Raw genomic sequence first — 57,671 nt, 5'->3', positions numbered from 1 at the left:
GTGTCGATGACCGTTGACGGCTCAGCCAACGCCGTGATTACCAACCCGATAGCGAAATCGGAGCTTTATGCGGCTGGATTTGCCTTTCCCGGGCACACGGAGTTTCTCGCCGAACTCGCGTTGCGGCACTACAAGACCAGCCACCGGCCGATCATGATGCTGGCCGGCCCAAGGCTGCGTGCGGTACCCGTGACCGTGCACATTCCCCTCCGTTCCGTTCCCGATGCGCTATCGACCGAGCTGGTTGTCGAAACCGCGACCATCACGGCGACCGATCTCAAGAGGCGCTTCGGCATCGCCGAACCGCGATTGGCTGTCGCCGGCCTCAATCCGCATGCCGGCGAAGACGGCGCGCTCGGCAGCGAAGACAACGACATTGTCCGACCGGCCGTGTCGAGGCTGAGGTCGGCCGGCATCGATGCCTTCGGCCCCCTGCCCGCCGATACTATGTTTCACGATGCAGCACGAAGCCGCTACGACGCCGCCATCTGCATGTATCACGACCAGGCATTGATTCCGGCAAAGGCACTTGGTTTCGACGACACGGTCAACACGACGCTCGGACTGCCCTTCATTCGCACATCACCTGACCATGGAACGGCATTCAACATCGCCGGCACGGGCGCGGCCCGTCCCGACAGTCTGATCGCAGCCATCAGGCTTGCCGCGGCAATGACGGCAGCAAACGCCGGGGAGCCGGACTAATGCCTGCAATCGACGGGCTTCCGCCGCTGCGCGAGACGATCAGCCGGTACGGTCTCAACGCCAAAAAGTCGCTCGGGCAGAACTTCCTGCTTGATCTCAACCTGACGCAGAAAATCGCACGGGCGGCCGGCAATCTCGAGGATGCCGTCGTCCTCGAAGTCGGCCCCGGACCCGGAGGGCTGACGCGGGCCCTTCTTGCCTGCGGCGCCCGAAAGGTGATTGCCGTCGAGCGGGACGAGCGCTGCCTGCCGGCGCTTCATGAAATCGGCGAACACTATCCGGACCGCCTCGATATCGTCGAGGGCGATGCGCTGGAGGTGGATTTCTCCGTGCTTGCGGCAGGCGAGCGGATCAGGATCGTGTCGAACCTTCCCTACAATATCGGAACGCCGCTTCTCGTCAGTTGGCTGCTGACGGAGCCATGGCCGCCCTATTTCGACTCCCTCACCCTGATGTTCCAGAAGGAAGTGGCACAGCGCATCGTCGCCGCCCCCGGCTCGGGCGCCTATGGCCGGCTGAGCGTTCTCGCCGGATGGCGCACCGAGGCCGGTCTCGCCTTCGACGTGCCGCGCCAGGCCTTCACCCCGCCACCCAAGGTGACGTCCTCGGTGGTTCACCTGACGCCACGCGCAGCGCCCCTTGCCTGTTCGGCGGCAAACCTCGCCAGGGTTACGCAGGCCGCGTTCGGGCAGCGCCGCAAGATGCTGCGGCAGAGCCTCAAGGCCGTCGGCGGCGAGCCCTTGCTCGTCGGCGCCGGCATCGATCCGCAACGACGCGCCGAAACGCTTACGGTTGCCGAGTTCTGCAGGCTGGCCCAAGCGCTCGGGTGATGGCCGAGATCAAAATGCGTGGTTGCGGAAGACGATCTGCTGCAGCGGCAACATGGCAGCACCAAGCGTCGCAGCATCTCCGTCAAGTTCGCTCAGCAACAGTTCGGGATACGGCTTCGGCGTGCCGAACCGGTCCTTTTCCGGCGGCTCGCAAGCTTCGATGAGCAGCCTGCGAAGCGCCGCCGGCGCTTCCCCGCCGAAGAAGATCGCATTCGGATCCAGTATTGCCGAAAGCGCCCGGATCGACAGATCCAGGCTCGGCTTGACCTCATCGACCCACTCCGTGATTCCGTCCCAGCTCGGGTCGAATTCATCCAGCAGCTGTTGGAAAGTGAGTGCGCGGCCGCGATCCGAGAGACGCTTCAAAAGCTCTCCGAGCGCGGGCCTGTGGTGGGATTCCTCATCCAGGAAGATCGAGCTGATTTCGCCGGCATTGCCGTGGCCCCCGAAGATCGGCTTCTCGTCCCAAATGACGCCGCTGCCGAAGCCCAGATTGAATGAGAGATACCCGAAGCACCGGTGCCGTTTTCCGCCGCCGCAATAAAGTTCCGCAATGGCGGCGCTGGTTGCGTTGTTCTCAACAAATGACGCGTGGTTCAAACGCTCTTCCACGATCTCGTCAATCGGGATGCGCGCCCAGCTGTCAATCGGCACCGGCGTCGTGAAGCGATTGCGATGCGTGGTCCTGTAGCCCTGAACCGCAACGCCGATTCCAATGAAACGGCGCTTGGATAGCGGCCCATCCATTGAAAGACCGGATAACAGCTCGGACAGTTCAATCAGAACGGCCTCTAGATCATTGGGCCGGGACGCCAATATGCCGCTGCACACCGGACTGCCGGAAAGATCGACCGCAATATACTCAACGGCGTTGGTGCTGACCGATACGCCGATCGACGTCGTTGACGACGTATCGAGCGTAATCTGCGGGCTCGGCTTTCCGCGGCCCTTTACAATCGCCTTTTGCGTTTTCAGAAGGCGGGCCTGCAGCAGGTTGTCGACGAGGCGATAGACGGATTGCTGAGATAGATTGGTGAAGTCGGTTATGTCGGCGCGCGAGATGGATCCGTGCCGACGCACGATGTTCAGGATCTCGCGCTCACTGTCCGACAGCACAAGTCTTTCCGTATTTGCGACTGAGTCCATCCGCACAAGTTCCTGAATCAGACCACAAGACTAGCGTCTGACGGACAGTAATTCCAAGTCCCTTCGACGCGTTACTAACAATCTGCCGGGCGAGTACTGCTCCTTCCCGGCACTTTTACGCCCCGGCCGGCTGTTGTGACGCGACCGCCGGATATTCGGCGCCGGAAAGGCCTTCCGGACGCCTACCGACAGGCGTGACACAGAGCCACTTGACGATGTGGCATCGGATGTCATAAATATTACATATAATGAGTAATAATAAAATGCCAGAGGGTGAACTGATTGAGAGCGGTCACCCCGACCGTTTTCAGGCATCGACCGTTTCCGACCAGAGCGAAAGGGAGGGATGAATTGGGCACGGTACAGGTCAACGGGCTGCAGATGCGCTTCGGCGATTTTCTCGCACTGCCGGACATCTCCGTCAGTGTCGACGAAGGAGAATTCGTTACCCTTCTGGGTCCCAGCGGCTGCGGCAAGACGACACTGCTCAAGCTGATTTCCGGTTTCCTGAAGCCAACGGCGGGCACCATTCATATCGCCGGCAAGGAGGTCACGCATGTGCCGCCGGAGACGCGTGATACGGCAATGTGCTTCCAGTCCTATGCGCTGTTTCCGCATTTGAGCGTACGCGAAAACCTCGAGTTCGGTCTCAGACAGAAGCGCATCGCCGCAGCCGAACGCGACCAGCGGCTGGATCGCGTCGCCGAACAGCTCAAGCTCGGGCCGCAACTGGAAAAACTGCCCAACCAGCTTTCCGGCGGCCAGCAGCAGCGCGTGGCCCTTGGACGGGCGCTGATCATGCGCCCCACAGTGATTCTGTTCGATGAGCCGCTCTCGAATCTGGACGCGAAGCTGCGCGACACGGTGCGCATGGAAATACGCAGGATCCAGAAGGACTACAATCTCACCGCCATCTACGTCACGCACGACCAGTCGGAGGCCCTGGCGCTTTCGGACCGGGTGATGATCATGAATGGCGGCCGGATCGAGCAGATCGCCTCGCCGGAGGAACTCTACTGGTCCCCCAGGACAAGTTTCGTCGCGGATTTCATCGGCGGGGCGAATGTCCTGGATGCCGAAGTGATCGGTGGCAAGGGAGAGGATCACTGGGTCCTTTCGACCCCGCTTGGCGAACTCGTTGCGGCAAGCGGCACCGAACCGAAATCAAAGAAGATCAAGATCTGCTGGCGTCCGGAGGTGGTCCAGCCGGACGGCAACGGACCGAACCGCATTGAGACGCAGATTTCCGAACGGTCGTTCCAGGGCAGTTTCACGGACCTTTTCTTTACCGCCGCCGAGCAGACCTTCAGGGTCCAGCTTCCGGAGCCGACGGTCCGGTCCGGCGAGAACCTCGCCTTTTCCATCCGGCCCCAGGACATCGTGATGCTGGAGTCGATGCAATGACCTGGCGGCGCTGGCTACAGGTTATTCTGCTCCTGACGCCCGGTCTCGGCCTGATCGTCGCGCTCATCGGAACGGTGGTCTACATCGCCATCGTCCAGTCCTTCGGGCTTTACAACCTGACCGGCGAAAGCCTCCTCAGCGCCGAACACTGGGCCGGCGTGCTCGAGCGCAGAGCCTATGGGCGCGCAGTGCGCTATTCGCTCTATATCGGCATTTTGAGCGCGCTGTTTTCCGTGGCGCTCGCCTATCCGCTGGCGCTGTGGCTGCGAAAGCCCTTCACCGGTTCCGTCGCCGTCGGGGCCATATTGAAAGCGCCGCTGCTCGTGCACGGGCTGGTCGCGGCTTTCCTGTTCATCAACGTGATCGCCTATCACGGTGTCCTCAACCAGTTCATGCAATGGATCGGGCTTTGGGAAGGCCCGCGCCGCCTGCAGAACGATTCCAACGCCATCGGCGTTCTCATACTGCAGACCTGGAAGAACATGCCGTTTGCGCTGCTGATCCTCACCGGCGCCGTGCAGGGTATCAGCGACGACGTGCTTGACGCCGCGCGTGACCTTGGCGCCGGCAGCATGGCGCGGTTCCGCAAGGTGATTGCGCCGCTGACCATATCGGCGATGCAGGCCGCCCTGGTGATCATCTTCATCGGCGCGGTAGCGGATTTCTCGTTCCAGGTCATTGCCGGACCGACCAACAGACAGTCGATGGCCCAGCTCATGGTCTTCTACAAGGACGGAGGCCGCTGGCACGACGCCGCCGTGGTCGGCGTCTCGCTCATGGTCGTCGCCCTCGTCGGTTCCGCACTGCTGGCCTTCGCGGCGCGCTTCATCCTCAGCGGGAGGCGGTTCCGATGACCCGCGAACTGATCAACCGCTTTCTCATCTACCTGCTGATCGCCGTCTGTACGCTCTGGCTGATAATCCCCTTCACCATGGCGGTGCTGTGGTCTCTGGTCGATCCGGCAGAGCCGTGGACGGCCGACAAGCTGATGCCGCCGGTTGTGTCCTTTTATCGCTGGCACAATATGTGGGTGAATTCCTCGTTGAAAGAGGCACTCCTCAACTCCTACACACTGGCGCCGAGCGCGGCGATCCTGACCTTGCTTCTGGCGATCCCGACGTCATTTGCCCTCGGCAGGATCAGTTTTCCCGGCCGGGAGGTCGCCAAGGTGATCGCGCTGCTGCCGCTCGTGGTGCCACCCTTCGTGACCGCGATCTTCTTTACCTCGCTGCTCTTCAGCCTCGGTCTCCACGCCTGGCGCTTCGGTGCCATCCTGTTTGCGCACAGCGTGCTGTTTCTGCCGTACGCAATCCGCATCATGACCGTCAGCTTCGAGCAGGTTCGGCAGGACCATATCGATGCGGCGCGCGACCTCAGCGCGTCGACAATCGCACGGTGGCGCGTTGCATACCTCCCCGCGCTGAAGCCAGGCATCCTGGCTTCCCTGCTGATCGTTTTCATTCAGTCCATCGAAGAATTCGCCATCGCCTTTATTGTCGGCTCGCCGAATTTCGTCACCATCCCGACACTTCTGTTCGGGTCGCTGGGGCAGGATTTCGTGCGACCCAACGCGGCGGTGTTGTCCCTGATTCTCGTCGTTCCCAACGTCATACTCATGCTGTTTCTGGAAAAGCTGCTGCGTTCGGCAAATCCCAGTATGAGTTCCGGCAAGGGCATGGCGTGAATGCCCCATGAACCGGAGGAAACAAAGCAATGCTGAAGAAACTGGCTCTTGCATCGGCGGCGCTGACCGCGTCAATCTCGCTCGCCTTTGCCGGCGATCTTGAAAACAAGTCCTGGGACGAAATCGTCGCCCAGGCAAAGGAAGAAGGCCAGGTGGCCTGGTATGTCTGGTACTTGCGCGACGACCTGCGCAACGCCGTAAAACCATTCGAGGAAGAATACGGCATCAAGGTCACCATTCCGGAAGGCACCAACCAGGGAAACCAGGACAAGCTGCTTGCCGAAAGGGACCGCGAAGAGGGCGACATCGATGTGATGGCCCTCGGCTACGACGCCATGGCAAGCAAGGATATGGAAGCCCTGTTCATGGACCTTTCTGGCTATCTGCCGAAGGATGACGACAGGGTCGGCAGCCTGGTCGGGATCGACCCAAAGGGCCGTGCCCTGGCATTCTGGGGCAACCAGACCGGTATCGCCTACGATCCGGCAAAGGTGGATGCCTCCGCCCTTCCCCAGACCCCGACGGAATTTGCCGAATTCTGGGCTTCCAATCCCGGAAAGTTCGGCTTCAACTTCGAGAAGGGCGGTTCCGGCCCGTCATTCCACAGCAATGTCATGCGCAACCTCTCGGATGTCGACTTCTCCTCGCCGGACAGTTCGCCCGAAAAACTGGCCAAGCTGAAGCCGGGTATCGAATTCTTCAACGAGCACGGTGAAAACTACGTCATCACGGCATCCAATGCCGACAGCATTATCCGCGTGAGCGACGGGGAGTTGTGGATGGTTCCGGCCTGGGAAGACCATCTTGCCGGTCTTCAAAAGCGCGGCGAAGTGCGTTCCGACATCAAATTCTACATCCCCGCCATGGGCATGAGCGGCGGCGGCAACGGCGTTTCAATTCCCAACAACGCCCGCAACAAGGCCGCTGCTCTCGTGTTCATCAACTGGCTGACGAGCGCCGACACGCAGAGCGCGTTCAACCGCGACTTCGGCACGGCGCCCATGCACGGCAAGGCGGACGACTCCTACGCGCTGGTGTCCAACGATCAGCGTGCCCACCGGGTCGACCCGGCCAAGGATCCATTCTACAAGGAGTTGAAGGACCACTTCATCGAGAATGTCATATTGAACCGCTAGCCTGCCGGTGATTCGATATGCCCGGCCGCCGCGCAGATCGCTGCGACGGCCGGTCCGGGTAACATCAAAGCCTCGCACGCCGCGGGCAAAAGTCCGCGGCGAAAGCTCAAAAGGAAGCTGTATGCCGTTTGAATTTCCGATCGTGGATGCGCCGCTGCTGGCACACCGTGGCGCATCGCTCTATGCGCCTGAAAACACCTTGCCGGCCGTCGAACGCGCGGCCCGGATGGGCGCCAAGTGGATAGAAACCGACGTGCAGCTCACCGCCGACAATGAACTGGTGATCATTCACGATCTGGAACTCGATCGCACGACGGACGGTTCCGGTTTCGTTGCCCAGCACACGCTCGACCAAATCAGACAACTCGATGCGGGCAGTTGGTTCGGCGACGGCTTCCGGCACTGCCGGATTCCGACGCTTGAGGAGTTCATCCGCTGCGTCACGGAACATGGTCTGAACCTGCAACTCGAGCTCAAGGAGCTTTCCGGCAGGGAGTACCAGCTTGCGGACCGCGCCTGCGAGGCACTCGCCGCGCTATGGCCGTTTGATGAACGGAAGCTGTTTGTCTCCGGATTCTCGGCCCGTTGCATGCGCCGGGTGGCCGAAAACCTGCCGCATGTGCCGCGCGCGATCGCACTGATCTGCGTGCCGGACGATCCCGACGCCTACGCCGAGGAGGTCGGCGTTCAGATCATCCACGTGCAGGACAAGTTCGTGGACGACCATGCCCTTCAGCTCATCCGCGCTTCCGACACCGAGTTCGGAGTCGCCACGATCAACGACGCCGAGCGGGCAAGTTACCTGCTGCGCTCAGGTGTGGAATCGGTGCTTACGGACGATCCGCTGCTGTTCGATACGGAGCGGCTTTCCGGTGCCGATCGGGCCAGGGCATAACGGCGCATCACCAGAAGACAGAAACTGGGACGCGGGGCGGAGGACGCAGGGTCTACTCCAGTTTTTCGTCCAGCAGACCGGAGACGAAGTCGAACAATCCCGGCCTGCGGTCCCGGCGCAACCGTTCGGCGAGAACAATCGAGCGGACCGCCGAATAGGCACGGTCCAGATCGTCGTTGATGACGACGTAATCGTAGTCGCGCCAGTGTTCCATTTCTTCCCGGGAGTTTTCCAGGCGCTTATCGATGACCGCCTCGCTGTCCTCCGCCCGCCGATGCAGGCGCGAGCGAAGCTCGGCAAGCGAGGGCGGAAGAATGAAGACCGAAACCACGTCGGCAGGCATTTTTTCCTGCAGCTGAAGCGCCCCCTGCCAGTCGATATCGAACAGCATGTCGTTTCCCGCGGCCATGCTGCGTTCGACCGGCTCGCGCGGCGTACCGTAGTGGTTGCCGTGCACTTCGGCCCATTCGAGCAGCGCATCGGTGTCACGCAGCCGCTGGAATTCGACATCGGAAAGGAAATGGTAGTGCACGCCATCGATCTCGCTGCCGCGCCGCTTGCGGGTCGTCACGCTGACAGACAGGTTCAGATCGTTGTCATTTTCCAGGAGGTTTCTGGCAATCGTCGACTTGCCGGCTCCCGAGGGTGACGAGAGGACCAGCATGAGTCCCCTGCGCTTGACATTCGTTGACGGCATGTCGGCCTACGCTTTTCCTATTCCAGATTCTGTATCTGCTCGCGGAACTGATCGATCAGCACCTTGAGGTCCAATCCCACCGCCGTGACCGACGACGCATTGGACTTTGAACAGATGGTATTCGATTCCCGGTTAAATTCCTGTGCTAAAAAATCCAGCCTGCGGCCAACGGCGCCACCCTCCTCGATCAGCGCACGGCACGCGGCGACATGGGTGTGCAGGCGGTCTATCTCCTCCCTGATATCCGCCTTGGCCGCGAGGATGGCGGCTTCCATGTGCAGACGGTCCTCATCAAGCTCGACACCGGTTTCCAGGAGCATCCTGACCTGGGTGCCCAGCCGCTCGGCAATGCTTTCCGGATCTGTCGAGGGATCGTCGTCGGCCTTGCGCGCCAGGGCCTCGATACCGTCGATCTGAGCGCCGACGAAGCCGCCGATTTTTTCGCCTTCCGCCTGCCGCATCGCGGCCAGCGCGGCGATCGCCGCATCAAGGCTCTTCAGAATTGCAGCCTGTTCGGCCTTGATCGTCTTGTCGTCCGGCGCCGGTTCGCTGAACTCGAGGACCCCGCGGATATTGAGTATGCCGTCGATCCGCGGCGGTTCGGCGTCGATTTCCTTGCTCAGCTTTTTCGCCAGCGCCAGCGCCGCATCGAGGACGTCCTGGTTGACGACGGCCTCGACCTGTTTTTCCTGGCGAACGGCGTTGAGCGTGGCCTGGATGCTGCCACGGCGGAACGCAGCCGACAGTTTCTTCTTTATGTCCTGCTCCAGCCGTTCAAAACCCGCGGGGACCCGCACGCGCGTATCGAGGCCGCGGCCGTTGACGCTGCGCAATTCCCATGTCCAGCGCAAAGCTCCGAGACTTCCGTCCTGATGGGCGTAGCCGGTCATCGATTGCAAGGTCATGCCAGCACCCTCCCAGCGGCCGTGCAACCGCTGCCGCGGCCGGTTCTATTCGGCCGCCTTCTCATCCTGCTTGGCGCGCTCGGCTTCGATCTGGCGCCAGCGGCGGACGTTGCGATTGTGCTGCTCCAGCGTTTCGGCAAACACATGGCCGCCTGTGCCGTCCGCCACGAAATACACATTATTCGTCTGTGAGGGATTGGCAACGGCCTCCAGCGCGGCACGACCGGGATTGGCGATCGGGGTCGGCGGCAGTCCGTCGATGACATAGGTGTTGTAGGGTGTCGGCTTCTTGATATCCGACTGGTAGATCGGTCGGTCGGACGGTTTGCCCTTGCCGCCGAACAGGCCGTAGATGATGGTCGGGTCGCTCTGCAGGCGCATGCCGCGCTCAATACGGTTGAGGAACACGGACGCGACCAGCGTCCGTTCGTCGGCCCTGCCCGTTTCCTTCTCGACGATCGAGGCAAGGGTGACGAATTCCTCCTTGGTCTTGATCGGCAGGTCCGCGCGGCGGTCCTCCCAGATCTCGTCGATCAGCCTGGCCTGGGCGGCGCGCATCTGATCGACGATCTCGGCACGCGTGGTGCCGCGCGTGAACTTATACGTTTCCGGACGCAGCGAACCTTCCGGCGGAAGCTCCTCGGGCAGGTCGCCGGTCAATTCGCTGTTGGAGGAAATGCGGTTGAAAATCTGCTCGACCGTCAGCCCCTCGGCGAGGGTGATCGAGTGCAGGATCGATTTGCCGGAACGCAGCAGTTCCATTACGTCGCGCATCGAGGCGCCGGCCTTGATTTCGTACTCGCCGGCCTTCAGCGTATCGTCCGGCATGTAGGCACTGACGCCGAACTTGAAGATCGTCGCGCTCGAGATGACATTACGGTTCTGAAGCATCTCGGCAATCGTGTTGACGCCGGAACCTTCACGCACGGTCACCAGCGTATTGCGCGCCAGCGGCCCTGCGCCGTCAAACTGGATCTTGCCGAAATAGACCGCCCCGGCCGCCGCCAGCATCAGAAAGACGACGAGGGACAGCATGAAGTTCATGAAAACGACGAACTGGCTGCGTGCGCGCTCCGACCGTTTGGGCGGCTGCGGAGCTTCCTCGGGCTTGAGCGCCTGCCGGGCGGATTGCGGGACTATCGGCCCGTTGGACCTCGAGCGTCCAAAGCCGCTCTGATCGTCAGATATATTGCCGTCGCTCACAATCTACCCCAATTCCCGGATTCATCCTTGCCTGACATGCCACTATGAACACGAATATGGCAACAGATGGCAGCCCGGTTCATATACGAAACATTTTTAACCCTCAAACCGCCGCAGCACCAGCGAGGCATTCGTGCCGCCAAAGCCGAACGAATTCGATAGCGCGACATTGATCTCACGCTCGCGGGCGGCCTTGGGAACGAGATCGATGGCCGTGTCGACAGACGGATTGTCCAGATTGAGTGTCGGCGGCGCGATGTTGTCCCTGATCGCAAGCGTCGAGAAAATCGCTTCGACCGCGCCGGCGGCGCCGAGCAGGTGGCCGATGGCGGATTTGGTCGAAGACATCGAAATATCCGGCGCCGCATCGCCGACGAGACGCTCGACGGCGGCGAGTTCGATCGTGTCCGCCATGGTCGAGGTTCCGTGGGCGTTGATGTAGTCGATGTCGTGCGCCGTGATTCCCGCGCGCTTCATGGCCGACTGCATGCAGCGGTAGGCCCCTTCCCCGTCTTCCGACGGCGCGGTGATGTGATACGCGTCTCCGGACAGGCCGTAGCCGATCACCTCGGCGTAGATCTTCGCGCCACGCGCCTTTGCATGCTCGAGTTCCTCGAGAATCACGACACCGGCGCCCTCGCCCATGACGAACCCGTCCCTTGCCTCGTCATAGGGGCGCGAGGCGCTTTTCGGATCGTCATTATAGCTGGTGGAAAGCGCCTTGCAGGCGGCGAAGCCGGCCATCGCGATACGGCAAATCGGCGATTCCGTACCGCCGGCGACCATGACCTCGGCGTCGCCGAGTGCGATCAGGCGGCTGGCGTCGCCGATGGCGTGGGCACCCGTCGAGCAGGCGGTCACAACGGAATGGTTCGGACCGCGAAGCTTGTGGCGGATCGAGACCTGTCCCGCCGCGAGATTGATGAGCCGCCCCGGAATGAAGAAGGGCGAGACGCGGCGCGGGCCGCGTTCGCGCAGCGTGTCGCCGGCGTCGATAATGCCTTGCAGTCCGCCGATGCCCGAGCCGATCAGCACGCCGGTGGAAATCTGGTCTTCATCGCTTTCGGGCTTCCAATCCGCATCTTCGAGCGCCTGGTCGGCCGCGGCCATGGCATAGGTTATGAACGGATCGACCTTGCGCTGCTCTTTCGGTTCCATGTGGATGTCGGCATTGAAGGTTCCGTCGCTGCCGTCGCCGACGGGTATGCGGCAGGCAATCTTGGCCGCCAGGTCTTCCGTTTCGAATTCGCGAATCCTGTCGGCCGCATTGGCGCCTTCAAGCAGCCTCTTCCACGTCACCTCGGTACTGTTACCAAGGGGAGAAACCATGCCGGTTCCCGTGATAACTACACGCCTCATGGTGTTCCCATCCTAGTGCCTTCACTCGGCGATTTTTCGCATTGCGTATCCCCGACTTGTCCGAACATCGGGGAAACGGTGCCGCCACAATTATTCAGCCCGGAAAATTCCCGGGCTGGCACACGTCGTATTATGATCGAAAGTCCACATGCCAATACGGCAATGCGGGACTCATGCCGCCCCGCAGATTGAACTTAGTTTTGTGACTTTTCAATATATTTGACCGCATCGCCAACGGTCAGGATCGTGTCGGCTGCATCGTCGGGGATTTCAACACCGAATTCTTCCTCGAACGCCATGACAAGTTCCACAGTGTCGAGAGAGTCGGCACCCAGATCGTCAATGAAGCTGGCGCCTTCCGTTACTTTCTCGGCGTCGACGCCAAGATGCTCGACAACAATATTCTTAACGCGTTCTGCGATATCGCTCATGTCGTTATCCTCGACCCTTATCCTTTTGCAATGCCTTGGATAGCGGCATGCAGTCACTCAATCAAGTTCAAGCGCCTTATAATTCGGCGCACCTGCTCCGTCAAAAAACGGACCTGTGGATTACCCGGTTCGACGGGCCTGCCTCGACGACGCAAGGCTGTCATCGGCATTGGTTGCGGGCCTTATCACGGTTTATGTCAACCGCAAAGCCCGAATTTTCCGGTAAAGTGTCTTAGTCGGCCAAAGTTGCCGATAAACACCAAATTCGCCGCCTTTCGACCTAGATCATCGCCATTCCGCCATTCACATGAATGGTCTGGCCGGTGATGTACGCAGCCTCCTCGGACGCCAGGAAGGAAACCGCCGAGGCAACCTCTGCGCCGGTTCCCATGCGGCGCATGGGAATGGCGTTCATGATGGCGTCCTTCTGCTTGTCGTTCAGCTTGTCCGTCATGGCCGATTCAATGAAGCCGGGCGCGACGCAGTTGACGGTCACGTTGCGCGTGGCGATTTCCTGGGCCAGCGATTTGGAAAAGCCGATCATGCCGGCCTTGGCGGCGCAGTAGTTCGCCTGGCCGGGATTGCCGGTCACGCCGACGACGGAGGTGATGTTGACGATGCGGCCGTGACGGCGGCGCATCATCGGATGCGTGAGCTGACGGGTGAGCTGGAACACCGCGGTCAGATTGACATTGATGACCGTGTTCCAGTCCTCGTCGGACATCCGCACGAACAGGCCGTCCTTGGTAATGCCGGCGTTGTTGACCAGAATATCGACACCCTCCAGGTCCGATTCCGCCTTTTCGGCCAGCGCCTTGACCTCCGCGCTATCGGAGAGATTTGCCGGAAACACATGCGCATTGCCGCCGAGCTCGCCGGCCAGGGCCTCCAGTTTTTCCACCCGGGTTCCGTGAAGCCCGACAACGGCGCCATTGGCGTGCAGAATGCGGGCGATCGCCTCGCCGATACCCCCGGATGCCCCGGTTATCAGTGCCTTGCGGCCAGTCAGTTCAAACATGATAATTCCTATTGTCGAATTCGATAACGGATGGGAAATCAGCCCTGCAGGTAACTCTCAACATCCTGTGGCGTATTGATGGCCTTGGCGGTGAGCGACCGGTCGATGCGGCGGGCAAGCCCGGTCAGTACCTTGCCGGCACCGATCTCGCAGATTTCCGTCACACCGTTCGCGGCGAACCAGGACACGGTCTCGCTCCAGCGCACCCGGCCGGTCACTTGCCGCACCAGAAGATCCTTGATCTCGGCGGGAGTGCTCACGGGCCCGGCCAGGACATTGGCTACCAAGGGAACCGCCGGAGGCTGAAGATCCACCGCTCCCAATGCCCGCTCCATGATGTCGGCAGCCGGCTGCATGAGCGCAGAGTGGAACGGCGCGGAAACCGGCAGCAGCAGCGCCCTGCGCGCGCCTTTCTCGCCGGCCAGGGCCGCAGCCCGCTCGACATTGGCGCGCGTGCCCGAGATGACGAGCTGGCCGCCGCCATTGTCGTTGGCGATCTGGCACACGCCGTCTCCGGCGCATTCGCCGCACACCGTTTCGACATCCGCCTCGTCCAGGCCGATGATCGCCGCCATGGCGCCCTCGCCGACCGGAACTGCTTCCTGCATCGCGTTGCCGCGGGTGCGCAGCAGCCGGGCCGTGTCGCCGACCGACAGTGCGCCGGCCGCCGCCAGCGCCGAATATTCGCCGAGCGAGTGTCCGGCAACGTAGGCAACCTTGTCCGGCAGCGAAAAGCCGCCTGCTTCGAGCGCCCGCAACGCGGCGAGCGAGACCGCCATCAATGCCGGCTGGGCGTTCGCGGTCAGGGTCAGTTCCTCCTCCGGGCCGCCCCACATCAGCGCGGAAAGGTCCTGCCCCAGCGCGTCGTCGACTTCGTCAAATACAGCCTTTGCTTCGGGAAAGGCCTCGGCAAGATCCCTGCCCATGCCGACGGCCTGGCTGCCCTGGCCCGGAAACGTGAAAGCGATGCTCATGCGAAATTCCCAAATTGTTTTGCCGCCTCTCACCATCGAATAGGCTGCAAGTCAAGCTTTCGACGCTCATTATTGAGCGCCCGCACCATTTGCTTTCGGGCAAATGCATGCCGCCGGTCCCGCGGCCATGGACTGCTGAATTCGGATGGAAACGCAAAAACGGGCGCCAATATTGCGCCCGCTCTCATGAAGATATCAGATTTGATTGCCGGCCGTGTTGCCGGCCGGCCGGATGGCGTTGCTACATGTCTCCCAGCAGGATGTCGCGTGCGGCCTTGTTGGCCTCCTTCATGCGCATCGCGGCGCTGATCTGACTGTCGTAGCGGGCGACGAGTTCTTCGCCCTGCAGCTTGTGCTCGGCGCCGAGCTGCTTGAGCTCCTCGCGCGCCGCTTCGAGCCCCTGTTCGTGAAACAGGATATCGTTGCGCACCTTGCTCTCGCGCTCCGCAAAGCTTTCTTCAAGCACCTGCTGGGCGGCTTCGCGCTCCGCTTCCATTCTCTCGATATCGGAAACCGCATCGCGAATTGCCGCGTCGTAGAGATTGACGGCGTGATCGGACTTGCTGGTCGGCATCGTGCGGTTCGTGGTCATCATACGCTCGACGACGTCGTTCAAGCTGCTTACGACCGCCTTCTCCGCGGGGTTGCCCGCGTGTCCAGCCTTGTCGGCGCGATCCACCGAGCGCGCTGCCCGAATCACGTTGCTGGTTGTTGTCGTTGCGTTCATTCGTTGCTCTCCTCGGTGAATACTGGTCACCACCACATCACCAGTGTTAAATCTCACAGCACCTTACTATCGGGAGTTTTGAATCCGATCGCAGTGAGGCTATTCGTTTCTGCCCCGCAAATTAGCTAATGAATATTTAACGAGCGATCAATTCGTTCGTTAAGTTAACGTTAATTTTTAGGTATGCCGGTTAGTATTGAAAATTTCATTCAAATTTTAATGTATAGATCTCTTTCTACTTTTTAATACTTATCCAGAATCCCCGCAATCGGCTCGCGCAGCCTTATCAACAGAATCGTGATGGTCGACCCGGGTCGTCGCTCCGCAGCGGCCAGAACGGGCTTAATTTACATTCTGCAAGTACTAATCAATCTTTGCGAAAAATTTACCCAAACTCTCATAATGGGCTTAGTTGATCAGAAACATTACCGCCATCCAGCCTCCGCACCGGAATTACTTCGCCTATGACAGATGTCGCCAAGAAGATCGTCATGATGATGAGCGAGCAAGGCGTCGCAGGCCTGCCGCGAAACTACGAACTCTTTTACGAGGCGGTGACCGGCACCAACCAGGATCTGACAAAGGAACTGTCCCGTCTGGGCAGCGGCGCATCCCAGGAGGATCTGGACAAGCTCGGGCGGCGCTATTTCGCCCACCATCACGGACAGGGCGTGTTCGAGGAAGCGCAGGACCGCATCGCATCGCAGGTAAAGGACATACTGACCCTGCTTCGCGATGAACAGACATCCCTGCAGCAATACGGCAAGGTTCTGGGCGATACCTCGGTGAAGATCGGCAAGCCCAACGGCGGGAGCGACGCGCTCCTCGACCAGATCGTAAAGCTCCTGTCCGAAGCGACGCATTCGACGATCGACCACGGCAAGAAGGTCGTGGTGTCGATGAACGAAAAGTCGGCGGAGATCAAGAAGATCAACAGCGAACTGGAACGCTACAAGAAACTGGCCAATACCGATCCGCTGACGAAACTGGCCAATCGGCGCGCTTTCGATTCCCACATCGCAGAGGTCCACGGCGACAAGAAAGCCGCCATGTATTCAAGCCTCATTTTCGCCGACATCGATCACTTCAAACGCATCAACGACACCTATGGCCACATCGTCGGCGACAAGATCCTGTCCTACGTTGCCGGCATATTGAGCCGGACCAGCGGCGACGACGCCTTCGTGGCGCGGATCGGCGGCGAGGAATTCGCCATCGCGCACGCGGATACGACGGAGAAGGCGGCGTGCGACGTCGCCGAGCAGGTTCGGGTCGCGGTCGAGGAAAAGAAGTTCATCAACAACAAGTCCGGCGTGGACTACGGACCCGTGACCGTATCGCTCGGCGTATGCATGGGTTCCGAGGCGGACGATGCGACCGATCTCTTTCGCAAGACGGACCAGGCGCTCTACGCCTCGAAGAACAGCGGGCGCAACCGGGTCACGCGCTTTTCCGAGATACCGCCGGGCAACGGCAAGGCGTTCAAGGACTGGCTGCTCTACCGCAAGCAGTAGCGCGACCGTCCTGTCCGCCGTGTCGCGGGCTTCATGGCCCGTTCAAACCAGCTATTTTTTCCCCTGGAAACGACGGCGGCCGGATCCGGCAAACGTGATCCATGCGACGGGTGCGCGAAATATCTTGCATCGGCCTGAAAATGGCGTATAAGCGCGCTGTTCGAAACGCCCGGTCATCTGGCTGGGGGCTGAACGGAGGGCCGCCATCCGGCGACAGGAAATGTAGATTTCCGGCCTCCCGTGTCTCCGCTCTCGACCGTCTCGTATCCAACGCCTTTCTTGAACGCCGCATCGCGGCGCAAAGAGGGTTGTTGAGGCTTAGCCGCCGGAAGCCGTGGTGTCAGAACATGTTTTGACCAAGAAAGGCAAGCTACCATGGCTCTTTACGAACATGTATTCCTTGCCCGGCAGGACGTTTCCAGCCAGCAGGTCGAGGCCCTTGTCGAGCAGTTCAAGGGTATTCTCGAATCCAATGGCGGATCGGTCGGGCGGGTTGAGAACTGGGGACTGAAGTCCCTGGCCTACCGGATGAACAAGAACCGCAAGGCGCATTATACACTGATGGATATCGATGCGCCCGCCGATGCGGTGCAGGAAATGGAACGTCAGATGCGCATCAACGAGGATGTGCTGCGCTACATGACGATCCGCGTCGACGAGCACGAGGAAGGCCCGTCGGTGATGATGCAGAAGCGCGACCGCGACGACCGTCCGCGCCGCGGCGATCGCGACGACCGCCCGCGCCGTCCGCGCGAAGACCGTAAATAGGGAGCCCAGTCATGGTTGATATTAATCAGATTCCGACCCGGCGCCCGTTCCACCGTCGCCGCAAGACCTGCCCGTTCTCCGGCGCCAACGCACCGAAGATCGACTACAAGGACGTTCGCCTGCTGCAGCGCTACATCTCCGAGCGCGGCAAGATCGTTCCGTCGCGCATCACGGCGGTCAGCCAGAAGAAGCAGCGCGAGCTGGCGCGCGCCATCAAGCGGGCCCGTTTCCTCGGCCTGCTGCCCTACCTCGTGAAGTAGGCGCTGACAAAACTGGGCGGTCGGGAAGAACCCGGCCGCGTCGCGCCGTGATGGGCACGGTGCGGAACATGAAAATCCCGAGTTGGGGTGTCAGGCGGAAGACACGACGTCCGCATCACCCCTAACTGCTTGAGCAAGCAGGACAGCGAAACCGATGAACAGCAAGACGCAATCATTGTTGGTAGGACTGGCGGGCGGTGTCGCCTCGGCCCTTCTCATATTGGGTTCGGGCGATCTGTCGCCGCTGTCCGTACTGCTGTCGGCCTGCGCCACCCTGCCCGTCCTGATCGCCGGTCTCGGCTGGTCGAATTTCGCCGGCGCCGTTGCGGTGCTGACGGGATCGATCGTCATCGCGGCGGCGATATCGCCGCTCGGCGCGCTGATGGTCGCCGTGACCACGCTCCTGCCCGCCGCCTGGATCGCGCATCTGAGCAATCTGGCGCGGCCCGCCGAGGAAATCGGCGGCCCACAGGGCAAGCTGGCCTGGTACCCGCTCTCGGACATCATGCTGCATATCTGCGGGCTGGTGTCGCTGTCGCTGATCATCCTGGGCTACGCCGTCGGCTACGGCGAAGAGATCATCCGGCCCGTGGTCGAGAACGTCTTTGCCATTCTCGCCGAACAGAACCCCGAAGCCCAGGTGGACGCCGAGGTGACTACGGAGATGGTCGCCTTCATGACCCGGGTCCTGCCGGCGCTGCAGTCAGCCATGTGGGTGATCATCCTGTTCACCGCTTGGTATCTGGCGTGCGGCATCGTGCGCGTTTCCGGGCGGTCCAGGCGCCCGGCGGATTTCATTCCGGCGGCACTGCGCATGTCGCGGCTCGGATTGCTGGTCTTCGGCGCCGGGCTGGCGCTGAGCTTCGTCGGCGGCGCGGCGGGCCTCATCGGTTCAGTTGTCTCCGGCGCCTTCGCGGGCGGCTTCATGCTGGCCGGCATCGCCATGCTTCACCACCGCACACTGGGGCGCGCCTGGCGGTTCGTCGCCCTCTGGTTCGCCTATGTGGCAACGTTCTTTCTCTTCCCGCTGCCGCTGATCGTGTTTTTGTTCGCGGGCCTGTTCGAAACAGCGCGCACGTCGCCGCTGTCCGCCACCGGCCCGCCACCGAACGATCCGAACGATCCCTCGAATTCCAACAACAAACCGGACTGATTTTACGAAAGGAAACCACAATGGATGTCATACTTCTTGAACGCGTCGCCAAGCTCGGACAGATGGGCGACGTCGTCAAAGTCCGCGACGGCTTTGCCCGCAACTACCTTCTGCCCAAGGGCAAGGCACTGCGCGCCAACGACGCCAACAAGGCCCGCTTCGAAAAGGAGCGCTCCCAGCTCGAGGCCCGCAACCTCGAACGCCGCGGCGAAGCGCAGCAGGTGGCGGACAAGCTGGAAGGCAAGTCCTTCATCGTTGTTCGCGCGGCCGGCGAGACCGGGCAGCTCTACGGCTCGGTTGCCGCCCGTGACGTCGTCTCCATTCTGGAGGAAGAAGGCTTCACCGTAGGGCGCAGCCAGGTCGAATTGCGCACGCCGATCAAGGCCATCGGCCTGCATGAGGTCATCATTTCGCTTCACGCCGAAGTCGAAGTGACGATACAGCTCAACGTCGCCCGCTCGGTCGATGAGGCCGAGCGCCAGGCGAAGGGCGAGGATCTGACCTCGGCCGACGCGATCTACGGCACCGAAGAAGAGCAGGAAGAAGAGGTGAAGGCCGAAGACCTGTTCGACGAAGGCGTTGAATTCGAGACCGAGGAACTGGTCGAGGAGGAAGCGGACGCGGAGGAAGCTGTCGAGGCCGCCGAGGAAGAAGTCGAAGCCGCCGAGGAAGCAGCCGAGGCCGCCGAGGAAGAGGTGGCCGCGGAGGAAGAGACCGTCGCCGAAGAAGAGAGCAAGGCAGAGGACGAGACCAAAGCCTGACCGGTCAACGAACACGGAAAGCCCGGCCCCGCGCCGGGCTTTTTTTGCGCGGCGCGCCCGGAAGGCCAAGCGGTAAATGGCCACGCACCCCAACAATTCTGGGGGATTTGGTTCACGTTTTCCTCAGCAAAAACAACGTACTGGACTATTCCGTAAAGGCTGATACACTTTTTATCAGCGATGGAAACTCCCTAAGTCCTTTGGTTGTTGAGGTTTTTGATCGTGAACCGTTTTCTTTCCTATCTTGTCCGCCGGCTGGTCAAGACCGGCGATCTGACAATCACATTCGCCGACGGAACCGATCTGCGGCTTGGCGACGGAACCGGAACGCCGGTCACGCTGCGGTTCAACAGCAGCCGGGCTGAGTGGGCCGTGGCGCTCGATCCGAACCTGAAACTCGGCGAGTGTTACATGGACGGCGAGATCGAACTGCCGGTCGGCGACATCTACCAGTTGCTCGAGATTGTCTTCAAGAACGTGCGCCAGCACAGGACCGTGCCGGCCCGGTGGGTCAAGCTGATCGAGCAGTTGCGGCGCGTTCCGGCGCAGCTGCTTGAATGGAACACGCTGGGCCGCTCGCGCTCCAATGTACAGCACCACTACGATCTGTCAGGCGCGCTCTATGACCTGTTCCTAGATCCCGACCGGCAGTATTCGTGCGCCTATTTCGAGGATCCATCGATGGACCTGGAGCAGGCGCAGATGGCCAAGAAGCGTCACATCGCCTCAAAGCTGATCATGGATCGCGAGGATCTGAAGGTTCTCGATATCGGCTCGGGATGGGGCGGCATGGGCCTGCACCTGGCGCGCCAGTTCAATGCCAAGGTCACCGGCGTCACGCTCTCCGACGAACAGCACGCCGTCTCCAAGCAGCGGGCGCGCGAGGACGGCTTCGCCGGTCAGGTCGAGTTCAAGCTGCTCGACTACCGCAAGCTTGACGAGACCTTCGACCGCATCGTGTCGGTGGGTATGTTCGAACATGTCGGGCGCAAGCATTTCGGCACCTATTTCAACAAGTGCGCGCGGATGCTCAATGACGACGGCGTCATGCTCCTGCACACGATCGGCCAGTCGGAACCGCCGACGCCGACCAATCCGTTCATCAAGAAGCACATCTTCCCGGGCGGCTACATCCCGTCGCTGTCGGAAATGGTCGTCGCCATCGAACGCTCCGGCCTCGTCATTACCGATATCGAGGTGCTGCGGCTCCACTATGCCGAGACACTAAAGGCCTGGCGGGCCCGCTTCCTGGAAAACTGGGACAAGGCCGCCGAACTCTACGACGAGCGGTTCTGCCGCATGTGGGATTTCTATCTAGCATCGAGCGAGGTCGCCTTCCGCTGGCAGGACCTGGTGGTCTTCCAGATCCAGCTCGCCCACCGGCCGGACGCCGTGCCGCTGACCCGCGACTATATCGGCAGGAGCGACCGGGCGCCGCACCGGGCGAAAAAGGCCAGCGAATCGGCGCGCAAGAAACGCGAGGCCAAGGCCAAGTAAATCCGGCGAGCCGCATTTCGATTCCCGTTCGGAAGTCAAACAGAATCAGTTAAGATTCATTTTTCCACATTGTGTGTTGTGGAGATCGAGCATGGCCGCGCGATTTACGCACGACGCTATGCAGCAGGCGTTATATCTGCCCGGCACAACAGAGATCCGTAAGAAACGAAGAAGAACGAGATGAGCGATCCGGCGAGACCGATAGGCGAGGCAATCGGCAAGGAAGGCAGCGGACTATATCGCGAAGCACCCGGAAACATAGAAGCCGAACAGGCCCTGCTCGGCGCCGTCCTCGTCAACAACGATGCCTATTACCGCGTATCGGACTTCCTGAAGCCGGGCCATCTGCACGAGCCGCTTCACCGCAAGATATTCGAGGTCGCGGGCGACATCATCCGCATGGGCAAGACCGCCAACCCGGTGACCATCAAGACCTTCCTGCCGGCGGACGAGAAGGTCGGCGACATGACGGTCGCCCAGTATCTGGCCCGCCTCGCCGCCGAGGCCGTCACCATCATCAACGCGGAGGACTACGGCCGCGCGATTTACGACCTGGCGCTGCGCCGCTCGCTGATCACCATCGGCGAGGACATGGTCAACATCGCCTATGACGCGCCGCTCGACATGCCGCCGCAAAACCAGATCGAGGATGCCGAACGAAGGCTGTTCGAACTGGCCGAGACCGGCCGTTATGACGGCGGCTTCCAATCCTTCAACGATGCTGTAGCACTGGCCATCGATATGGCGGGCGCCGCCTATCAGCGCGACGGCGGACTGTCCGGCATCTCGACCGGCATCACGTCGCTCGACGCGCGCATGGGCGGCCTGCAGCCCTCGGACCTTGTCATCCTGGCCGGCCGTCCTGGCATGGGCAAGACATCGCTTGCCACCAACATCGCCTACAACATCGCCAAGTCCTACCAGCCGGAAGTTCAGGCGGACGGTACCGCCAAGGCGGTCAATGGCGGCGTCGTCGGCTTCTACTCACTTGAAATGTCCTCCGAACAGCTGGCCACACGCATCATCTCCGAGCAGACGGAGATTTCGTCGTCCAAGATCCGCCGCGGCGAAATCACCGAGGCGGATTTCGAGCTGCTGGTCGGCTGCAGCCAGGAAATGCAGAAGATCCCGTTCTATATCGACCAGACCGGCGGCATCTCCATCGCCCAGCTCGCCGCCAGGGCGCGGCGCCTCAAGCGCCAGCGCGGGCTCGACCTGCTCGTCGTCGACTATGTCCAACTGATGACCGGATCCAAGAAGGCCGGCGACAACCGGGTCCAGGAGATCACCGAGATCACCACCGGACTGAAGGCGCTTGGCAAGGAACTGAATGTGCCGATCATCGCCCTGTCGCAGCTCTCGCGCCAGGTTGAAAACCGCGACGACAAGAGGCCGCAGCTCTCGGACCTGCGCGAATCGGGCTCCATCGAGCAGGATGCCGACGTGGTGCTGTTCGTCTATCGCGAGGAATATTACGTAAAGAACACGGAGCCGCGCCGCTCCCCGGAGGAGGTCGCCAGCGACATCAAGACGGAGGAGTATCTGCGCTGGGAGGAGAAGATGACCAAGGTCCGCGGCATGGCGGATGTCATCATCGCGAAACAGCGCCACGGCCCGACCGGCACCGTGACACTCGGCTTCCAGGCGGAATATACCCGCTTCTCCGACCTTGCGGATAACTCCTACCTGCAATACAGCCATGAGTGATTGCGTCAACGGAACAGACCGGCTCATTGAACGAACCGCACGACAGCACAGAATTCGACATAGACGAAGGCTTCGGCGCGCGCCTGACCATCGATCTGCAGGCACTTGTGGACAATTGGCGCAAGATGCGCGCCCTCTCCTCGCCGGCCCGCTGCGCCGCCGTCATCAAGGCGGACGGCTATGGTCTCGGCGCCGAGCCGGTGGCGACGTCGCTCTATGGCGCCGGCTGCAGGGATTTCTTCGTCGCCACCGCGCGCGAGGGTGCGTTCGTGCGCCAGCACGCGCCCGACGCCCGCATCTACGTCATGAACTGCATCCTGCCGGGCATCGAGGAGACCTGCCGGGTCGCCGAACTGGTGCCGGTCCTGGCATCGATGGAACACGTGGCCCTGTGGACACAGGCCTGTATCGCCAATGGCGAGCATCCCTGTGCCCTGCAGGTCGACACGGGCATGAACCGCCTCGGCCTGTCGACCGGTGAGGCCATGGCTCTGGCCGACGACGTGACGCGGCCGCAGGGTTTCTCGCCCGTGCTGATCATGAGCCACCTTGCCTGTGCGGACGAACCCGAGCATCCGCTCAACGGTCAACAGCTTGAAGCGTTTCAGAACGTGGTCGCAGCCTTCGACGGCATCGAAGCCAGCCTGTGCAACTCGGCCGGGGTCATGCTCGGCGGCGACTACCTCTTCGACCTGGCGCGTCCCGGCATCGCGCTGTTCGGAGGCGCCGTCGGCGATCACGTCAGGCCGGTGACGCAACCGGTAGTCACCGCCGAGGCCCGGATCATCACGGTGCGCGAGGCGAAGCACGGCGAAACGGTGAGCTATGGCGGAACCATGACGCTCAGGCGCGACAGCCGCATCGCCGTTTGCTCGATCGGCTACGCCGACGGCTACATGCGATCGCTGTCGGGGACCGGCGTGACGCTGCGCGGGCACCACCCGGAGGGCGGGCACGGTTTCGCCCACGGGCAGAAACTGCCGATACTCGGGCGCGTGACGATGGACATGACGGCCTTCGACATCACCGACCTTGCCGATGGTTCGCTCAAATCGGGCGACTTCATCGAACTGTTCGGTCCGAACGTTGCGCTTGATGATGTCGCGGCCACTGCCGGGACCATCGGCTACGAGCTTCTGACGCTGCTCGGCCGGCGCTATCGCAGGCACTATCTGCCCGCCCGGACCGACGGCTGACGGGAGAGAAGATGGCACGCGCCAAAACCCAATTCGTCTGTCAGAACTGCGGCACCGTCCATTCGCGGTGGGCGGGCAAATGCGACGGATGCGGCGCGTGGAACACCATCGTCGAGGAAAACGCGGCCGGCGGTGTTGCCAGCGGGCCAGCGCGTTCACGGAGCAAGGGCAAGCCCGTGGCGCTCACATCGCTCGCCGGCGACATCGAGGACGCCCCGCGCATACGCACCGACATTGCCGAACTTGACCGGGTGACCGGCGGCGGCTTCGTGCGCGGTTCGGCCCTGCTCGTCGGCGGCGATCCGGGGATCGGCAAATCGACGCTCCTGATGCAGGCCGCGGCGGCGCTCGCCCGGCAGGGGCACAATGTCATCTATGTGTCGGGCGAGGAGGCGATTGCGCAGATCCGGTTGCGCGCACAGCGCCTGGGCGCGGCCGACACCGACGTCAAGCTGGCGGCCGAGACCAATGTCGAGGATATCCTGGCGACCCTTGCCCACGAGAAACGGCCGGATCTGGTCATTATCGACTCCATACAGACGCTGTGGAGCGACATTGCCGAATCGGCGCCGGGAACGGTCACACAGGTACGCACCGGCGCACAGGCGATGATCCGCTTTGCCAAGAAGACCGGCGCCGCCGTGGTGCTCGTCGGGCATGTCACCAAGGAGGGCCAGATCGCCGGTCCGCGGGTCGTCGAGCATATGGTCGACGCCGTTCTCTATTTCGAGGGCGATCGCGGCCATCACTACCGCATCCTGCGCACGGTCAAGAACCGTTTCGGCCCGACCGACGAGATCGGCGTGTTCGAAATGTCCGACGGCGGGCTGCGCGAAGTGGCAAACCCGTCGGAGCTTTTTCTCGGCGAGCGCAATGACAAGGCACCGGGCGCGTCGGTCTTTGCCGGCATCGAAGGCACACGGCCGGTTCTGGTCGAGGTCCAGGCGCTGGTGGCGCCCTCGCCGCTCGGCACGCCGCGGCGCGCGGTCGTCGGCTGGGATTCGGCGCGCCTTTCGATGATCCTTGCCGTTCTGGAGGCCCATTGCGGCGTGCGGCTCGGCCAACACGACGTCTATCTCAATGTTGCAGGCGGTTACAGGATTTCAGAGCCGGCTGCGGACCTTGCCGTGGCTTCTGCACTGGTTTCATCGCTCGCCGGTCTTGCTCTTCCCGCGGATTGCGTCTATTTCGGCGAGATCAGCCTGTCTGGCGCCGTGCGGCCCGTCGCGCACACCGCGCAGCGCCTGAAGGAAGCTGAGAAATTGGGTTTCGGGCAAGCCGTATTGCCGAAGGGGTCAGCGGACATGCCGAAGAACGCAAGTGGGAATTGGAACACGGTCGACGCCCTGGCCGATCTTGTTGTGAAAATAGCCGGATCCAAAACACCGCTAACGCAAGGCGAAGACGAATAGAAACATGGTAGGCCGGCCCGTCCCGACCGGCATCCCCGAGGTTCAGTCACAATGCCAATCACCATACTTGATGGAATACTCATCGGCGTCACCCTGTTTTCGGCGATCCTGGCCATGGTCCGCGGCTTTTCGCGCGAAGTACTTTCGGTGGCCTCGTGGATCGCCGCCGCGGCTGCCGCCTACTACTTCTATCCGCTGCTCGTGCCCTATATCCTCGAATATACGGAGCGCGAGACGATCGCGATGGTCGTGTCGGCCGGCATCATATTCCTGGTGGCGCTGGTTGTTGTTTCCGTGCTGACAATGCGGATCGCCGACTTCGTGATCGACAGCCGCATCGGCGCGCTCGACCGCACGCTTGGTTTCGTATTCGGCGCGGCGCGCGGTATACTGCTCGTGGCCGTGGCGATGTTGTTCTTCAACTGGCTGGTCGCTGGCCCGCAGCAGCCGACCTGGGTGGCGGACGCCAAGTCGAAGCCGTTGCTGGACTCGATCGGCGAGCAGCTCGTCAATATTCTGCCGGAGGACGCGGATGCGACCATATTGGACCGGCTGAAAGGTCTGGGCGGCGAAAACGCAGGCAGCGATCAGGAGGCCCGTCTCCGTGACAGAACTCACCAGCACCGATCTTGACGGCGAAGCCGACGCCTTTCGCGACGAATGCGGCGTCTTCGGGATATTCGGCAAGGCCGACGCAGCGGCGGTCGTCACGCTCGGCCTGCATGCGCTTCAGCATCGCGGACAGGAAGCCGCCGGCATCGTCTCCTATGACGGCAGCCAGTTCTCCGTCGAGCGGCATGTCGGCCTGATCGGCGACACGTTCACCAAACCCTCCGTGCTGGCGCGCCTGCCGGGCAGCCGGGCGATCGGCCACACCCGCTATTCGACCACCGGTGGAGAGGGCCTGCGCAATGTCCAGCCGTTCTTCGCCGAGTTCGCCGGCGGCGGTTTCGCTATCTCACACAACGGCAATATCACCAATGCGCTGACCAAGCAGCGGGAGCTCCAGAAACGCGGCGCCATCTTCTCGTCGACATCCGACACGGAGACCCTGCTTCACCTGATCGCCATGAGCGAGCGGGAACTGTTCATCGACAAGTTCATCGATGCCATCACACAGCTCGAGGGCGCCTTTTCGCTGGTCGGCCTTTCCGGCAAGAAGATGGTCGGCGCGCGCGACCCGCTCGGTATCCGCCCGCTCATCCTCGGCGACTTGGACGGCGCCTATATCCTGGCCTCCGAGACCTGCGCTCTCGATATTATCGGCGCCCACTACGTGCGCGACATAAAGCCGGGCGAAGTCCTGGTCATCACCAATGACGGGCTGCGCAGCTATTTCCCGTGGGGCGAACTGAAACCGCGCTTCTGCATTTTCGAATACGTCTACTTCGCCCGCCCGGATTCCAACCTCGAGGGGCGGAACGTCTACGAGACCCGCAAGATGATCGGCGAGCAGCTGGCCAAGGAAAGCCCGGTCGACGCGGACATGGTCGTGCCGGTGCCCGATTCCGGAACGCCCGCGGCCATCGGCTTCGCACAGCAGGCGGGCCTGCCCTTCGATCTCGGCATCATCCGCAACCACTATGTCGGGCGGACGTTCATCCAGCCGACGGCTTCGATCCGCCACATGGGCGTCAAGCTCAAGCACAACGCCAACCAGAAGGCCATCGAGGGCAAGCGGGTCGTGCTGGTCGACGATTCCATCGTGCGCGGCACCACCTCCCAGAAAATCGTGCAGATGGTGCGCGATGCCGGCGCCGCAGAGGTGCACATGCGCATTGCCTCGCCGCCGACTGCTGCTTCGTGTTTCTACGGCGTTGACACGCCCGAAAAGTCGAAGCTCCTCGCCTCGCGCATGTCGATCGAGGACATGAAGGACTACATCAAAGTGGATTCGCTCGCCTTCCTGTCGATCGACGGTCTTTACAGGGCGGTCAACGAGCCCGGACGCGACAGTGCCTGCCCGCAGTTCTGCGACGCCTGTTTCACCGGCGACTACCCGACTGCGCTGACGGACCGCGACGGCACCGAGACAACCCGTACCCTCTCACTGCTCGCCAAACACGGATAATCAATATGCTAGACCTTAACGGCCGCGTCGCGCTGGTGACCGGCGCATCGCGCGGCATCGGCTATTTCACGGCGCTTGAACTGGCGCGGGCCGGCGCGCACGTCATCGCCGTCGCGCGTACCGTGGGCGGGCTCGAGGAACTGGACGATGCCATCCGCGAGGAAGGTGGAACGGCGACGCTGGTGCCCCAGGACCTGATGGACATGAAGGCGATCGACAAGCTGGGGGCGGCGATCAACGAGCGCTGGCAGAAGCTCGATATCCTGGTCGCCAATTCGGGTATTCTCGGTCCGCTTTCGCCGATCGGCCATTTCGAGGCCAAGGCATTCGAAAGGGTTATGACCAAGAACGTGACATCGACCTGGCGCGTGATCCGGTCGGTCGAGCCGCTGCTGCACAATTCCGATGCCGGCAGAGCCATTGTCCTGTCATCCGGTGCAGCGCATAACTGCCGACCCTTCTGGGGCGCCTATGCCGCCAGCAAGGCGGCGCTCGAGGCGCTTGCCCGGTGCTGGGCCGCCGAAACCGTCAATACCCCGCTCAGGGTCAACTGCGTCAATCCGGGACGGACCCGCACGGCGATGCGGGCGCTTGCCATGCCCGGCGAGGACCCGATGACCGTGCCGCACCCGTCGGAGGTTGCCGCCAAGATCGTTAAGCTCGCCGACCCGGCGCTCGAGAAGACCGGGATGCTTTACGATGTTCCGGACGATCGCTGGAAGGACTTCCGGCACCCGGAATGAAGGCTGGCGCACCGAATATTGCGGGCTAGTTGTTCCCGATACGGGCGCGCACGGCTGGAACCATGAACTCTTCAATGACCTTGACCGGCAGCCGCCAGGCATCGGGATCGTTGTAGTTGCCGGCAAAGATCGCAACGACCAGGTCGAATTCCGGTTGCACGGTCAGCCGCTGTCCGCCGTTGCCGAAACCGGCCACCCAGCTCGGCGGATCGCCGCGTGAGGCCAGCCACCAGAAGTAGCCGTAGCGCAGCTGGTGCAGTTCGGCGCGCGGCCGGAAAGACTCCCGCAGCCAGGCTTCGGGCACCACCTGCTGACCGTTGTAGACGCCGCCATCGAGAATGAGCCGGCCGATCTTGCCGAGATCCGGCAGTGTCAGGCGCAGCCCGGACGCCGCCGAGGGAACGCCGTCCGATCCCTTGATCCATTCGTAGCTTTTGATTTCAAGCGGACCGAACAGCTTTTCACGCGCATAGACATCGATCGGCATTCCCGCGCCGTCGGAAATCAGCTTCGCGACGATCGCCGTCGCCCCGCCGCTATACCGCCACTCCTGGCCCGGCTCGGCCACCATCGGCCGGTCGAGGATAAACCGGTAGCGGTCGGCGGCGTATTCCATGGCGATCTCGCTGTTGCGCCTGTCCGTATAGGGAAGATCCTCGTTCCACTCGGTGCCCATTTTCATCGAAAGGGCATGGCCGACCGTGATCCGGTCACGCAGCGGTTCGCCGGCTAGGTCCCCATATTGCGGAAACTGTGCGATCAGCGGCGCGTCGACCGGCGGCACGATCCCCTCCCCTAGCGCGATACCGTAGAGGAGCCCCACCACGGATTTGGTGACGGAACGCAGATCGTGCAGCGAAATTTCGCTGTGTTTGACATTCGGAAGCGGAGCGCCCCAGCGCTGGTCAGGCCCTTCGAAATAGGTTTCCGCTATGACCTCGCCCTCGTGAATGATGAGGACGCCGTGCAGTCCTTCCAGCTCGCCGGCCGCAAAAGCATCCTGCAGCTTCCGGTTCAGTTCGGCATCGGCGCTTGCCGCGACCCCAGAAAAGGCGAAGACCGCGACCAGGCATGCCGAAATCATGCAAACCAGGCGTTCCCGCATTGTGATCTCCAATCCATCGCGCTTCCATTGGCGGAGCTGTAGCGGCCCAAGCGATACGTACGCTGCAATTACCCCGAATTCGAACTATATCCCACCCGCTCGAGGATTATGATTTTTGTTCATATTAATTTACGTCATATTCTTGTTTGATATATATTGAGTGACTATATGCTCACCAACCATACCATTGCGCCCTGATCCAACCGGCCGTCCGGAACGTATCGGGTGAACGTGGGGCAAGGGACCTGCTCATGAACGTACGCACTGTCTGCCTGGCTATTTTGCAGTTTTCGGACGCGACCGGCTACGAGATCAAGAAGATGTCGACCGAGGAGCGCTTTTCCTATTTCGTCGACGCCAGTTTCGGCTCCATCTATCCGGCGCTTTCGCGGCTGCAGGACGATGGCTGTGTCACCGTGCGCGAGGAATATGAATCCGGCAAGCCGCCGCGAAAGATCTACTCCATTACCGACAAGGGCCGCGCTGAGTTGATCGAATCGCTCCAGGTACTGCCGCGCCCGGACACTTTCAAATCGGAATTCTTGCTGATCGCGCTTTGTGCCGGGCTGCTGGATCGGGAAACCATTGTTCGGGCAATTGACAAGCGAATCAACGACTTGAAAGCTGATCTTGAAATGTTTGACGAGGCTGAGACCTGTGCGGAGAACGGACCCGCGGGCCTCGGCTGGGTGGCTGAATACGGCCGCTTCGTCCACGAGGCCAGCCTCAAATACCTTTTGGAAAACAGAGACAAGCTGGAATCGCTGACGCGGGCTCCCGACCACGCCAGCGAAGCCGCTGAATAAGAACGACGACAGGAGAGCCAGATCATGGCATTTCGCATCAAGGGATCTCACGTTGCCGCGCTGGTCATCGCCGGCGCGGTCATAGGGTGGATGGGAACCGGCAACATCGTTGTCGGCGGCCAGGCAGGTTCGGCCAATGCGACGCCGCCGCCGGCCGAGCGCCAAAACAGCGAAGACGCGCTGTTCAAGGTCCGCTACGTCACCGTGAACCCGGAAATCCGTCCGGACATCCTGCTCGTGCGCGGTCGCACCCAGGCCGATGCCATTGTGCCGGTGCGCGCCGAAACCGACGGAACGCTGGAAAAACGGCTCGTTTCGAAGGGCGATCACGTCAAGATGGGCGATCTCGTGTGTCAGCTTGACCGGGGCGTGCGCGAGCGCGCCGTGGACCGCGCCACGGCGGCCCATGATCAGGCCGTGTTCGATTACGAAGGCGCCGTGGAACTGAAAAAGAAGGGTTTCGCGTCCGAAACGCGGATCAAGGCGCTGAAGGCCGCAATGGACGGCGCATCCGCGACCCTCGACGAGGCCCGCCACGAGCTTTCGCGCACCGACATTACGGCAACGGCCGACGGCATCGTCCAGGACCCGATTGCGGAAATCGGCGATAATCTGAAAAGTGGCGATGTTTGCATCACGCTGATCAACGCCGATCCGATGCTGTTTGTCGGCCAGGTTTCCGAACGGCAGATCGGCCGCATCGACGTGGGCGACCGGGCTGCCGTGCAGCCGATCTCCGGCGAGACCGTATCCGGCAATATCCGCTATCTCTCACCCTCGGCCGATGCGGCAACGCGCACCTTCCTGATCGAAGTCGAACTGCCCAACCCGGAAAACATGCTGCGCGACGGCGTGACGGCGGCGGCGCAGATCGAACTGGACGGAACGGAAGCCTACCGCATCCGACCCTCCTGGCTGACGCTCAACGACGACGGCACGATCGGCGTGCGGGTCGTCGCAGACAACGATACCGTGGCCTTCAAGCCGCTCACGATCATCGCGCATACGCCCGACACGATGTGGGTGACCGGGTTGGAGCCCGGCACCAAGGTCATTTCCGTCGGCCAGGACTACGTGATCGCCGGTCAGACGGTCGAACCCGTCGCAGCCGATATCGCCGCAACGACGAGCAAGGATGACGTCCGCTCATGACTTCCGCGCTTCAAACCATAATCTCGCGTCCCAAGACCGTCCTGACATTGATGGTCTTCATGATCGCTGCGGGCATCATGTCCTATATCAGCGTTCCGAAGGAAGCCAATCCGGATATCGACGTTCCGGTGTACTACGTGTCGATCAGCCAGCAGGGCATCTCCCCGCGGGATGCCGAGCGCCTGCTGATCAGGCCGATGGAAACGTCGCTGCGCGGCCTCGACGGCCTCAAGGAACTGACGGCCATCGCTTCCGAGGGCCATGCCGGCATCGTGCTCGAGTTCAACATCGAGACGGACGGCGACAAGGTGCTCGCCGACGTGCGCGACAAGGTCGACGAGGCCAAGGCTGAGCTGCCGGACGAGGCGGACGAGCCGTCGATCACGGAAACCAATTTCGCGCTGCAGCCGACGATCATCGTCACCCTTTCCGGCGATGTTCCCGAACGCACGCTGACCACGCATGCGCGGCGCCTGAAGGACGAGATCGAGGCCATCTCATCGGTCCGCGAGGCCAGCCTTTCCGGCAACCGCGAGGAGCTCCTCGAGGTGGTCCTCGACCTGATGAAGATGGAGTCCTACGACATCACGCAGGACGAGCTCCTGAACGCGCTCACGCAGAACAACCAGCTTGTCGCGGCTGGCTTCATCGACGACGGCAACGGCCGGTTCAACGTCAAGGTTCCCGGCCTTGTCGAGACGGCGCAGGATGTCTACGAGATCCCGATCAAGCAGAGCGGCGAAGGGGTCGTGACCCTCGGCGAGGTGGCGGAGATCCGGCGGACCTACAAGGATCCCTCCGCCTTCACGCGCGTCAACGGCCAGCCGGCCATCTCCATCGAGGTGACCAAGCGCATCGGCACCAACATCATTGAGAACAATGATGAAGTGCGGGCCGTGGTGCAGGATTTCACCAAGGACTGGCCGGAATCGATCCGGGTCAACTACCTGCTCGACCAGTCGAGCTTCATCTTCGAAGTCCTGGGGTCGCTGCAGTCGTCGATCATGACGGCCATCGTCCTGGTGATGATCTCCGTCGTCGGAACGCTCGGCGTCCGCTCCGGGCTGCTGGTCGGCCTGGCGATTCCGGGCTCGTTCATGCTCGCCTTCCTGATCCTCGCCGGCCTCGGTATGACGGTCAATATGATGGTCATGTTCGGCATGGTCCTGACGGTCGGCATGCTCGTCGACGGCGCCATCGTGGTGACCGAGTACGCGGACCGCAAGATCGCTGAAGGCATGAACGCGGCCGATGCATACAAGCGTGCGTCGAAGCTGATGTTCTGGCCGGTCGTGTCGTCGACGGCGACGACGCTTGCCGCTTTCCTTCCGCTGCTGTTGTGGCCGGGCGTTCCGGGCGAGTTCATGAGCTATCTGCCGAAGATGGTCATCATCGTCTTGACCGCGTCATTGCTGACAGCGCTGGTGTTCCTGCCGGTCACCGGCACCGCCTTCGCGCGGATTGCCGCCTTCGCGTCGAGGAATTCGCAAAAGACGACCGGAATTTTCGTCGGCGCCATTGCCGGTGTGTTTGCCTTTGCCGCCCCGCTGGCCGGGCTGGACGCGCCGCTGCGTGTCGGCGGCGGCGTGCTGACGGGTGTGATCGCGTTCATGCTCAGCTACTACGCCACCGGTTTCATCAATTCGCGGCGCAAGAGCGAACCGGTCGCGGAGGCAAAGGCCGACGAGGTGGCGCTCATGCTGTCTTCGCGTGCCGAGCTTGACGTGAAGAAGGTCCCCGGCATCACGGGCGGCTATCTGCGCTTCCTGCGCTACGCCGCCGGAACGCTGTGGGGCAATATCCTGGTGATCCTCGCCATCCTGGGGATGACGACCGCGAGCTTCATGTTCTTCGCCGCCAACAGCACCGGCGTCGAGTTCTTCGTCGACGAGGAACCGGACGTCGCCATCGTCATGGTCTCGGCGCGCGGCAACATGTCGGCAGCCGAGATCCGCGATCTCGTCGGCGAGGTCGAAGCCGAGGTGCTGCAGGTTCCCGGCATCGACAATGTCGTCATGACCGCTTCGGCCGCCGGCGGCGGGGGTCCGCAGATCCTCGGTGGCGTCCAGGACAAGCCGGCGGACGTTGTCGGCGAACTGCAGATCGAACTGGCGGACTATTGCTGCCGCCGCAAAGCGGTCGAGATCTTCGAGGACATCCGCGAGCGTACCGCGGGCATGGCCGGCATCAAGGTCGAGGTCCGCAAGATCGAGGGCGGCCCGCCGACCGGCAAGGACCTGCAGCTCGAAGTCAAGTCGACCGACTATGACACCATGGTCGCAGCCGTTGCCCGCATCCGCGATTTCGTCGACACGGTCGAGATCCTTTCCGACCAGGAGGACGGACGTCCCCTGCCCGGCATCGAATGGCAGATCGACGTCGACCGCGAACAGGCCGGCCGCTACAATGCCGGTATCGTCGGCGTCGGCTCGATGGTCCAGCTCGTCACCAACGGCGTGCTCATCGGCACCTACCGGCCGAACGATTCGGAAGACGAGGTGGATATCCGCGTGCGCCTGCCGGAAGACCAGCGCACCCTTGACCAGTTCGAACTGCTGAAGCTCAGGACCGCCAACGGCCAGGTGCCGCTGTCCAACTTCATCGAACGCACGGCCCAGCCGAAGGTCTCCTCGATCACCCGGCGCGACGGCCTCTACGCGATGGACGTCAAGGCCAGCGTCGCGGACGGCGCGATGGTCGACGGCCGGGCGGCAACGCCGGTCGACGCGGTGCAGGAGGTCCAGGCCTGGCTCGACACGCAGGAATGGCCGGAGAATATCTTCCTGAAATTCCGCGGCGCCGACGAGGAACAGCAGGAATCGGCGGCATTCCTCGGACGGGCGGCGATTGCCGCGCTGTTCATGATGTTCATCATCCTGCTGACGCAGTTCAACTCCTTCTACCAGACGGTGCTGACGCTCTCGACTGTCATTCTCGCCGTATCCGGCGTGCTGGTCGGCATGGCGGTTACGGGACAGCGTTTCTCGATCATCATGACGGGAACCGGCATCGTGGCCCTGGCGGGTATCGTGGTGAACAATGCGATCGTTCTGATCGATACGTTCAACCGGCTGCGCGCCGAGGGTGTGACGGACATAAGGCAGGCGGCGCTGAAAACCGCTGCCCAGCGGCTGCGTCCGATCCTGCTGACGACGATCACGACGATCCTCGGCCTCGTTCCGATGGCGCTGCAGATCAACATGAACTTCTTCACGCAGACCATCTCCGTGGGCGGTATCACATCGATCTGGTGGGTCCAGCTATCCACGGCGATCATCTTCGGCCTGGCTTATTCGACCATGCTGACACTTGTTCTGATCCCGTCGATGCTGACGCTGCCGACCAATGTGCGCGGCCTGTGGCGCGGCCGGAGGGACCGCGCCGGCGAGGATGCGCAGGTTGCGGACAGAACGGCCGAGGCCAAGCCCGTTGCTGCGAGCGAGGAAGAAGAGCGCAAGCGGGCGGATAATGACGACCTGCCCGTGGCCCGCCCAGACGCAGCCGAATAGGTCTGACAAGAACCGGCACCGCCTTCGTGGCGGTGCCTTTTCATTTGCGCCGATTTTCCACCATCAAATGTTTCAAGCTAACCATGAAACGGTCTAGGATCGCAGCCCATGAGCGCCGACAAAGATCCTTTCGCCCACCACCCGGAGCTGCGCGGCAAGATCATCGATCCGCAGCACTCTTTCTTCCGCAACTTCAAGCCGTCCGATTTCGACGATCGCATGAAAGCGCTCGGCCTGCCGCCGCACTGGCGGCTGAGCGACGAGGAGCGCGAGGCGATGCGCAGGCGCGTGCTTGCCGGGCGGCCCGACGGCGAACTGTGGGTGTTCGCATACGGCTCGCTGATGTGGGACCCGGGCTTTGACTTCGTCGAGGTGCGCAAGGCCCATGTCGGCGGCTATGCACGGGCGTTCTGCCTGAAGGACGAACTCGGCGCGCGCGGCACGCGCGAAGCGCCGGGACTGATGGCCGCGCTCGATGAGGGGCCGGGCTGCACCGGCCTGGTCTTCCGCATCGATAGCGATCGCATCGAGGAAGAAACGGCCATCCTGTGGCGCCGCGAAATGGCGACGGGGGTCTATATCGCGGCCTTTGTGGACGCCGTTTCCGACGAAGGGCCCCTCAAGGCCGTCACCTTTGTTGCCAACCATGATGCCAGCCGCATCCGCAGCGACCTGACGCATGAGGAGCAGGTCCGCTACATCGCCACCGGAGAAGGCGTCCTCGGCTCGAGCCTTGAATATATCGAGAACCTTGCAGACAAGCTGGCGGCGCTGGACATCGACGACGCGGAAGTATCCGGTCTGCTCGATGCGGCGCGCCGGTATGCCGTGGCGCGGGAGCACGGTTGACCCGGTCCCTGAGGCCGCCCCTATAAGGGATGCGTCATTGCGAATCGCGAGGTGGTCATGAACGCTCCGGCTGAATATCTGAATCCGTCCGAAGCCGCCCGGAAACTCGGCGTCTCGGTCAAGGCGCTGCGCATCTACGAGCAGCGGGGCCTGATCGCGCCGACCCGCACGGCCGCCGGCTGGCGCACCTACGGACCGCAAGCCATGGCGCGTGCAGCCGAAATCGTCGCGCTGCGGTCGCTGGGCCTCGGACTTGCCGAGATTGAGCAGGCCGTTCGCGGCGATGATGCGGACCTCGACGCACTCCTCTCGGCGCATCAGTCCAGGCTTGAAGAACAAATGCGGCAGCTCGCGGAAAAGAACGAGCGGGTACGACGCCGCCGAAGCGAGCTGTCACGTCGCCAAACGGATACCGCGCCCGGCGGCACCGATCGGCAACCAGGCGCCGCCCGTCCTGCCGTTGCCTTCGATCTTCCGTGGCCCTGGGGCGGTGAGCGGTTCGAGCTCTGCGACATCCGGCCCCTGAACTACCTGATCGGGCCCCTTTTTAGCGGCAAGACCAAGCTCGCCAAGCGGCTCGCCGAAACGCTGCCGGGTGCGGCCTTCATCGGCCTCGACCGGCTGGCGGACGGTGCCTCCGAAAGCCTGGCGCGGCTGGCCGCCGACCCGGCACTGGCGGCGCGTGTCGACGGCGCTCTCGCCGAACTGGTTGCACGCGGCGCTGACCGATCGGAGGCCCTCGTCGCCCTGCTTGCAGCGCTCAAGGACGACGGGCCCGACATTCTTGTCATCGACCTAATCGAACAGGGGCTGGACCAGGTTTCCCAGCGGGCGCTGCTGGCGTATCTGCGCGGCCGCGGAGCGGATGCAAGGCCATTGTTCGTCATCACCCGCTCGAATGAAATCCTCGACCTGAAATCCGTGGGCATCCACGAGACCATCATTCTGTGCCCAGCCAATCACAGCCCGCCGACCCCTGTCGCCGCCTATCCGGGCGCTCCGGGATACGAAGCCGTCGCGACCTGCCTCGCAGCGCCCGAAATCCGGGCCCGGACGTCAGGTGTGATCGCCATGCGGACCCACGCGCCCTGACGTGCCACCCGCCCGGCCGCTTAAAAAATTTGACAAACCACCGAGCGACGTCGGACCATGTTCGTATTATGCCGCCTTTGGCGGGTAAGAAAGCGTGGTACGAGTTCGAACAGGGAGGTGAAAATGGGTGACGGTGAAGGAGGAACCGCACGCGGCAGAGAAGCTGGGCCCCGGTGCATTGGGCTGGTCGGGCCTTTTGGAAGCGGTAAGACAACCCTTTTGGAAGCCCTCCTGGCGCGCGCGGGGGCCATAGCCAGACAGGGCAATGTCGATCAGGGCAACACGGTCGGCGATGCATCCGCCGAGGCACGCGCACATGCGATGAGCGTTGAAGCCAATATCGCAAGCACCGAATATCTGGGCGACCGCTATACGTTTGTCGACTGCCCGGGTTCAGTGGAATTTCTGAGCGAGGCAAACGGGGTGTTCGGAGGCGTCGATCTGGCCATCGTCGTGGCCGAGGCCGACGAAAAGAAAATGCCGGCGCTGCAAATGATCATGCGGTCTTTGGAGGACCGCGGCATCCCGCACATGTTGTTCATCAACAAGATCGACAAGTTCCAGGGCAGTATCCGCAATCTCCTCAAGTCCGTGCAGCCGGCGTCCAAGGCGCCGCTTGTCGTCCGGCAGATCCCCATCTGGCAGAACGGGATCGCCACCGGCTTCATCGATCTCGCTCTGGAAAGGGCCTATGTCTACAAGGAGCACGCCACCAGCGAGGTCATTGATATTCCGGACGAGGAGCAGGCGCGCGAAGTCGAGGCCCGCTTCGAAATGCTCGAGCAGATCGCCGATTACGACGACGTCCTGATGGAGCAGTTGCTGGAAGACATCAATCCGGAGCGGGACTTGGTGTTCAGCGATCTCGTCAAGGAAATGCAGACCGGCGATATCTGTCCGGTATTTATCGGTTCGGCCGCACATGGCAACGGTGTCTGGCGGCTCCTCAAGGCGCTGCGCCACGAGGCTCCTGGCATTTCCCAAACCCGTGAGCGCCTCGGTCTGCCGGCACAGGCGGGCAAGGAGCCGCTCCTGCAGGTGCTGAAGACCTTCTATTCGGAGCATGGCGGCAAGCTGTCGGTTGCCCGCGTGCTTTCGGGAACCATTTCGGAAGGCGACACGGTGACCCGGCCGGACGGCTCCGAGGCGCGGGTGTCCAGCGTCCTCGATCTCGTCGGACAGCAGGGCAAACGGCGCGGCGAGGCCGGCGTCGGCGAGACCGTCGCGCTCAACAAGGTCGACGGCGTGATCACCGGCGAGACCCTTTCCGCAAACGGCAAGCAGCCGGAGAATCTGTGCGATCTCGACATACCCGAACCGGTCATCGCCATGCGCGTTCAGCCGACGGAGCGCAAGGACGAAGTCAAGCTGTCAGCGGCCCTGCAGCGCTCGGTCGAGGAAGATCCTTCGCTGCGCTTCACGCACATTCAGGACACGGGCGAAACGCTGCTGGAGGGTCAGGGCGAGATGCACCTGCGGGTGGCGCTCGAACGGCTGACCGGAAAGTACGGCATCACAGCCGAAACCGGCAATCCGACACTGCCCTACAAGGAGACGATCCGGCAGTCGACGAATGTGCGCGGACGTCACAAGAAGCAAAGCGGCGGCCATGGCCAGTTCGGCGATGTCGTCCTCGATATCAAGCCGCTGCCGCGCGGTGAAGGCTTCGTCTTTTCCGATACGATCACCGGCGGCGTGGTGCCGAAGCAGTATATTCCATCGGTGCGCGAAGGCATTCGCGACTATCTTCAGGAGGGACCGCTCGGTTTTCCGGTCGTCGATATCTCGGTGAACCTTTCCGACGGTTCCTACCATACGGTGGATTCGTCCGATCAGGCGTTCCGCATGGCCGGCCAGCTTGCCATGCGCGAAGGCATGCCGAACTGCAAGCCGGTGCTGCTTGAACCCATGTGCAAGGTGGAAATCTTCTGCCCCAACGACGCGACCGCGCGCATCAACGCCATCGTGTCGGGACGGCGCGGACAGCTTCTCGGCTTCGACGCACGTCCCGGATGGGACGGATGGGACGTCGTCAACGCCATCATGCCGGAATCCGAGATCCAGGACCTGATCATCGAGCTGCGTTCCGCGACCGCCGGTGTGGCGAGCTTCCGCAAGGCCTTCGATCACCTGGCCGAGGTGACCGGCAAGCAAGCCGACCAGGTGTTGCAGAAATACGGGAAGAAGGCCGCTTAGCGGCCTTTCGCAAGCGTGTCCTCAATCAGCGGCCGGCCCTTCGAGGCCGGCCGCTCGTATTTGATCACCAGATGTGTTCGGCCTATCGGGCGAAACCGCCGGCCCTTTCGAAAAACCGGGGCTCCATACCCGCCAGTTCCTTCCTGAGCGCGGCGCTGGGCGCTCCGTAGACACTCATGCGCAACGTGCCGACGAGCGGCATGAACCGGTCGGCAAAATTCTCGCCGAACGAGGCGAGATGGGTCAACGCGGCTTCGGAGTCCGCGTAGCGCTCGTACAAATGGCCGGTGGTGCCGTCTTCGCTGATCGACCACTCGTAAACCAGCGTGCCGGGTTCATTGTTCTCAGACCGGTCGGACATCTCGACGATCAGCTCTTTCAGGGAGTCACGCTGCCCTTCTTTGATCTCGGCCTCGATAAACCAGCCAACGGTTGCGGTCATTTCTTGCTCCCTTCGGTAAATTGCGTCGCCGGAAGTATACGGCATTGCCGCAACCATATCTTTTATGTCTTCTTCAAAACAACCAGCAAATGCCAGAGTTCAAATGCGTATTTGCTTGTCTCGGTGCGATAGAGTTCCTCGAGGCGGTCGAAGAATTCATCGGCCAGTTTATCGGCATCCTTCGCGTCCTTTGCGCTCGGTTCGAGGAGCTGCTTGCGCAGGGTCGAATCTGCAAAGGCGCGGATGTAGCCGCGATAGCGTTTCGCATATTCATCCGGATCGCCCGCAAAGGCGCCGAAAACATCGCGGTAATTGCCGGGCGCCGGGGCGACGCTGATTTCCAGGATATCAAACGCCTCGGACAGAACCGCATCGTCCTCCAGCGGCCTTCGGGCCTCGATTTCGGTCATGAACCACAAGGCGAAGACGAAATTGTCCAGAATTGCCGCGTCGATCAGCCCGTCGTCCGCCATCGACTGGGCGACGACCTGGATTGCACGGTAAATGCCGCGGCCGGATGCCGCCGTGCCGTTGATCTCGTCGTCTTCGGGAACGGACCCCAGAGTCGCGACAAGCAGGTGTCCGCCGCTACGCAGCTCATCCGCCCGGCGGCTAAGGAAGGCAACCCAGTCCTGACGGGCCTGGTCCCACAATTGTGCCCTCGCCTCACCCGCGGCATCCGCAAACCAGATCGATCCCGGCAAATGGACGTCCACGGCCCGGCTCAGCCAGTGGCTGGCGGCAAAGCACGTGGCCATATCGACCGAGTTCGCCGGAACCATCTGCCCGTAGAAGGTTCCGACAGCCGCCGAGGTCCGTATTCCTCCCGCTTCGCCCTGGTATCCTGTGGTTCCGTATACGAGCTCGAACAGGGCATTCCAGTCGTTGCCGGGCTGGTCCGCGTGTACGACGGACACGGGAAGGTCCGGAAAGCGGGCGCGACAGACCTCGATCGAAGGCCTCACCGCCTCGACGGCGCTCGAACCGGGACCGCATCCGTAGTCGACGACCGTCACCTCGGGACCGGCGGGCGAAAGGCACTCCACAAGTTCTCGGATGCGCGCCGACTGTGTATTGACTATCTGCTGTTGGGCGGCGGAGTTCCTGTCGTAGTCAACCATGCCCTCCGTGGACTTCATGGGATAATGCGGGCTGTGTTTCATCGGACATTCTCCCAACAAGCGCATTCAATCGCCATAAGGTCTCCTTCGTCCGGAATCGGGGCGCCGGTTACACCCTGATTTCGGCAAAGCACTTTTTTATCCAGTCGACGAACGCGCGCGCCGACGGCTCTTGCTTCAGATGCGGCTGCATCAGCAGCCAGATTTCCCGGGTGATTTCCAGCCTCTGCGCATCGAAGCGGTCGTCCTCGACGAGATCCTGGCAAACGAAGCTAGGAAGAATGCCACTGCACAGGCCGGTCTCCAGCATTTTCCTGATGACAAGCAGGTTCTTCGACAGGCAACGGGCCTTGTCCTTCAGTCCCGCGGCGATCAAAAACTGCGACTCCGGCGAAGCGTCCAATCCCTCCGGATAGGCGCAAAGCAGGGGTTCGTCGATGTCCCGCAATTCTTTGGGCGTGAACAGATAAAAGACCCAATCGCCAAGCTTCGTTATGATGAAGTCGCCCTTCTCCGGCTTGCGCGGACGGATTGCGAAATCCGCCTCCCAGCGCGAAAAATTGACGTTCTCCGTGGAGGCGAGCAGTTCGACGCGCAGGCCGGGATTCTTCGCAAGAAACGGCGGGACAGCGGCGCCGAGAAGTTCGACCGCGATGGAATCGGTCGTCGCCAGCCGGAACGTCGCCGTCGGAAGTCCGACCTTGTCGCGAAGCCCTGCGATCTTTGCGGCCTCGCCGGACATCCGCACCGCGTGCCGCAGCATCTCGGCGCCCCTGGGTGTCGGCTGGCGGACGCCGTCGACCGCGTCGAAAAGCGTAAATCCGATGCTTTTTTCCAGTCTTGCCATGCGCCTGGACACCGTCGTCTCGTCGATCTGCAACCGCGCAGCGGCCGCCAGATAGGTGCCGGTCTGCTGAACCGCCAGTGCAATTCGAAGGTCGTCCCAGTTCATTTGCCTTCACCGCGCAACGGGCCTTTCTGCACAAATGCAGCCCCCCGCCGCGATCTCTCGAGATGATTTCGGTGTCCGTTTGATCGAGAACTATGGCCGCCGGCCGCGTCGTGGCGCCGGCGATACACACACCTTCGCGGATATTCCGCATCGATTCAACCAGAGCGCAGCGATGCTGCCAGTACAAGGAAGCAAAACCATGTCACTACGCATTGGAAGCAGCGCACCCGATTTCGTTGCCGAAACGACGATCGGCCGTATCCGGTTTCACGACTGGATTGGCCAGAACTGGTGCGTTTTCTTCTCGCATCCGAAGGACTTCACGCCCGTGTGCACCACCGAACTCGGCAGCATGGCAAAACTCAAAGGCGACTTTGAGCGGCGCGGCTGCAAGGTCATCGGCCTGGGCATCGACCCCGTGTCGAGCCACCTCGCGTGGTCGGCCGATATCGAAGAGATCGCCGGGGCCGCGCCGGACTATCCGATCATCGGTGATGGCGATCTTGCGGTCTCAAAGCTCTACGGCATGCTGCCGGCGGACGAGCCGGTCGGCAACGGACCGAGAACGGCCCATCAGAACGCCACGGTGCGCACCGTCTTCATCATCGATCCGTCGAAGACCGTTCGCCTGATCATTGCCTACCCGATGACCTGCGGCCGCAACTTCACCGAGGTCCTGCGCGCGCTCGACAGCCTGCAGCTCAACGAAAGGCACAGCCTGGCAACACCCGCGGACTGGTCGAGGGGCGAGGATGTTCTCCTGCCGTTCGACTGGACCGACGAAGAGGCAAGGGCGGCCTATCCGGAGGGTTGGCGGGCGCCGAAACCGTATCTGCGGTTCGTCCCGCAGCCCCGGTAGCGAGCGCATCAAACCAGGAAAGGAGGATGACCATGTCATTCGGAATTCTCAAATACGTCGCGATGATCGCCTTTGTGGCGGGTTCCGCCGGCCACGCGGTGTCCGCGCCGCAGGACTACAAGAATGCCGGACTTCTCATGACCGCGGATGCGCTTTCCGAAGCTATCAACGTCGAGTCGGCATTCGTCATGATGGGCGCGCGCTCGCAGTTGCGCATCATCGACGTGCGCGCACCCGAGGCATTTGCCGACGGGCATATCCCTGAGGCCGTCAACATCCCATACCGGGACCTGACCGACCCGCAAGCCCATGTCGACGGCGCGCTGAAGGCGGATGCCGAGCTGGCGACGATCCTGTCCGAGGCGGGCATCGATGCACACACACAAGTCGTTCTCTATGACGACGAAGGCGGCTTCCGTGCATCGCGCCTGTTCTGGCTGCTTGAGTATTTCGGCCACGCGAAGGCGCGTATCCTGAACGGCGGGCTGCAGGCATGGCAGGCCGGCGGCTATGGATTGTCGACAGGCTCGGATTCGGGGCCGGAGCAGGCCGCGGCGGTGCATTTCAGCCTCAACCGGATGCCGCGGCGTGTCGCCAGCGCGGACTGGATACTCCAGCGCCGCACCGACCCGCAGGTCAAGGTGATCGATGTGCGTCCCGTCAACTTGTACCGGAACGGCCACATTCCCTGGGCGGTCAACATTCCGTGGAAGGGCAACCTGAATGCCGACCTGACCATGAAATCCGCGGAAGAGCTCCACGCGCTTTTTGCCGGGCACGGGGTGTCGCGCGAGCACAATATCGTCATCCACTGCCAGAATGGCGAAGCGTCGGCGCACACCTATTTCGCGCTACGCCTGCTCGGCTATCCGCGGGTCAGGACCTATCACCGCTCCTGGTCCGAATGGGGTTCATCGAGCGATCTTCCCAAGGCTTCGGGTGCCGCGGGATAAGCGGCTCAAATTTCGGGGCGTCCCGACCGGCGCCCCGGAAACACCGCCCGGTGCCCCTACTCCTGCTTCTCTTCGGATTTTGCCGCCCGCAGGGCGCCGTAGCGCTTACGCCAGGCGCGTGCGCCGAAGGGCAGCGAAACCAGGTAGAGCAAGGTACTCACCGCCATGGTCTGCCAGGTAAAGGTCATCAGCAGGGCCACGTATAAAACGATGACGAGCAGCAGCGGGAAGACGAGATCCCGGCGGATACGCTGGCCGAGCGATTTTCCGGAATAGACCGGGACGCGGCTGACCAGCAGGAAGGCGATCAACAGCGTGTAGGCGGACGCGACATAGGCGACGACGGGATCCGGCTCGACCCCGAGGAAACCGAGATAGACGGGCAGCAGCACCAGTATCGCCCCGCCGGGCGCCGGTATCCCGACGAAATAGTCGGCCTGCCAGCTTGCCTTTTCGCTGCGATCTTCCATGACATTGAAGCGGGCGAGGCGAAGACCGGCCGCGATCGCATAGATCATCGCGGCGATCCAGCCGAAGGACTTCACCTGATCGAGCAGATAGGCGTAGAGCACCAGCGCCGGCGCAACACCGAAATTGACGATGTCGGCCAGGGAATCCATGTGCGCGCCGAACTTGGTCGAGGTCTTCAAGAGCCGTGCCGCCCGACCGTCCACCGCGTCGAGCAGCGCGGCGAGCAACAGCATCGCCACGGCGAGTTCGAAGCGCTGTTCGAAGGCAAGCCGGATACCCGTCAGACCTGCGCAGATCGCCAGCGCCGTTATGATGGTCGGCACCATCATGCGCAGCGAAATGTCGCGCAGGCGCGGTCCCCTGCTCTCGTCCTTTGACGTGCCGTTGGGATCGAAGGGTGAGAAGCCGGAATCCATTGTTGCTAAGCCTTGCGGGACACGGTCTTGCCCTTGGCGGCGTCGAACTCGGCAAGGACGGTCTCTCCCGCCACCGCCGTCTGCCCGACCGACACGCGCGGCGTGGCGTTCGCCGGCAGAAAGACATCGAGGCGCGAACCGAAACGGATAAGGCCGAAGCGCTCTCCGGCATCGAGGTGATCGTTGGCCGAGGTCCAGCAGACGATGCGGCGGGCCACCAGCCCGGCGATCTGCACGACGCCGATGGGGCCCTTCGGTGTCTCGATGACAAGCCCGTTGCGTTCGTTTTCTTCGCTTGCCTTGTCCAGCTCAGCATTCATGAACTGGCCGGGCTTGTGGACCACGTCACGGACGCTGCCGGCCATCGGCGCCCGGTTCACGTGGCAGTTGAAGACATTCATGAAGACGGAAATGCGCAGCATCTCGTCTTCGCCGAGATCGAGTTCGCGCGGCGGCTTGATCGAGACAACCGACGACACGCGCCCGTCCGCCGGGCTGATGACCAGGTCGTCGTCGAGCGGCGTGACGCGCTCCGGATCGCGAAAGAAATAGGCGCACCAGGCGGTCAGCAAAATGCCGATCCAGAAGAACGGATCCCAGATCCAGCCGAGGACCACTGAGGCGGCCAGGAAGGCGAGCACGAACTTGTAGCCCTCCTTGTGCACGGGCACCAGCGTATTCGAGATCGTATCGTAAAGACTCATCAAAAACTCCGTGGCGCGTGTTCAGCGCCGGCGGGCGCGAAACAGCCCGCGTCTATATAGACGGATTGGCAGCGGACTTGAACAGCCGATTGGCTCAGTCCTCAGGCAATGGCTCTGCCGGCTCGCGCTGGTCGTAAGGCCGCTTGCGGACGATGACGCCGAGGTCGTCGTGCTCGCGAAAATCCTTCAGTTTTTCCTCGGTCTCGCGGGCCTCGCGCTGGCGGTTCCACATATCGAGGTAAAGACCCTTGTGCTCCAGGAGCTGCTGATGGGTGCCGCGTTCGGCGATGACGCCGTCCTGGAGGACGATGATCTCGTCGGCGCCGATGACGGTCGAAAGACGGTGGGCGATGACAAGGGTCGTGCGGCCGCGGCTGACATAGTCGAGCGCCGACTGGATTTCCTGTTCGGTCGCGGAATCGAGCGCCGATGTCGCCTCGTCCAGGATCAGGATCGGAGGCGCCTTCAATATGGTGCGGGCGATTGCCACACGCTGCTTCTCGCCGCCGGACAGTTTCAGACCGCGTTCGCCGACCATCGTGTCGAGGCCCTGCGGCAGGCTGTCGATAAAATCGCCGATCTGGGCCATGTCGGCCGCCTGGCGAACTTCGTCGTCGGTGGCGTCGATGCGACCGTAGCGGATATTGTAGGCCAGCGTGTCGTTGAACAGCACCGTGTCCTGCGGAACCATGCCGATCGCCTCGCGCAGCGACTTCTGGGTCACATCGCGAACGTCCTGCCCGTCGATGGTGATCGCGCCCTCCTGAACGTCGTAGAAGCGGAACAACAGGCGCGAGAGCGTCGATTTTCCGGCGCCGGACGGTCCGACCACGGCGACGGTCCTGCCGTCCGGCACATCGAAGGTTATGCCCTTCAGGATCGGCCGGTCACTTTCGTAGCGGAAGTACACATCGTCGAAACGTATGGCACCGGATTTCAGCGCCAGCGGCTTGGAACCGGGCTTGTCGACGACCTCCTCGTCGATGTCGAGAAGGTCGAACATGTTCTCGATATCGGTCAGTCCCTGGCGGATTTCGCGGTAGACGAAGCCGATGAAATTGAGCGGGATCGAAAGCTGCATCAGCATAACGTTGATGAAGACGAAATCGCCGATCGTCTGATCGCCTCTCTGGACGGCAAGCGCCGACATGACCATCATCACCGCCATGCCCGCGCCGAAGATCACCCCCTGCCCCAGGTTCAGCCAGCCGAGCGATGTCCAGATGCGGGTGGCCGCCTTCTCGTAGCGCGCCATCGACCGGTCGTAACGGGCCGCCTCCATGTCCTCGTTGCCGAAATACTTGACCGTCTCGAAATTGAGCAGCGAGTCGATGGCCTTGGTGTTGGCGTCGGTGTCGGACTCGTTCATGTCGCGGCGGATGGCGATGCGCCAATCGCTAGCGCGCACGGTGAACCATATGTAGAGCCAGATGACGATGGCCGTCACCGCCACATAGGACCAGCCATAGGCAAAGCCGAAAATGAGTGCGACGAGCGCGAACTCGAGCAGTGTCGGCAGCGTGTTCAGGATCGTGAAACGAACGATCGACTCGATGCCCTTGACGCCGCGCTCGATGATCCGCGACAGCCCGCCGGTTCGCCGTTCCAGGTGAAAGCGCAGCGACAGGCGGTGCATGTGGACGAATGTCCTGTAGGCAAGCTGATGGACCGCGTGCTGGCCGACTTTTGCGAACAACGCATCGCGCAACTGGTTGAAACCGAGCTGGATGATGCGCGCGGCATTATAGGCGAGGACCAGCATGATCGGCGCGATCAGGAAGGCAGGCAGGAAATCGAGACCGTCGTGGTTGCCGTTGAGCGCGTCTGTCGCCCATTTGAAGAAGTAGGGAACGACCACCTGCGACAGCTTCGCCAGCACCAGGAAAACGGCGGCGATCATGACGCGGCGTTTCAGGTCGGTGCGATCCGATGGCCACATATAGGGCCACAGATTGCGCAGCGTATGCAGCGGATTGGCGGTGTCGGAAGCGACGGTTTTATTCTGGTCTGACAAGGAAACGCCTTTTTGAAGCGGGTGCGGAACGCCCCCAGCGCCGGATACAATATTTCCGACGGAAAGGGCGGCGATGTTCCGCGATCGCCGCCCTGTATCTACATAGGTTTCAGGTCCTGACCGTCAAGCGACCGGGCCCTCGGCCCCTACCTGCCCCGGATGCGCTGGCGATGCAGTTCCTCGGCATTGTCCAGCGGCTCGTCCGGCACCATGAATATCTGTCCCGGTTCGATCTTGTCCGGATTCCGGATCTGATCGGTATTGGCCAGGTAAATCGTCGTATAGCGCACGCCGCGCCCGTAGATTCGCCGCGAGATCTGCCAAAGCGTGTCGCCGCGGCGGATGATGACGGAACTGTCACGCGGCTCGAGCGCCGGCTGAACGACCGTCGGCGTCGCGTCGTCCTGCGGCTCGGCGCTGGCGACAACGGTCGATTCATCGGCGGCGTCTGTAACGCCTGCTGCCGAGTCTTCGGCCGATCCTTCCTCGACCACCGGCGTCTGCGTATCCGTTTGCGCGGTTTGCGTAGTCGGTTCGGACTCAGACGGTGCCGCGTCTGATGCGGTTTCCGCAGTGCCAGAATCCGACATTTCCGCCGGTTTCTCGGAACCTTGGGCGGCCTGCTCGGTCTCCGGGCTTTCGGTCGTCCCGGCCGCGCCGGTTTGTTCGGCCGCTGTTTTTTCCGCGGCTTCGGTTGCCGCGCTGCCGCCGGCAGCAGCTGCACTTTCGGGTGCTTTTTCGGCGCTGTCCTCAGATCCGGAAGATGCCACTGCGGCCACCATCTGGCCCTCGGGCCGGGTGAACGGGACCGCGACCCGCAGGGACGGTGCGTCGCCCTCCTGCATGATCAGGTCGGCGCCGATGATGTGGTCGCCCACCGCGAGGTCTTTGCTGGCTTCGACGAGAAAGCGCCCGGAGGTGCTGACGGCACTTTGACCGATCGGTTCGCCGTCGGCATAGACGCGCACCTCGCCGCCGGGCGTTGCCGAGCCGGCGACGAAAATGCGCCCATCCTCGATCTCGACGGCGTCGATGCGCAGGGTGGTTTGCGGCGCGGCGGCAACGGCACTGGATTTTTCGGTTTCCGTTTCATCCGCTGCCGTGTCGGACGGAAGCATGGCGGTTTCCGTCCCGGTGTCTTCCGTTGCGGTAGCCGGTGCTGCCGCGACTTCGGACCCTGTCGTGGATGTCTCGCCGTCTCCGGCTTCCGGCTTCGCCGCCTCGCTCGATGCGGCGGCTTGCGTCTCGGCAGCGGGCGCTGCTTCGGTCGCCGTTTCCCCGGCGGCGGGTTCCTTCGCCATCGCGGTTTCCGGCTCGGCTTGCTCTCCCGTCGCCGCCGCTACCTGCGTTTCTTCCGGTTTTTCGGCAGGCGTTTCGGCAGCGCTGGTTTCGGTGCCGGTCTCCTGCGTTGTCTGTTCGGGTTTGGCGGCGGCCGTTTCGCCGGCGGCGTCCTCGGTCTCCGGCTTGGTCAGAATGCGGCTGGCTTCACCGGGCTTGGTGACCATGACCAGAAGTTCGGCGGGATCGTCCTTCGGGACGCTGATGGTCGCGACTTCCTCGGACTGGGCGGATGCATCGCCCTCACCGACCGACCGCAGGACGATTTGGTGGTCGCCCGGCTCAAGCGCGTCGTCGACGACCGCAACGAAATCGCCGCTCGCTCCTGCGTCGGCCTTGGCAATGACCTGCCCGCTGCTGACGATCTCGACTTCCGTTCCCGGCGTCGCCTGACCGGCGATCAGCGTCGAGCCGTTGGGCTCCACGCGCACGACATCGAATGTCGGGGCACTGATTTCGCCGGCGGCAGCTGTCTCCGCCGCATTCTCATCGGACGCTGGCTCTGCCGCAGCTGTCTTTTCCTCACCTCCGGTCTGCGTGGATCCGGAGCCGGTTTCGCCTTGCTGCGCCGTTTCGGTTCCGCCCTGCTCGGCGAAAGGATCCGTCTGATAGACGTAAACCCCGACAATGATGATGATCAGCAATCCGACAAGGGCCCAAATCAGGGACTTGTTCTTTTTCATTTCATACTCCAGTCGGCGCGGCATAAATAATGCAGCACGCTCGCGGATCGCGCCCATCCGCCCCCTGTATCGATTTTCCCGCCGCATGCACCACGTGCGCAGTGCCGAACCCCGAAAATCGCCGCCAAACTAGAACTTTTGCAGCACCCAAACAAGCATTTGCACGGTTTTGGGCCGCGTTCGCGGCAAGAACACACCGGTTATCGACAAAAAAGCATCAGCTGTGCGGTTGCGGCAACGGCTTGACCTGTCCGGGCCTGCCATGCTTGTTCGGTGCCATGGCGGAGAATCGGTCTATTTGCGTCTATTGCGGCTCCCAGGCCGGCAATGATCCGGTGTTCGAAGCGGCGGCCGTAACGCTCGGCAGGTCGATTGCCGAAAACGACATCCGGCTCATCTACGGGGGCGGGACCCACGGCATCATGGGTGCGGTTGCCGGGGCGGTCATCAGCGGGAACGGCCTGGTGACCGGGATCATTCCGGAATTCCTAAAAAGCCGCGAGGCGGGAAACGGAAAGAAGCTCTCATTCGACGAACTGATCGTGACCCGGGACATGCACGAGCGCAAACACACCATGTTCGAGAAATCGGGCGCCTTCGTCGCCCTGCCCGGCGGTATCGGAACGCTCGAGGAAATCATCGAAATCATGACCTGGTCGCAGCTCGGCCGGCACAAGAGACCGATGGTGCTGGCAAATATTGCCGGCTTCTGGGACCCGCTGCTTGAGCTCCTCAACCACATGGGAACAACGGGTTTCCTGCACTCCGCCCATCTCGCCGAACCGCTCGTCGTGTCGGACGCGTCCGAGATCGTCCCCCTGATCGTGCGCCAGTGGGAATCGGGCAGCACGGGCGCCGGTGACCGCGAGGTCATCGACAGGATGTAGCTTGCAACGGGAACGATGGACATGACTTCGGATGCCGCAACAATCCGTGTCGCTTCGGTGCAGTGGCGCGCGGAAAGAACCATGGATCCGGCCGGCTTTTATGAACGCCTCGAATTCCACGTGCGCGCGGCGGCTGACTACGAAGCGGACTTCGTGGTCTTTCCCGAGCTCTTCACACTGTGCCTGCTTTTCTCTGAAGAACGTATCGAATCGCGGGACGTAGCGGCGCGTTCGCACGCACACACCGTCGCGTTCACCGACCGCACCCGATCGCTGGCACGCGAAAACGGGATTAATATCGTCGCCGGTTCGCACCTGACGGTCGACGAGGGCGGCACGGCCCGAAACACCGCATTCGTGTTCACGAGGGACGGCAGCACCCATGCGCGCGACAAGCTGCATCCGACCCCGACGGAGGCCGGTGCCTGGTCGGTTGAAGGCGGCGGCTCGGCCGACATCATCGAGACGGACCGCGGACCGGTCGGCGTGATGATCTGCTATGACAGCGAATTTCCGGAACTCGCACGCCATCTGATCGACCAGGGCGCCTTGGTCCTCTTCGTGCCCTACCTGACCGACACCGTGCACGGACATTGGCGGGTGCGCCACTGCTGCGCCGCGCGGACGGTCGAGAACCAGTGCTATGTCGCGACCGCCGGGATGACGGGGCAATTTTCCAATGTTCCCGAACAATACAGCGCATTCGCGCGCTCAGCGATCCTGACACCCTGCGACCTGCCCTTCGCGCGCGACGGGATCGCTGCCGAGGCGAGCGAGAACGCGGAGGCCATCATCTTCGCCGACCTCGACCTACAGGCGCTCGAGCGGGCGCGCCGGGAGGGTACCGTCAGGAACCTCTCCGACCGCCGCCACGATCTCTATTCGGTTGTCTGGAAGCGCTGAGCGTTATCGCTTCGTCGTACTGTGTTCATAGAGTGGATATTGAACTGAGTTTCGCCGACGATAGTTACTGCCTGAAATCCGCCGAAGGAATGACCATGAAATTCGCATTTCTGCCCGTCAGCCTGACCTGCATCCTGTTCCTGCATCTTGCCGCACCGGCCATTGCCGACGAGCACCAAGCAAATGTCCATCTCGGTCCGCGCCCGTTCTATCTGCTCGACAGTCTCAATGACGGCGAATTGAAGGAAGCGCTGAAAGCCTGCGAGAAAGGGCCGTTCTTCAAGAGCGAGTTCTCGATCGGCCACCGCGGCGCACCGCTGCAGTTTCCGGAGCACACAGAGCAGTCCTACCGCGCCGCGGCCCGCATGGGCGCCGGTATCCTCGAATGCGACGTCACCTTTACCAAGGACCGCGAGCTGGTGTGCCGCCATTCGCAATGCGACCTGCACACGACCACCGATATACTCCTGAAGCCGGAAATCGCCGCGAGTTGCAGCGTGCCGTTTACGCCGGCCGATTCCGCCGGCGGCAAACCGGCGCAGGCCAGATGCTGCACATCGGACATTACGCTCGAACAGTACCGCCAACTGACCGGCAAGATGGAATCCGCCGACAGGAACGCGACGACGGTCGAGGAATATGTCGGCGGCCTGGCGAAATGGCGGACGGATCTCTACACGACGGGCGGGCGGCTGTTGACGCTTGCCGAATCCATCGCGCTCTTCGAGGAACTCGGCGTCAAGCATACGCCCGAACTCAAGTCGCCCTCGGTCGACATGCCCTATGAGGGCGATTTCACCCAGGAACAATATGCCCAGAAAATGATCGACACCTACAAGGAAGCGCAGGTGCCAGCAAGCCGCGTCTTCGCGCAGTCTTTCAATCCGGCGGATGTCACCTACTGGATCAAAAACGAGCCGGAATTCGGCGTACAGGCCGTCCTCCTCGACGGCCGTTTCAGTCGCGGCGCGTTCGATCCGCAGGATCCGAACACCTGGAACCCCTCCATGGATGCGCTTGCGGCTATGGGCGTCAAATATATCGCACCGCCGCTCTGGGTGCTGGTGACGAAAGGCGACGACGGAAAACCGGTTCCGTCGGCCTATGCGGTCGCGGCCAGGGATGCCGGCCTCGACATCATCACCTGGACGCTTGAGCGGTCCGGGCCGCTCTCGTCCGGCGGCGGCTGGTACTACCAGACCATCGGCGACATCACACGGAACGACGGCGACGCGCTTGTGCTTCTTGACGTGCTCGCCCGTCAGGTGGGTGTCGTCGGCGTCTTTTCCGACTGGCCGGCGACGACCACGTTCTACGCCAACTGCATGGGGCTCTGACGGCTATCTTCCCTGCTTGGTAATGCTTGAAAACGCCACTGCGGTGATGACGATCGCGCCGACCATGATCTCGCGGATGTAGCTGTCGACGGCGAGCTGGGTGAGGCCGTTGTCCAGCACGCCGAGGATAAGCACACCGACCAAAGTGTGTTGAACGCGCGGTTCGCCTTCCTCGCTCATCGTCATGCCCAGGAATACGGCGGCGATCGCGTCCAGCATGAGGCCGCTGCCCTGTGTCGGATTTGCCGATGCGACACGGCTCGAATACATCAGGCCGGCGATGGCCGCGCCGAGCCCGGTCAACGCAAATGCCGACAGGCGCAGCGACTTGACCCGCACGCCCGCCAGCCGCGCGGCCTCCTTGTTGCCTCCGATCGCATAAAGCCGCCGTCCATAGGTCGTCTGCTCCAGCACAAACCAGACAACCGCAAGCACGACCAGTGCCACAAGGCTGAGAAAAGGCAGTTTCAGCCCGTCCAGACCGACGGAATCGAGGGGCACGCCGCTGCGCGCAAACCCGGAGAATTCACTTGGTATGTCGCGTCCGAATATGGTCCGGCCGCCGCTGACCAGGAAGGCGAGGCCACTGAACATGGTGAGCGTCCCGAGCGTCGCGACAAATGGCAGGATGCCGACGAGAGACACGAGAACGCCGTTGAAAACGCCTCCCAGCAGACCGACGAGCAGAGCCGCTGCAACACCGACATAGACCGGATATCCCAGCGAAAATAGAACTGCCGCCGTCACGCCCGCGAGGCTTGCCATGGAGCCGACCGAAAGATCGAAATCGTTCATCACCATGACGATCGTCATGGTGAAGGCCACGACGGCCAGCATGCTGATCTGCTGGGAAATATTGATCAGGTTGCCGGACGTCAAAAACGTGCCCGGCAGAAGGACCGAAAACAGCACGATGATCAGGGCGAAGCCGATCAGGGTGCCGTAGAGTTTGAGTATCCTAATCATAGATCCACCGCATTCCGGTTCACGACGCATAAATCCGGCGCAGAAGGTCCGCCGGCGTCAGGCCTGCCGCATCGACGATCGCCTGCTGTGCGCCGTCGCGCATGAGCAGCACGCGATCGCACATGCCAAGGGTCTCCGACAGATCGGTCGAAGTCATCACAACCGCGCACCCGGCCTCGCTCAGCTCCCGGACAAGCGCGTAGATATCGTATTTGGCGCCGATATCGACACCCCGTGTGGGCTCATCGAGAACCAGGATCGATGGCGTCTTGCCAAGCGCCCGCGCGAACAGGACCTTTTGCTGGTTGCCGCCGGAAAGCTGGTAGGCGGGCTGCGAAAGACCGGCGGCCTTCAGGCGCACATATTCGGATGTCTTGTGCGCCATCGCCTGCTCGCCGCGCCGGTCCGCAAGAAACGCCAGCCGCCTTAATGTGTCGAGATGCGGCAGAACGGCATTGTCGCGCACCGGCATTTGGAGCATCAGTCCTTCGCCCCTTCGTTCCCTCGGAATATAGGCAATCCCGCTCTTCCAGGCCTCTGACGGCGATTTCGGCGCGGCTCCCGAGAGGCACTCAAGACGTCCCTGGCGTGGCTCCGACAGCCCCATGACTGTTCGCAACACCCCGCTTTGCCCGGCATTAGCCAGGCCGGCGACGCCGAGTATCTCGCCGGCGCGCAATTCGAATTCGAGCCCCGACACCTCTTTCGTCGATACACCGGATGCCGCATAGGCCACCGCCGCGCCGATGGCGCGCGAACGCGGCGGATACATGTCCTCGACGGACCGCCCGGTCATCGCGATAATGATCTCCTCCTTGCCGGTCCTGGAAATCGGAGCCGTCAGGGCATTGCGGCCGTCGCGAAGCACGGTGACGCGATCACACAGCCGCATCACTTCGTTTATGCGGTGGGAAACGTACAGCACCGCGGCGCCGCTTTCCTTCAAACCGGCAATTACGCGAAACAGCTTTTCCGATTCCTCGCCGGTCAATGCGGCCGTCGGCTCATCAAATACATAAAGATCGGCGGTCATGCCCTCGGCGTCGACCAGGCAGCTTGCGATCTTTATGAGCATCTGATCGCCCGTATTGAAACGCGCTGCCTGCCGTGCGGGTTCGATATGGTCGATGCCAAGGCGCGACAAGGCGTTTCTGGCCCGGGTGTTGAGTTCCTTCCAATTCACCGCGATCCCGAAGCGGCTCGGATAAGGCAGACCGAGTAGGATGTTCTCAGCCGCCGAGAGCTGCGGGACGATGTTCAGTTCCTGGTGGATGAAGCGGAAGCCGGCGTCATAGGCGTTTTTGGCATTGGCGAGCGGCAACCGGCGGCCGTCCTTCTCCAGTTCCAGCGCGTCAGCGGTCTCGACCCCCGCGAGGATGCGGATCAAGGTGCTCTTTCCGGCGCCGTTCTCTCCCATCAGGGCATGGATCTCGCCACCACGCAGATCCAGGCTCACATCGGCCAGCGCTGGCGATCCGGCGAAGGATTTCGACAGATTGCGGATGGAAAGCTCATGCATCGCCGCATCCTCCGGAACGGGGCAGACCCCGGCCGGGGTCCGCCAGGATCGGCAAGGAGCCTACTTGTCTACATTCGACTTTGTCACCAGGACCGTTGGAACGTAAATCACCTTCTCCCGAATTTCTTCTCCGGAAATGGCCCGCGATACCGCATTCGCCGTGGCCTTGCCGATGCCGATGAAGTCCTGCGCAATGGACGCCTCGAAATTGCCGCCGGCCGCAATGGCATCGCGGGCCTGCGGATTGGCGTCTATACCGACGATCACGATGCCCTCGTCAGCCCGTCCGGCATCCTCGATCGCCTGCAGCGAGCCGAGGGCCGGCTGATCCCAAGCGGCCCAGACGGCCGAAATGCTTCCCGGCTCCGGATTGGCTGCCAGGATGGCCTCCATCTTGGCGCGGCTGTCGGCAATGCCGCCGTCCTGCACGTCCGGCGTGATGCGGTCGATAACCTCGATGTCGGGGAAATTTCCGAACACCGCATCCGCGATGACCCCGCGGATCTGCACGGGCGGAAAGGCGTCGAACACGAACATGACGACACGGCCCTTGCCCTCGATGCGGTTGGCGACGTAGACTGCGGTCTCCGCCGCCATCGCATAGCCATTCGAGGTGACGTTGGTCGCGACCAGCGGATCGGCGCCGCTGTCCATGCCGATCACCGGAATCGAGGCGGCCGCAGCGGTCTCCAGACCGGCGGCAATTTGCGCCGGATCGACATTGATGACGATGGCATCGACCTTCTGCGTGACCGCGTCCTCTATACGGCTGATAACGGCGGCAACGTCGCCGGCGGTATCAATGACATTGACGTTCCAGCCCTTGTCGGCGGCTTCGGCCTGAAATCCCTCAACGTACATCTGGGTTCCGGGCTGGGCCAGATACGGGGTGACGACGGTGACGTTCTGGGCCATGGCCACGCCGGTAAACAGGACCAGCGCGGTAAAGGTTCTTGCGATCGTTCCGGCAACAAACATTATTTTCCTCCCGGTTATGTCGTTGTTCGTGAAAGAATAGGCGCGCTCCTGCGGATGAAGAACCGTTTTCGGACCTGTCCGGCATTTCAACCGTCGAAAACAGCAGTTTTCGGATAGTGGTCCCGCATCAGGCGCGCCCGGCATCGGCGTTCAACCATGCCCGGCAAAGTTCGGCGTTGGCCGCGATTGCATCGACATAGATCGAAAAAAGACGGTCATACAATGCATGCATCTCGGGATCCGGCTCGTAGGTGCGATCGAAACGCGTGATCTGCCGGAAGATCGCCGAAAGGTCCGGATGCATTTCGATCGCCCAGCCGGCCAGCCCGGCCGCACCCAGAACGCCCGGATCCTTGACCGCCAGTCTGCGGCACTGACGGCCGAGCACGTTGGCGCGGATCTGGTTCCAGATTTCTGTCTGGAAGCCTCCGCCGCCACAATTGATGGCATCGTTCTCAATCCCGGCGGAGGCCTCAAGGCTCTGCAACAGCAGCCGGGCGGAAAAGGCCACGCCCTCATAGACCGCGCGGGCCATGTCCGCGCCTGATGTGCGTTCCTCGATCCCGAGAAAGAGGGCCCTCGCATCCGCGTTCCACACCGGTGCCCGCTCGCCGTGCAGATGCGGGAGGAAAATGGGCGCGGGGCGATCGAAATCCGAGCGCGCCGCCAGGGCGGCCATCTCGTCGGGCTGAAGTCCCTGCAGCCCGCAATACCACAATTGCGAAGCGCCACCCGACTGGGTGGGACCGGCATGCAGGCGAATGTTCTGGTATTCCGGGAAGACAACGACACCCGGCGTCGCCTTGACGGTCCGGCTGGTAATGCCGAGGATTTCGCTGGTGCCGCTGAGATAGACGGTGGTCCTGTCGGCATGGCCGCCGGAACCGAGCAATCCCGTCCAGGCGTCCATGGTGCCATTGGCAACCGGTATGCCGGCCGCCGATCCGTGGCGCACGCGGCCGACCAGCGATTTCATGTCCCTGAGCGGGACGAGGCGCTCGGCCGCTCCGGGCACCAGCTCCAGCGCGTCGGGAACATAGTCAAGCGATTGCCCCACAAGACCGATGTTGGACAGCGGATCGGCGGTCAACTCGCCCGTCAGCCGGAAGATACAGTAGTCCTTGGGCAGCATCACATACCTGGTCTTTTCCCAGACATCCGGCCTGTGGCGCGCCATCCAGAGCATCCGGGCCAGCGCGTTGCTGGCGTCGATCGGCATCGGCGCTCCCCACCAGGCAATCCGCTGTTTGTCCGAAACGCGGGCGTCAAGCTCGGCTGCTTCGGCGCCGGCGCGGCCGTCCTGCCAGACAATGGCGGGAAAAAGCGGCGCACCGTCCGCACCGACGAAGACATGGGTATTGACCTGCGAGCAAAGCCCTATGGCGGCAATCGGCAGGTCCTTTGCCGCGAACCGCTCGAGCGAAGCCGACACAAGCGAAACCCAGTCCTCCGGGTTCTGCTCGACCAGGGCGCTATCCGGCCGGCTGGTTGCATAGGGGGCGGAAAAGTAGTCCACCAGGACACCCGTCGAATCCAGCAGGCCCGCCTTGACCGCCGTCGTTCCAACGTCAATCCCAATGACCAGGTCACCTTCCATCAATCACCTGCCTGATTTCGCCAAGATAGTCCGACAGGGCCGCCCTGCCCTTTTCGGCCATCTTCACGGTTTTCGATCCGATCACAATGCCGTCCGCGCCGCAGTCCAGGGCATGCCTGCACTGATCGGGTGTCGAAAGGCCGACACCGAGCAGAACCGGGACCGAGACGCCGCTTTGCCGAAGACGCTGCAACCGGGCCTTGGCCGAGCGGTCGAATCCGGCCCGGATGCCGGTTTTGCCGGCCGCGTATTGCAGAAACACGTAGGATGTGGCCGACCGTGCCCGGGCAAGATCCCCTTCGCGCATGTGATGGGGCGCAAACTCGGCAGTCGATACGCCGGCCGATTTCGCATCCGAGACCAGGCGTTCGCGGTGGCTGCCATCCGCACCCGCGCAAAGGAGTATGTCGGTTCCTGTCCAGTCAAACGTCTCCTCTGCCAGTCCCGGCTGCGGATAGGCGAAGATCACGCCGAGCGAGCCGCCTGCGAGACCTGCCGTCATCCGCAACGCCTCGCCGGCATCCGCCAGGCGTCCTTGTCCGGTTGAACGCAACATCGATTGCCTGATCGTGTCGCCGTCGTGGTGGGGATTGGCCGACTTGATGCCGAGCTCGATCAGATCGACC

51 protein-coding genes and 1 pseudogene (2 of these 52 only partly in view) are annotated in these 57,671 nt (G+C 62.3%); 30 read left to right on the top strand and 22 right to left on the bottom strand.

Annotation, left to right across the window (positions count from 1 at the left end):
- Together pdxA and rsmA are read left to right on the top strand one after the other, a co-directional pair.
- On the top strand, positions 1–705 hold the 3' portion of the coding sequence (gene pdxA, locus E4M07_RS12660; protein ID WP_136658714.1) for a 4-hydroxythreonine-4-phosphate dehydrogenase PdxA. It extends 327 nt beyond the left edge of the window; 705 of the gene's 1,032 nt are visible here — the last part of the coding sequence; the start codon falls outside the window, past its left edge; the stop codon is at positions 703–705.
- A complete protein-coding gene (gene rsmA / locus E4M07_RS12655; protein WP_136658713.1) occupies positions 705–1,535 on the top strand; it encodes a 16S rRNA (adenine(1518)-N(6)/adenine(1519)-N(6))-dimethyltransferase RsmA in 831 nt (276 codons plus the stop codon). Before pdxA ends, rsmA begins: the two co-directional genes overlap by 1 nt.
- A gap of 9 nt (positions 1,536–1,544) precedes the next feature.
- Here the strand turns inward: rsmA and E4M07_RS12650 are convergent, their stop codons facing one another.
- Positions 1,545–2,681, bottom strand: coding sequence for an ROK family transcriptional regulator (locus E4M07_RS12650; protein ID WP_136658712.1), 1,137 nt, complete (start codon positions 2,679–2,681; stop codon positions 1,545–1,547).
- Positions 2,682–3,032: 351 nt separating this feature from the next.
- Here E4M07_RS12650 and E4M07_RS12645 point away from each other — a divergent pair, with 351 nt between their 5' ends.
- From E4M07_RS12645 to E4M07_RS12625, 5 genes are all read left to right on the top strand, one after another.
- Complete coding sequence (locus E4M07_RS12645) at positions 3,033–4,085, top strand: ABC transporter ATP-binding protein (protein WP_206057238.1); 1,053 nt, start codon at positions 3,033–3,035, stop codon at positions 4,083–4,085.
- Positions 4,082–4,939 carry an ABC transporter permease gene (locus E4M07_RS12640; protein WP_136658711.1) on the top strand — a complete coding sequence of 286 codons (858 nt, stop codon included), beginning with the start codon at positions 4,082–4,084 and terminating at the stop codon, positions 4,937–4,939. Before E4M07_RS12645 ends, E4M07_RS12640 begins: the two co-directional genes overlap by 4 nt.
- Entirely contained in the window at positions 4,936–5,769 is an 834-nt protein-coding gene (locus E4M07_RS12635; protein ID WP_136658710.1) for an ABC transporter permease subunit, read from the top strand. Before E4M07_RS12640 ends, E4M07_RS12635 begins: the two co-directional genes overlap by 4 nt.
- Before the next feature lie 29 nt (positions 5,770–5,798).
- Positions 5,799–6,905, top strand: a complete 1,107-nt coding sequence (locus E4M07_RS12630; RefSeq protein WP_136658709.1) for an extracellular solute-binding protein — start codon at positions 5,799–5,801, stop codon at positions 6,903–6,905.
- Between the two features lie 121 nt (positions 6,906–7,026).
- Positions 7,027–7,800: a glycerophosphodiester phosphodiesterase family protein gene (locus E4M07_RS12625; RefSeq protein ID WP_136658708.1), complete on the top strand. Its 774-nt coding sequence runs from the start codon at positions 7,027–7,029 to the stop codon at positions 7,798–7,800.
- A 52-nt stretch (positions 7,801–7,852) separates the two neighbouring features.
- On the opposite strand, the gene gmk is transcribed toward E4M07_RS12625, so the two are convergent.
- The 8 genes from gmk to E4M07_RS12585 all read right to left on the bottom strand — a co-directional run bounded on the left by gmk (position 7,853) and on the right by E4M07_RS12585 (position 15,114).
- Positions 7,853–8,497, bottom strand: a complete 645-nt coding sequence (gmk, locus tag E4M07_RS12620) for a guanylate kinase (protein ID WP_246660442.1) — start codon at positions 8,495–8,497, stop codon at positions 7,853–7,855.
- Positions 8,498–8,514: 17 nt separating this feature from the next.
- On the bottom strand, positions 8,515–9,402 hold the full coding sequence (locus E4M07_RS12615; RefSeq protein ID WP_136658707.1) for a YicC/YloC family endoribonuclease: 888 nt from the start codon (positions 9,400–9,402) through the stop codon (positions 8,515–8,517).
- A 45-nt stretch (positions 9,403–9,447) separates the two neighbouring features.
- Positions 9,448–10,605 carry an endolytic transglycosylase MltG gene (gene mltG / locus E4M07_RS12610; protein ID WP_136658706.1) on the bottom strand — a complete coding sequence of 386 codons (1,158 nt, stop codon included), beginning with the start codon at positions 10,603–10,605 and terminating at the stop codon, positions 9,448–9,450.
- Positions 10,606–10,701: 96 nt separating this feature from the next.
- Positions 10,702–11,964 (bottom strand): beta-ketoacyl-ACP synthase II, encoded by a 1,263-nt coding sequence (fabF, locus tag E4M07_RS12605; protein WP_136658705.1) that lies wholly within the window; start codon positions 11,962–11,964, stop codon positions 10,702–10,704.
- Positions 11,965–12,158: 194 nt separating this feature from the next.
- The gene (locus tag E4M07_RS12600) at positions 12,159–12,395 is read right to left on the bottom strand and encodes an acyl carrier protein (protein ID WP_136658704.1); all 237 of its coding nucleotides are present in this window, start codon (positions 12,393–12,395) and stop codon (positions 12,159–12,161) included.
- A 280-nt stretch (positions 12,396–12,675) separates the two neighbouring features.
- Complete coding sequence (fabG, locus tag E4M07_RS12595) at positions 12,676–13,413, bottom strand: 3-oxoacyl-[acyl-carrier-protein] reductase (protein ID WP_136658703.1); 738 nt, start codon at positions 13,411–13,413, stop codon at positions 12,676–12,678.
- Positions 13,414–13,451: 38 nt separating this feature from the next.
- Complete coding sequence (gene fabD / locus E4M07_RS12590; protein ID WP_136658702.1) at positions 13,452–14,387, bottom strand: ACP S-malonyltransferase; 936 nt, start codon at positions 14,385–14,387, stop codon at positions 13,452–13,454.
- Positions 14,388–14,628: 241 nt separating this feature from the next.
- A complete protein-coding gene (locus E4M07_RS12585) occupies positions 14,629–15,114 on the bottom strand; it encodes a hypothetical protein (protein ID WP_136658701.1) in 486 nt (161 codons plus the stop codon).
- A gap of 464 nt (positions 15,115–15,578) precedes the next feature.
- On the opposite strand from E4M07_RS12585, the gene E4M07_RS12580 reads away from it, so the two are divergent.
- From E4M07_RS12580 to E4M07_RS12525, 12 genes and pseudogenes are all read left to right on the top strand, one after another.
- Positions 15,579–16,628 (top strand): GGDEF domain-containing protein, encoded by a 1,050-nt coding sequence (locus E4M07_RS12580; RefSeq protein ID WP_136658700.1) that lies wholly within the window; start codon positions 15,579–15,581, stop codon positions 16,626–16,628.
- Between the two features lie 375 nt (positions 16,629–17,003).
- Positions 17,004–17,396 (top strand): 30S ribosomal protein S6, encoded by a 393-nt coding sequence (gene rpsF / locus E4M07_RS12575; RefSeq protein WP_136658699.1) that lies wholly within the window; start codon positions 17,004–17,006, stop codon positions 17,394–17,396.
- Between the two features lie 11 nt (positions 17,397–17,407).
- Positions 17,408–17,656, top strand: coding sequence for a 30S ribosomal protein S18 (rpsR, locus tag E4M07_RS12570; RefSeq protein WP_136658698.1), 249 nt, complete (start codon positions 17,408–17,410; stop codon positions 17,654–17,656).
- Positions 17,657–17,810: 154 nt separating this feature from the next.
- Positions 17,811–18,809 (top strand): DUF2232 domain-containing protein, encoded by a 999-nt coding sequence (locus tag E4M07_RS12565; protein ID WP_136658697.1) that lies wholly within the window; start codon positions 17,811–17,813, stop codon positions 18,807–18,809.
- A gap of 20 nt (positions 18,810–18,829) precedes the next feature.
- A pseudogene (rplI, locus tag E4M07_RS12560) lies at positions 18,830–19,381 on the top strand (50S ribosomal protein L9); the annotation flags it as partial.
- A gap of 411 nt (positions 19,382–19,792) precedes the next feature.
- Positions 19,793–21,067: a cyclopropane-fatty-acyl-phospholipid synthase family protein gene (locus E4M07_RS12555; protein WP_246660441.1), complete on the top strand. Its 1,275-nt coding sequence runs from the start codon at positions 19,793–19,795 to the stop codon at positions 21,065–21,067.
- A 180-nt stretch (positions 21,068–21,247) separates the two neighbouring features.
- Entirely contained in the window at positions 21,248–22,774 is a 1,527-nt protein-coding gene (locus E4M07_RS12550) for a replicative DNA helicase (protein ID WP_136658695.1), read from the top strand.
- Between the two features lie 26 nt (positions 22,775–22,800).
- Complete coding sequence (gene alr, locus E4M07_RS12545) at positions 22,801–23,970, top strand: alanine racemase (protein WP_246660440.1); 1,170 nt, start codon at positions 22,801–22,803, stop codon at positions 23,968–23,970.
- Between the two features lie 11 nt (positions 23,971–23,981).
- Positions 23,982–25,382 carry a DNA repair protein RadA gene (gene radA / locus E4M07_RS12540; RefSeq protein ID WP_136658694.1) on the top strand — a complete coding sequence of 467 codons (1,401 nt, stop codon included), beginning with the start codon at positions 23,982–23,984 and terminating at the stop codon, positions 25,380–25,382.
- 51 nt (positions 25,383–25,433) lie between these two features.
- Entirely contained in the window at positions 25,434–26,015 is a 582-nt protein-coding gene (locus E4M07_RS12535) for a CvpA family protein (RefSeq protein ID WP_136658693.1), read from the top strand.
- The gene (gene purF, locus E4M07_RS12530) at positions 25,987–27,453 is read left to right on the top strand and encodes an amidophosphoribosyltransferase (RefSeq protein ID WP_136658692.1); all 1,467 of its coding nucleotides are present in this window, start codon (positions 25,987–25,989) and stop codon (positions 27,451–27,453) included. The genes E4M07_RS12535 and purF overlap by 29 nt, the downstream gene beginning before the upstream one ends.
- A 5-nt stretch (positions 27,454–27,458) precedes the next feature.
- Complete coding sequence (locus E4M07_RS12525; protein WP_136658691.1) at positions 27,459–28,196, top strand: SDR family NAD(P)-dependent oxidoreductase; 738 nt, start codon at positions 27,459–27,461, stop codon at positions 28,194–28,196.
- 25 nt (positions 28,197–28,221) lie between these two features.
- Here E4M07_RS12525 and E4M07_RS12520 read toward each other — a convergent pair whose 3' ends face one another.
- On the bottom strand, positions 28,222–29,301 hold the full coding sequence (locus tag E4M07_RS12520; RefSeq protein WP_206057237.1) for a serine hydrolase: 1,080 nt from the start codon (positions 29,299–29,301) through the stop codon (positions 28,222–28,224).
- 251 nt (positions 29,302–29,552) lie between these two features.
- On the opposite strand from E4M07_RS12520, the gene E4M07_RS12515 reads away from it, so the two are divergent.
- The 6 genes from E4M07_RS12515 (at position 29,553) to E4M07_RS12490 (ending at position 38,905) form a co-directional block, all read left to right on the top strand.
- Positions 29,553–30,107, top strand: coding sequence for a PadR family transcriptional regulator (locus E4M07_RS12515; protein WP_136658690.1), 555 nt, complete (start codon positions 29,553–29,555; stop codon positions 30,105–30,107).
- Positions 30,108–30,131: 24 nt separating this feature from the next.
- A complete protein-coding gene (locus tag E4M07_RS12510; protein ID WP_136658689.1) occupies positions 30,132–31,259 on the top strand; it encodes an efflux RND transporter periplasmic adaptor subunit in 1,128 nt (375 codons plus the stop codon).
- The gene (locus E4M07_RS29530; RefSeq protein ID WP_136658688.1) at positions 31,256–34,768 is read left to right on the top strand and encodes an efflux RND transporter permease subunit; all 3,513 of its coding nucleotides are present in this window, start codon (positions 31,256–31,258) and stop codon (positions 34,766–34,768) included. The genes E4M07_RS12510 and E4M07_RS29530 overlap by 4 nt, the downstream gene beginning before the upstream one ends.
- A 108-nt stretch (positions 34,769–34,876) precedes the next feature.
- Positions 34,877–35,617, top strand: a complete 741-nt coding sequence (locus E4M07_RS12500) for a gamma-glutamylcyclotransferase (RefSeq protein WP_136658687.1) — start codon at positions 34,877–34,879, stop codon at positions 35,615–35,617.
- Between the two features lie 57 nt (positions 35,618–35,674).
- The gene (locus tag E4M07_RS12495) at positions 35,675–36,709 is read left to right on the top strand and encodes a MerR family transcriptional regulator (RefSeq protein WP_136658686.1); all 1,035 of its coding nucleotides are present in this window, start codon (positions 35,675–35,677) and stop codon (positions 36,707–36,709) included.
- 123 nt (positions 36,710–36,832) lie between these two features.
- Positions 36,833–38,905, top strand: a complete 2,073-nt coding sequence (locus tag E4M07_RS12490; protein WP_136658685.1) for an elongation factor G — start codon at positions 36,833–36,835, stop codon at positions 38,903–38,905.
- Between the two features lie 82 nt (positions 38,906–38,987).
- On the opposite strand, the gene E4M07_RS12485 is transcribed toward E4M07_RS12490, so the two are convergent.
- From E4M07_RS12485 to E4M07_RS12475, 3 genes are all read right to left on the bottom strand, one after another.
- Positions 38,988–39,347, bottom strand: a complete 360-nt coding sequence (locus E4M07_RS12485; protein WP_169054199.1) for an antibiotic biosynthesis monooxygenase — start codon at positions 39,345–39,347, stop codon at positions 38,988–38,990.
- Positions 39,348–39,409: 62 nt separating this feature from the next.
- Positions 39,410–40,510: a hypothetical protein gene (locus E4M07_RS12480; RefSeq protein ID WP_169054198.1), complete on the bottom strand. Its 1,101-nt coding sequence runs from the start codon at positions 40,508–40,510 to the stop codon at positions 39,410–39,412.
- A gap of 67 nt (positions 40,511–40,577) precedes the next feature.
- Positions 40,578–41,420: a LysR family transcriptional regulator gene (locus E4M07_RS12475; RefSeq protein ID WP_136658682.1), complete on the bottom strand. Its 843-nt coding sequence runs from the start codon at positions 41,418–41,420 to the stop codon at positions 40,578–40,580.
- Positions 41,421–41,619: 199 nt separating this feature from the next.
- On the opposite strand from E4M07_RS12475, the gene E4M07_RS12470 reads away from it, so the two are divergent.
- Both E4M07_RS12470 and E4M07_RS12465 read left to right on the top strand, forming a co-directional pair.
- Positions 41,620–42,279 (top strand): peroxiredoxin, encoded by a 660-nt coding sequence (locus tag E4M07_RS12470; RefSeq protein WP_136658681.1) that lies wholly within the window; start codon positions 41,620–41,622, stop codon positions 42,277–42,279.
- Positions 42,280–42,311: 32 nt separating this feature from the next.
- Positions 42,312–43,232: a sulfurtransferase gene (locus E4M07_RS12465; RefSeq protein ID WP_169054197.1), complete on the top strand. Its 921-nt coding sequence runs from the start codon at positions 42,312–42,314 to the stop codon at positions 43,230–43,232.
- Between the two features lie 56 nt (positions 43,233–43,288).
- On the opposite strand, the gene E4M07_RS12460 is transcribed toward E4M07_RS12465, so the two are convergent.
- From E4M07_RS12460 to E4M07_RS12445, 4 genes are all read right to left on the bottom strand, one after another.
- Positions 43,289–44,119, bottom strand: coding sequence for a phosphatidylcholine/phosphatidylserine synthase (locus E4M07_RS12460; protein ID WP_136658679.1), 831 nt, complete (start codon positions 44,117–44,119; stop codon positions 43,289–43,291).
- Between the two features lie 5 nt (positions 44,120–44,124).
- Positions 44,125–44,823, bottom strand: a complete 699-nt coding sequence (locus E4M07_RS12455) for a phosphatidylserine decarboxylase (protein ID WP_136658678.1) — start codon at positions 44,821–44,823, stop codon at positions 44,125–44,127.
- 94 nt (positions 44,824–44,917) lie between these two features.
- The gene (locus E4M07_RS12450; protein ID WP_246660439.1) at positions 44,918–46,837 is read right to left on the bottom strand and encodes an ABC transporter ATP-binding protein/permease; all 1,920 of its coding nucleotides are present in this window, start codon (positions 46,835–46,837) and stop codon (positions 44,918–44,920) included.
- 146 nt (positions 46,838–46,983) lie between these two features.
- Positions 46,984–48,858, bottom strand: coding sequence for a LysM peptidoglycan-binding domain-containing protein (locus E4M07_RS12445; protein ID WP_246660438.1), 1,875 nt, complete (start codon positions 48,856–48,858; stop codon positions 46,984–46,986).
- A 278-nt stretch (positions 48,859–49,136) separates the two neighbouring features.
- Here E4M07_RS12445 and E4M07_RS12440 point away from each other — a divergent pair, with 278 nt between their 5' ends.
- From E4M07_RS12440 to E4M07_RS12430, 3 genes are all read left to right on the top strand, one after another.
- Positions 49,137–49,745 (top strand): TIGR00730 family Rossman fold protein, encoded by a 609-nt coding sequence (locus tag E4M07_RS12440; RefSeq protein ID WP_136658677.1) that lies wholly within the window; start codon positions 49,137–49,139, stop codon positions 49,743–49,745.
- Positions 49,746–49,766: 21 nt separating this feature from the next.
- Positions 49,767–50,648 (top strand): carbon-nitrogen hydrolase family protein, encoded by an 882-nt coding sequence (locus E4M07_RS12435; protein WP_169054196.1) that lies wholly within the window; start codon positions 49,767–49,769, stop codon positions 50,646–50,648.
- A 95-nt stretch (positions 50,649–50,743) separates the two neighbouring features.
- Positions 50,744–51,985 carry a glycerophosphodiester phosphodiesterase family protein gene (locus tag E4M07_RS12430; RefSeq protein ID WP_136658675.1) on the top strand — a complete coding sequence of 414 codons (1,242 nt, stop codon included), beginning with the start codon at positions 50,744–50,746 and terminating at the stop codon, positions 51,983–51,985.
- A 3-nt stretch (positions 51,986–51,988) separates the two neighbouring features.
- On the opposite strand, the gene E4M07_RS12425 is transcribed toward E4M07_RS12430, so the two are convergent.
- From E4M07_RS12425 to E4M07_RS12405, 5 genes are all read right to left on the bottom strand, one after another.
- A complete protein-coding gene (locus E4M07_RS12425; protein WP_136658674.1) occupies positions 51,989–52,951 on the bottom strand; it encodes an ABC transporter permease in 963 nt (320 codons plus the stop codon).
- Between the two features lie 19 nt (positions 52,952–52,970).
- Positions 52,971–54,470, bottom strand: a complete 1,500-nt coding sequence (locus tag E4M07_RS12420) for a sugar ABC transporter ATP-binding protein (protein WP_136658673.1) — start codon at positions 54,468–54,470, stop codon at positions 52,971–52,973.
- 60 nt (positions 54,471–54,530) lie between these two features.
- The gene (locus E4M07_RS12415) at positions 54,531–55,448 is read right to left on the bottom strand and encodes a substrate-binding domain-containing protein (RefSeq protein WP_136658672.1); all 918 of its coding nucleotides are present in this window, start codon (positions 55,446–55,448) and stop codon (positions 54,531–54,533) included.
- A 127-nt stretch (positions 55,449–55,575) separates the two neighbouring features.
- Complete coding sequence (locus E4M07_RS12410) at positions 55,576–57,045, bottom strand: FGGY family carbohydrate kinase (RefSeq protein ID WP_136658671.1); 1,470 nt, start codon at positions 57,043–57,045, stop codon at positions 55,576–55,578.
- Positions 57,035–57,671, bottom strand: partial view of a tryptophan synthase subunit alpha gene (locus E4M07_RS12405; protein ID WP_136658670.1) — the 3' portion only. 128 nt of this gene lie beyond the right edge of the window; only the last 637 of its 765 coding nucleotides appear in the window; its start codon lies beyond the right edge, outside the window; it ends in the stop codon at positions 57,035–57,037. The genes E4M07_RS12410 and E4M07_RS12405 overlap by 11 nt, the downstream gene beginning before the upstream one ends.

This window comes from Nitratireductor sp. XY-223, from assembly GCF_004959855.1.
GTDB lineage: Bacteria > Pseudomonadota > Alphaproteobacteria > Rhizobiales > Rhizobiaceae > Hoeflea_A.
This window is presented reverse-complemented; position numbering and strand designations above follow the sequence as displayed.

What these genes read in the sequence shown, in the direction of transcription:
- E4M07_RS12520 (WP_206057237.1), bottom strand. Translation starts at nt 29,301, where the DNA reads ATGCGGGAACGCCTGGTTTGCATGATTTCGGCATGCCTGGTCGCGGTC.
- E4M07_RS12425 (WP_136658674.1), bottom strand. Translation starts at nt 52,951, where the DNA reads ATGATTAGGATACTCAAACTCTACGGCACCCTGATCGGCTTCGCCCTG.
- E4M07_RS12630 (WP_136658709.1), top strand. Translation starts at nt 5,799, where the DNA reads ATGCTGAAGAAACTGGCTCTTGCATCGGCGGCGCTGACCGCGTCAATC.
- E4M07_RS12515 (WP_136658690.1), top strand. Translation starts at nt 29,553, where the DNA reads ATGAACGTACGCACTGTCTGCCTGGCTATTTTGCAGTTTTCGGACGCG.
- E4M07_RS29530 (WP_136658688.1), top strand. Translation starts at nt 31,256, where the DNA reads ATGACTTCCGCGCTTCAAACCATAATCTCGCGTCCCAAGACCGTCCTG.
- E4M07_RS12430 (WP_136658675.1), top strand. Translation starts at nt 50,744, where the DNA reads ATGAAATTCGCATTTCTGCCCGTCAGCCTGACCTGCATCCTGTTCCTG.
- E4M07_RS12640 (WP_136658711.1), top strand. Translation starts at nt 4,082, where the DNA reads ATGACCTGGCGGCGCTGGCTACAGGTTATTCTGCTCCTGACGCCCGGT.
- E4M07_RS12650 (WP_136658712.1), bottom strand. Translation starts at nt 2,681, where the DNA reads ATGGACTCAGTCGCAAATACGGAAAGACTTGTGCTGTCGGACAGTGAG.
- E4M07_RS12550 (WP_136658695.1), top strand. Translation starts at nt 21,248, where the DNA reads ATGAGCGATCCGGCGAGACCGATAGGCGAGGCAATCGGCAAGGAAGGC.
- E4M07_RS12410 (WP_136658671.1), bottom strand. Translation starts at nt 57,045, where the DNA reads ATGGAAGGTGACCTGGTCATTGGGATTGACGTTGGAACGACGGCGGTC.
- E4M07_RS12445 (WP_246660438.1), bottom strand. Translation starts at nt 48,858, where the DNA reads ATGAAAAAGAACAAGTCCCTGATTTGGGCCCTTGTCGGATTGCTGATC.
- E4M07_RS12435 (WP_169054196.1), top strand. Translation starts at nt 49,767, where the DNA reads ATGACTTCGGATGCCGCAACAATCCGTGTCGCTTCGGTGCAGTGGCGC.
- rpsR (WP_136658698.1), top strand. Translation starts at nt 17,408, where the DNA reads ATGGTTGATATTAATCAGATTCCGACCCGGCGCCCGTTCCACCGTCGC.
- E4M07_RS12495 (WP_136658686.1), top strand. Translation starts at nt 35,675, where the DNA reads ATGAACGCTCCGGCTGAATATCTGAATCCGTCCGAAGCCGCCCGGAAA.
- fabG (WP_136658703.1), bottom strand. Translation starts at nt 13,413, where the DNA reads ATGTTTGAACTGACTGGCCGCAAGGCACTGATAACCGGGGCATCCGGG.
- E4M07_RS12440 (WP_136658677.1), top strand. Translation starts at nt 49,137, where the DNA reads ATGGCGGAGAATCGGTCTATTTGCGTCTATTGCGGCTCCCAGGCCGGC.
- E4M07_RS12615 (WP_136658707.1), bottom strand. Translation starts at nt 9,402, where the DNA reads ATGACCTTGCAATCGATGACCGGCTACGCCCATCAGGACGGAAGTCTC.
- E4M07_RS12470 (WP_136658681.1), top strand. Translation starts at nt 41,620, where the DNA reads ATGTCACTACGCATTGGAAGCAGCGCACCCGATTTCGTTGCCGAAACG.
- fabD (WP_136658702.1), bottom strand. Translation starts at nt 14,387, where the DNA reads ATGAGCATCGCTTTCACGTTTCCGGGCCAGGGCAGCCAGGCCGTCGGC.
- E4M07_RS12535 (WP_136658693.1), top strand. Translation starts at nt 25,434, where the DNA reads ATGCCAATCACCATACTTGATGGAATACTCATCGGCGTCACCCTGTTT.
- E4M07_RS12420 (WP_136658673.1), bottom strand. Translation starts at nt 54,470, where the DNA reads ATGCATGAGCTTTCCATCCGCAATCTGTCGAAATCCTTCGCCGGATCG.
- fabF (WP_136658705.1), bottom strand. Translation starts at nt 11,964, where the DNA reads ATGAGGCGTGTAGTTATCACGGGAACCGGCATGGTTTCTCCCCTTGGT.
- gmk (WP_246660442.1), bottom strand. Translation starts at nt 8,497, where the DNA reads ATGCCGTCAACGAATGTCAAGCGCAGGGGACTCATGCTGGTCCTCTCG.
- rpsF (WP_136658699.1), top strand. Translation starts at nt 17,004, where the DNA reads ATGGCTCTTTACGAACATGTATTCCTTGCCCGGCAGGACGTTTCCAGC.
- E4M07_RS12500 (WP_136658687.1), top strand. Translation starts at nt 34,877, where the DNA reads ATGAGCGCCGACAAAGATCCTTTCGCCCACCACCCGGAGCTGCGCGGC.
- E4M07_RS12600 (WP_136658704.1), bottom strand. Translation starts at nt 12,395, where the DNA reads ATGAGCGATATCGCAGAACGCGTTAAGAATATTGTTGTCGAGCATCTT.
- radA (WP_136658694.1), top strand. Translation starts at nt 23,982, where the DNA reads ATGGCACGCGCCAAAACCCAATTCGTCTGTCAGAACTGCGGCACCGTC.
- E4M07_RS12415 (WP_136658672.1), bottom strand. Translation starts at nt 55,448, where the DNA reads ATGTTTGTTGCCGGAACGATCGCAAGAACCTTTACCGCGCTGGTCCTG.
- E4M07_RS12510 (WP_136658689.1), top strand. Translation starts at nt 30,132, where the DNA reads ATGGCATTTCGCATCAAGGGATCTCACGTTGCCGCGCTGGTCATCGCC.
- E4M07_RS12635 (WP_136658710.1), top strand. Translation starts at nt 4,936, where the DNA reads ATGACCCGCGAACTGATCAACCGCTTTCTCATCTACCTGCTGATCGCC.
- E4M07_RS12485 (WP_169054199.1), bottom strand. Translation starts at nt 39,347, where the DNA reads ATGACCGCAACCGTTGGCTGGTTTATCGAGGCCGAGATCAAAGAAGGG.
- E4M07_RS12625 (WP_136658708.1), top strand. Translation starts at nt 7,027, where the DNA reads ATGCCGTTTGAATTTCCGATCGTGGATGCGCCGCTGCTGGCACACCGT.
- E4M07_RS12490 (WP_136658685.1), top strand. Translation starts at nt 36,833, where the DNA reads ATGGGTGACGGTGAAGGAGGAACCGCACGCGGCAGAGAAGCTGGGCCC.
- E4M07_RS12565 (WP_136658697.1), top strand. Translation starts at nt 17,811, where the DNA reads ATGAACAGCAAGACGCAATCATTGTTGGTAGGACTGGCGGGCGGTGTC.
- E4M07_RS12465 (WP_169054197.1), top strand. Translation starts at nt 42,312, where the DNA reads ATGTCATTCGGAATTCTCAAATACGTCGCGATGATCGCCTTTGTGGCG.
- E4M07_RS12585 (WP_136658701.1), bottom strand. Translation starts at nt 15,114, where the DNA reads ATGAACGCAACGACAACAACCAGCAACGTGATTCGGGCAGCGCGCTCG.
- E4M07_RS12580 (WP_136658700.1), top strand. Translation starts at nt 15,579, where the DNA reads ATGACAGATGTCGCCAAGAAGATCGTCATGATGATGAGCGAGCAAGGC.
- E4M07_RS12480 (WP_169054198.1), bottom strand. Translation starts at nt 40,510, where the DNA reads ATGAAACACAGCCCGCATTATCCCATGAAGTCCACGGAGGGCATGGTT.
- E4M07_RS12460 (WP_136658679.1), bottom strand. Translation starts at nt 44,119, where the DNA reads ATGGATTCCGGCTTCTCACCCTTCGATCCCAACGGCACGTCAAAGGAC.
- E4M07_RS12475 (WP_136658682.1), bottom strand. Translation starts at nt 41,420, where the DNA reads ATGAACTGGGACGACCTTCGAATTGCACTGGCGGTTCAGCAGACCGGC.
- E4M07_RS12455 (WP_136658678.1), bottom strand. Translation starts at nt 44,823, where the DNA reads ATGAGTCTTTACGATACGATCTCGAATACGCTGGTGCCCGTGCACAAG.
- E4M07_RS12525 (WP_136658691.1), top strand. Translation starts at nt 27,459, where the DNA reads ATGCTAGACCTTAACGGCCGCGTCGCGCTGGTGACCGGCGCATCGCGC.
- rsmA (WP_136658713.1), top strand. Translation starts at nt 705, where the DNA reads ATGCCTGCAATCGACGGGCTTCCGCCGCTGCGCGAGACGATCAGCCGG.